This window comes from Brevibacillus sp. HB1.1 (assembly GCF_013332445.1).
Classification (GTDB): Bacteria; Bacillota; Bacilli; order Brevibacillales; family Brevibacillaceae; genus Brevibacillus; species Brevibacillus porteri.
On record NZ_JABMIV010000004.1, the window covers coordinates 346,028 to 403,698 of the forward strand.

At 48.1% G+C, this 57,671-nt stretch carries 49 protein-coding genes, 1 pseudogene and 1 riboswitch (2 of these 51 running past the window's edge); of the genes and pseudogenes, 15 read left to right on the forward strand and 35 right to left on the reverse strand.

Annotation, left to right across the window (positions count from 1 at the left end):
• Positions 1-415 carry the 5' portion of a LysR family transcriptional regulator gene (locus tag HPY27_RS14145; protein WP_017252523.1) on the reverse strand. The gene continues 482 nt to the left of window position 1, outside the view, so the window shows 415 of its 897 coding nt (coding positions 1-415); its start codon is at positions 413-415; the stop codon falls past the left edge of the window.
• Between the two features lie 128 nt (positions 416-543).
• Here HPY27_RS14145 and HPY27_RS14150 point away from each other — a divergent pair, with 128 nt between their 5' ends.
• Complete coding sequence (locus HPY27_RS14150) at positions 544-1,611, forward strand: YeiH family protein (RefSeq protein WP_017252524.1); 1,068 nt, start codon at positions 544-546, stop codon at positions 1,609-1,611.
• A 137-nt stretch (positions 1,612-1,748) separates the two neighbouring features.
• On the forward strand, positions 1,749-3,425 hold the full coding sequence (locus HPY27_RS14155; RefSeq protein WP_174225271.1) for a sulfatase family protein: 1,677 nt from the start codon (positions 1,749-1,751) through the stop codon (positions 3,423-3,425).
• Positions 3,426-3,491: 66 nt separating this feature from the next.
• Here the strand turns inward: HPY27_RS14155 and HPY27_RS14160 are convergent, their stop codons facing one another.
• The 12 genes and pseudogenes from HPY27_RS14160 to HPY27_RS14215 all read right to left on the reverse strand — a co-directional run.
• Positions 3,492-3,749, reverse strand: coding sequence for an HPr family phosphocarrier protein (locus tag HPY27_RS14160; RefSeq protein ID WP_017252526.1), 258 nt, complete (start codon positions 3,747-3,749; stop codon positions 3,492-3,494).
• Between the two features lie 18 nt (positions 3,750-3,767).
• Positions 3,768-5,489, reverse strand: coding sequence for a phosphoenolpyruvate--protein phosphotransferase (gene ptsP / locus HPY27_RS14165; RefSeq protein ID WP_174225272.1), 1,722 nt, complete (start codon positions 5,487-5,489; stop codon positions 3,768-3,770).
• 17 nt (positions 5,490-5,506) lie between these two features.
• Positions 5,507-6,667 (reverse strand): mannitol-1-phosphate 5-dehydrogenase, encoded by a 1,161-nt coding sequence (locus HPY27_RS14170; protein WP_017252528.1) that lies wholly within the window; start codon positions 6,665-6,667, stop codon positions 5,507-5,509.
• A gap of 6 nt (positions 6,668-6,673) precedes the next feature.
• A complete protein-coding gene (locus HPY27_RS14175) occupies positions 6,674-7,108 on the reverse strand; it encodes a PTS mannitol transporter subunit IIA (protein ID WP_017252529.1) in 435 nt (144 codons plus the stop codon).
• Positions 7,105-9,210: a BglG family transcription antiterminator gene (locus HPY27_RS14180; RefSeq protein ID WP_174225273.1), complete on the reverse strand. Its 2,106-nt coding sequence runs from the start codon at positions 9,208-9,210 to the stop codon at positions 7,105-7,107. Before HPY27_RS14180 ends, HPY27_RS14175 begins: the two co-directional genes overlap by 4 nt.
• Positions 9,211-9,273: 63 nt before the next feature.
• Entirely contained in the window at positions 9,274-10,704 is a 1,431-nt protein-coding gene (locus HPY27_RS14185) for a PTS mannitol transporter subunit IIBC (RefSeq protein WP_017252531.1), read from the reverse strand.
• A 190-nt stretch (positions 10,705-10,894) separates the two neighbouring features.
• Complete coding sequence (locus HPY27_RS14190) at positions 10,895-11,218, reverse strand: PepSY domain-containing protein (protein WP_017252532.1); 324 nt, start codon at positions 11,216-11,218, stop codon at positions 10,895-10,897.
• A 149-nt stretch (positions 11,219-11,367) separates the two neighbouring features.
• Complete coding sequence (gene cshA, locus HPY27_RS14195; RefSeq protein ID WP_174225274.1) at positions 11,368-12,924, reverse strand: degradosome RNA helicase CshA; 1,557 nt, start codon at positions 12,922-12,924, stop codon at positions 11,368-11,370.
• A 252-nt stretch (positions 12,925-13,176) separates the two neighbouring features.
• Positions 13,177-14,034 carry a transporter substrate-binding domain-containing protein gene (locus HPY27_RS14200; protein ID WP_017252534.1) on the reverse strand — a complete coding sequence of 286 codons (858 nt, stop codon included), beginning with the start codon at positions 14,032-14,034 and terminating at the stop codon, positions 13,177-13,179.
• A 115-nt stretch (positions 14,035-14,149) separates the two neighbouring features.
• On the reverse strand, positions 14,150-16,123 hold the full coding sequence (locus HPY27_RS14205; RefSeq protein ID WP_017252535.1) for a methyl-accepting chemotaxis protein: 1,974 nt from the start codon (positions 16,121-16,123) through the stop codon (positions 14,150-14,152).
• Positions 16,124-16,195: 72 nt separating this feature from the next.
• A riboswitch (cyclic di-GMP riboswitch) is annotated at positions 16,196-16,296 on the reverse strand.
• Positions 16,297-16,433: 137 nt separating this feature from the next.
• Complete coding sequence (locus HPY27_RS14210; protein ID WP_017252536.1) at positions 16,434-18,062, reverse strand: formate--tetrahydrofolate ligase; 1,629 nt, start codon at positions 18,060-18,062, stop codon at positions 16,434-16,436.
• Positions 18,063-18,209: 147 nt separating this feature from the next.
• Positions 18,210-18,359 (reverse strand): annotated as a pseudogene (locus HPY27_RS14215) (FAD-binding oxidoreductase); the annotation flags it as partial.
• Between the two features lie 97 nt (positions 18,360-18,456).
• Here HPY27_RS14215 and HPY27_RS14220 point away from each other — a divergent pair.
• Positions 18,457-19,296 (forward strand): leucine-rich repeat domain-containing protein, encoded by an 840-nt coding sequence (locus tag HPY27_RS14220; protein ID WP_017252538.1) that lies wholly within the window; start codon positions 18,457-18,459, stop codon positions 19,294-19,296.
• Positions 19,297-19,360: 64 nt separating this feature from the next.
• Here the strand turns inward: HPY27_RS14220 and HPY27_RS14225 are convergent, their stop codons facing one another.
• Complete coding sequence (locus tag HPY27_RS14225) at positions 19,361-19,900, reverse strand: C39 family peptidase (RefSeq protein ID WP_017252539.1); 540 nt, start codon at positions 19,898-19,900, stop codon at positions 19,361-19,363.
• Positions 19,901-20,465: 565 nt separating this feature from the next.
• Between HPY27_RS14225 and HPY27_RS14230 the strand changes: the two genes are divergently transcribed.
• The 3 genes from HPY27_RS14230 to HPY27_RS14240 all read left to right on the forward strand — a co-directional run bounded on the left by HPY27_RS14230 (position 20,466) and on the right by HPY27_RS14240 (position 22,555).
• Complete coding sequence (locus HPY27_RS14230; protein ID WP_173623394.1) at positions 20,466-21,002, forward strand: hypothetical protein; 537 nt, start codon at positions 20,466-20,468, stop codon at positions 21,000-21,002.
• A 23-nt stretch (positions 21,003-21,025) separates the two neighbouring features.
• On the forward strand, positions 21,026-21,586 hold the full coding sequence (locus tag HPY27_RS14235; RefSeq protein WP_173623395.1) for an N-acetylmuramoyl-L-alanine amidase family protein: 561 nt from the start codon (positions 21,026-21,028) through the stop codon (positions 21,584-21,586).
• 225 nt (positions 21,587-21,811) lie between these two features.
• Complete coding sequence (locus tag HPY27_RS14240; protein WP_017252541.1) at positions 21,812-22,555, forward strand: hypothetical protein; 744 nt, start codon at positions 21,812-21,814, stop codon at positions 22,553-22,555.
• 88 nt (positions 22,556-22,643) lie between these two features.
• On the opposite strand, the gene HPY27_RS14245 is transcribed toward HPY27_RS14240, so the two are convergent.
• Positions 22,644-23,225, reverse strand: a complete 582-nt coding sequence (locus tag HPY27_RS14245) for an N-acetylmuramoyl-L-alanine amidase family protein (protein WP_017252542.1) — start codon at positions 23,223-23,225, stop codon at positions 22,644-22,646.
• 254 nt (positions 23,226-23,479) lie between these two features.
• Here HPY27_RS14245 and HPY27_RS14250 point away from each other — a divergent pair, with 254 nt between their 5' ends.
• Positions 23,480-23,827, forward strand: coding sequence for a hypothetical protein (locus tag HPY27_RS14250; RefSeq protein ID WP_017252543.1), 348 nt, complete (start codon positions 23,480-23,482; stop codon positions 23,825-23,827).
• A 416-nt stretch (positions 23,828-24,243) separates the two neighbouring features.
• Here the strand turns inward: HPY27_RS14250 and HPY27_RS14255 are convergent, their stop codons facing one another.
• The 8 genes from HPY27_RS14255 to HPY27_RS14290 all read right to left on the reverse strand — a co-directional run bounded on the left by HPY27_RS14255 (position 24,244) and on the right by HPY27_RS14290 (position 33,798).
• Positions 24,244-25,608 carry an FAD-binding oxidoreductase gene (locus HPY27_RS14255; protein WP_174225275.1) on the reverse strand — a complete coding sequence of 455 codons (1,365 nt, stop codon included), beginning with the start codon at positions 25,606-25,608 and terminating at the stop codon, positions 24,244-24,246.
• Between the two features lie 16 nt (positions 25,609-25,624).
• Positions 25,625-26,899: a TRAP transporter large permease gene (locus tag HPY27_RS14260; RefSeq protein ID WP_017252546.1), complete on the reverse strand. Its 1,275-nt coding sequence runs from the start codon at positions 26,897-26,899 to the stop codon at positions 25,625-25,627.
• A 7-nt stretch (positions 26,900-26,906) separates the two neighbouring features.
• The gene (locus HPY27_RS14265; protein ID WP_017252547.1) at positions 26,907-27,374 is read right to left on the reverse strand and encodes a TRAP transporter small permease; all 468 of its coding nucleotides are present in this window, start codon (positions 27,372-27,374) and stop codon (positions 26,907-26,909) included.
• A 64-nt stretch (positions 27,375-27,438) separates the two neighbouring features.
• A complete protein-coding gene (locus HPY27_RS14270) occupies positions 27,439-28,494 on the reverse strand; it encodes a TRAP transporter substrate-binding protein (RefSeq protein WP_174225276.1) in 1,056 nt (351 codons plus the stop codon).
• Between the two features lie 62 nt (positions 28,495-28,556).
• Positions 28,557-29,327 (reverse strand): SDR family oxidoreductase, encoded by a 771-nt coding sequence (locus tag HPY27_RS14275; RefSeq protein WP_174225277.1) that lies wholly within the window; start codon positions 29,325-29,327, stop codon positions 28,557-28,559.
• Entirely contained in the window at positions 29,324-30,748 is a 1,425-nt protein-coding gene (locus tag HPY27_RS14280) for an aldehyde dehydrogenase family protein (RefSeq protein WP_174225278.1), read from the reverse strand. The genes HPY27_RS14275 and HPY27_RS14280 overlap by 4 nt, the downstream gene beginning before the upstream one ends.
• Before the next feature lie 20 nt (positions 30,749-30,768).
• Complete coding sequence (locus tag HPY27_RS14285; protein ID WP_174225279.1) at positions 30,769-31,845, reverse strand: tartrate dehydrogenase; 1,077 nt, start codon at positions 31,843-31,845, stop codon at positions 30,769-30,771.
• Between the two features lie 219 nt (positions 31,846-32,064).
• Positions 32,065-33,798: a sigma-54-dependent Fis family transcriptional regulator gene (locus HPY27_RS14290; RefSeq protein WP_174225280.1), complete on the reverse strand. Its 1,734-nt coding sequence runs from the start codon at positions 33,796-33,798 to the stop codon at positions 32,065-32,067.
• A gap of 268 nt (positions 33,799-34,066) precedes the next feature.
• Here HPY27_RS14290 and adh point away from each other — a divergent pair, with 268 nt between their 5' ends.
• Positions 34,067-35,587 (forward strand): aldehyde dehydrogenase, encoded by a 1,521-nt coding sequence (gene adh / locus HPY27_RS14295; protein WP_174225281.1) that lies wholly within the window; start codon positions 34,067-34,069, stop codon positions 35,585-35,587.
• Between the two features lie 3 nt (positions 35,588-35,590).
• The gene (locus HPY27_RS14300) at positions 35,591-35,941 is read left to right on the forward strand and encodes a DUF779 domain-containing protein (protein WP_174225282.1); all 351 of its coding nucleotides are present in this window, start codon (positions 35,591-35,593) and stop codon (positions 35,939-35,941) included.
• Between the two features lie 57 nt (positions 35,942-35,998).
• On the opposite strand, the gene HPY27_RS14305 is transcribed toward HPY27_RS14300, so the two are convergent.
• Positions 35,999-37,657, reverse strand: coding sequence for a DEAD/DEAH box helicase (locus tag HPY27_RS14305; RefSeq protein WP_174225283.1), 1,659 nt, complete (start codon positions 37,655-37,657; stop codon positions 35,999-36,001).
• 18 nt (positions 37,658-37,675) lie between these two features.
• Positions 37,676-38,296, reverse strand: coding sequence for a class I SAM-dependent methyltransferase (locus HPY27_RS14310; protein WP_174225284.1), 621 nt, complete (start codon positions 38,294-38,296; stop codon positions 37,676-37,678).
• Between the two features lie 174 nt (positions 38,297-38,470).
• On the opposite strand from HPY27_RS14310, the gene HPY27_RS14315 reads away from it, so the two are divergent.
• Positions 38,471-39,163, forward strand: a complete 693-nt coding sequence (locus HPY27_RS14315; RefSeq protein WP_173623401.1) for a response regulator transcription factor — start codon at positions 38,471-38,473, stop codon at positions 39,161-39,163.
• Positions 39,141-41,294: a sensor histidine kinase gene (locus HPY27_RS14320; RefSeq protein WP_174225285.1), complete on the forward strand. Its 2,154-nt coding sequence runs from the start codon at positions 39,141-39,143 to the stop codon at positions 41,292-41,294. Before HPY27_RS14315 ends, HPY27_RS14320 begins: the two co-directional genes overlap by 23 nt.
• 65 nt (positions 41,295-41,359) lie before the next feature.
• Here HPY27_RS14320 and HPY27_RS14325 read toward each other — a convergent pair whose 3' ends face one another.
• The 8 genes from HPY27_RS14325 to HPY27_RS30605 all read right to left on the reverse strand — a co-directional run bounded on the left by HPY27_RS14325 (position 41,360) and on the right by HPY27_RS30605 (position 49,471).
• Entirely contained in the window at positions 41,360-41,623 is a 264-nt protein-coding gene (locus tag HPY27_RS14325) for an HPr family phosphocarrier protein (RefSeq protein ID WP_174225322.1), read from the reverse strand.
• 28 nt (positions 41,624-41,651) lie between these two features.
• Complete coding sequence (locus tag HPY27_RS14330; protein ID WP_017252560.1) at positions 41,652-42,491, reverse strand: Cof-type HAD-IIB family hydrolase; 840 nt, start codon at positions 42,489-42,491, stop codon at positions 41,652-41,654.
• Between the two features lie 13 nt (positions 42,492-42,504).
• Positions 42,505-43,827 (reverse strand): 6-phospho-beta-glucosidase, encoded by a 1,323-nt coding sequence (locus tag HPY27_RS14335; protein WP_017252561.1) that lies wholly within the window; start codon positions 43,825-43,827, stop codon positions 42,505-42,507.
• Entirely contained in the window at positions 43,824-44,150 is a 327-nt protein-coding gene (locus HPY27_RS14340) for a PTS sugar transporter subunit IIA (RefSeq protein WP_069849822.1), read from the reverse strand. Before HPY27_RS14340 ends, HPY27_RS14335 begins: the two co-directional genes overlap by 4 nt.
• Positions 44,151-44,162: 12 nt before the next feature.
• The gene (gene chbG, locus HPY27_RS14345; RefSeq protein WP_069849824.1) at positions 44,163-44,909 is read right to left on the reverse strand and encodes a chitin disaccharide deacetylase; all 747 of its coding nucleotides are present in this window, start codon (positions 44,907-44,909) and stop codon (positions 44,163-44,165) included.
• A gap of 21 nt (positions 44,910-44,930) precedes the next feature.
• On the reverse strand, positions 44,931-46,274 hold the full coding sequence (gene celB, locus HPY27_RS14350) for a PTS cellobiose transporter subunit IIC (RefSeq protein WP_026043405.1): 1,344 nt from the start codon (positions 46,272-46,274) through the stop codon (positions 44,931-44,933).
• A gap of 13 nt (positions 46,275-46,287) precedes the next feature.
• A complete protein-coding gene (locus HPY27_RS14355; RefSeq protein ID WP_017252565.1) occupies positions 46,288-46,590 on the reverse strand; it encodes a PTS sugar transporter subunit IIB in 303 nt (100 codons plus the stop codon).
• A gap of 202 nt (positions 46,591-46,792) precedes the next feature.
• Positions 46,793-49,471, reverse strand: coding sequence for a sigma-54-dependent transcriptional regulator (locus HPY27_RS30605; RefSeq protein ID WP_017252566.1), 2,679 nt, complete (start codon positions 49,469-49,471; stop codon positions 46,793-46,795).
• Between the two features lie 256 nt (positions 49,472-49,727).
• On the opposite strand from HPY27_RS30605, the gene HPY27_RS14365 reads away from it, so the two are divergent.
• The 4 genes from HPY27_RS14365 (at position 49,728) to lplT (ending at position 55,171) form a co-directional block, all read left to right on the forward strand.
• Entirely contained in the window at positions 49,728-51,107 is a 1,380-nt protein-coding gene (locus HPY27_RS14365; RefSeq protein ID WP_017252567.1) for a HAMP domain-containing sensor histidine kinase, read from the forward strand.
• Positions 51,108-51,124: 17 nt separating this feature from the next.
• The gene (locus HPY27_RS14370) at positions 51,125-51,763 is read left to right on the forward strand and encodes a response regulator (protein WP_174225286.1); all 639 of its coding nucleotides are present in this window, start codon (positions 51,125-51,127) and stop codon (positions 51,761-51,763) included.
• Between the two features lie 107 nt (positions 51,764-51,870).
• Positions 51,871-53,979: an AMP-binding protein gene (locus tag HPY27_RS14375; RefSeq protein WP_174225287.1), complete on the forward strand. Its 2,109-nt coding sequence runs from the start codon at positions 51,871-51,873 to the stop codon at positions 53,977-53,979.
• A gap of 1 nt (position 53,980) precedes the next feature.
• Positions 53,981-55,171, forward strand: coding sequence for a lysophospholipid transporter LplT (lplT, locus tag HPY27_RS14380; RefSeq protein ID WP_174225288.1), 1,191 nt, complete (start codon positions 53,981-53,983; stop codon positions 55,169-55,171).
• Positions 55,172-55,240: 69 nt separating this feature from the next.
• On the opposite strand, the gene HPY27_RS14385 is transcribed toward lplT, so the two are convergent.
• Together HPY27_RS14385 and recQ are read right to left on the reverse strand one after the other, a co-directional pair.
• Positions 55,241-57,184, reverse strand: a complete 1,944-nt coding sequence (locus tag HPY27_RS14385; protein WP_483296513.1) for a bifunctional metallophosphatase/5'-nucleotidase — start codon at positions 57,182-57,184, stop codon at positions 55,241-55,243.
• A 199-nt stretch (positions 57,185-57,383) separates the two neighbouring features.
• Positions 57,384-57,671 carry the 3' end of a DNA helicase RecQ gene (recQ, locus tag HPY27_RS14390; protein WP_174225290.1) on the reverse strand. Its footprint extends 1,488 nt past the window's final position, so 288 of the gene's 1,776 nt are visible here — the last part of the coding sequence; its start codon lies off the right edge, out of view — the gene reads right to left on this strand; its stop codon occupies positions 57,384-57,386.

The window sequence follows — 57,671 nt, forward strand, 5'->3', positions numbered from 1 at the left end:
GTCGCTTCGCCACCAGCTCAGCAATGACTGTGGAATTGTGAATCGTAATCGTCGGGGTAATCATTGGGTAATACTGACGAAGACGTGCAATGACATGAGGTAGCACATACTCTCCGTATGTGTAGCTGGCGCCAATCGTCAAATTCCCGCTTGGTGTATTCATCAAATCATCCACGAGGCTCTGCATCCGCGTGTACAAGCCCAAGATCTCCCGAGCGTGATGATAGACAATCTCCCCCGCTTTATTCAAGCGAACATATTTGTTGCTTCGCTCCAGGAGCTTTGTCCCTATCGTGCGCTCGAGCGCATGAATATACTGGCTAACGGCAGGCTGCGTCATATGGAGCTCTTCTGCGGCTCGGGAAAAGTTCTGTCTGTCTGCAACGGTCACGAACACAAGCAAATGCTGATCCAACTGCCTTCACTCTCCTTTCCACCACTAACCATTCATTTCACTTATGATGATCATCGCAATGATTTATTTTTCTTATTATAACAGTTGCCGTATGCTGAGTTTGTAAAACTTTTCGAGGAGTGATGGCAATGGCAACTCCAATTAAAAGCAGCGTGCCATTGAATGAAAGCAATGCCAGTGTACAGCCCGCAAAAAACAACGAAAGCAACCCTGTATCCTTCTCGCTGTGGATAGCTGGAATCGCTTTTACTTTTTTCATCGCCCTGACAGGCTACGGCTTAGCAAAAATACCTGGCTTTCAACAAGTTGGCCCCCTCGCCTGTTCGATCCTGATCGCGGTCGCATACCGGCATTTTCGTGGATATCCGGAAGCATTGCGATCAGGGATTCAATTTTCCGCCAAACGCTTACTGCGTCTGGCTATTATTTTGTACGGTCTTAAGCTCAATATCGACGTCGTCTTGAATCAAGGCCTCGGGCTTCTCGTCTATGACGCTGGTGTTATTATTTTTGCCATCGCGGTTACGATGCTGATAGCCAAGTGGCTGAAAGCAGACACTTCCCTCTCCCTTATGCTCGGAGTCGGTACAGGCGTCTGTGGAGCAGCGGCGATAGCAGCCGTCTCCCCTATCGTTGCTGCCAAGGATGAAGATACCGCCATTGGGGTAGGAATGATCGCACTCGTCGGAACCTTATTTGCTATTTCCTACACGATCTTGCGTCCATTCCTTCCCCTGTCCGCGGTCGAATACGGCATGTGGTCTGGAATTAGTCTGCATGAGATTGCGCATGTCGCATTGGCTGCTGCACCGGCAGGTCAAGATGGGCTAGCGATTGCACTGCTGGCAAAATTGGGACGTGTGCTTCTGTTGGTCCCGCTCTGTTTTATCCTGATGGTTTGGATGAAACGTTCCGGGAAGTTACAAAGTGGTACCAAGATCGAATTCCCTTGGTTCCTGATCGGCTTCCTCGCCATGAGTGTTTTTGGAAGCTACATTCTCGGTACAACGATTCCTGTCTCAGAAGCGTTCCATAATGGCGTCGCCAATGTTACAACCTTTGTGCTCACCATGGCGATGGTCGGGCTTGGCCTAAATGTCGATCTGCGGGCACTTCGAACAAAAGCGGCGCGCCCACTGATTGCTATGAGTATTACCTCGATTCTTTTGTCGGTGCTCTCCTTTGCATTGGTATAAAAAAATTGTGGATAACCAGACATGCGGGTTCGAATTCGCCGATTTCTTGATGATCGGCGAGTTTTTTTGTGGATAAGGACAAAGATTATCCCCATATGTTGATAAAGATGTGTACATCTTTGCCGAGGGGGATCTATATGTCGAGAAAATGGTTGAGGAGACGACCGAACATCTTATTTATCATTGTGGATCAGGAACGATTTCCCCCTGTTTATGAAGGGCCTGCGATACGTGCATGGAGTGAGGAAACACTCCATGCTCATGCTTTTTTGCGAGAGCATGGGTTGGAGTTCGAGCGTCATTACGTCGGCTCCACAGGCTGTTGCCCAAGCAGAGCCACCTTGTTCACCGGTCAGTACCCCTCTTTGCACGGCGTCACCCAGACCAGCGGCGTGGCTAAACGATCTCCCGACAGCGACATGTTCTGGCTCGATCCCAATACCGTTCCGACGATAGGAAATTTTTTTCGTCAAGCGGGCTATCGGTGTTTCTATAAAGGCAAGTGGCATATATCCGATGCTGACATTTGGGTACCGGGTACCCATTTTCCCATCCCCAGCTATATTCCTGTAACGGGAGTTCCTGATCCGGATAAAGAGCGCTTATACTTACTTGCTGATCGGCTAGACGGCTATGGCTTCTCCAGTTGGATAGGGCCTGAACCACAGGGGATAGCGCCTCACGACTCCGGTTCGTCCGCAGCCATCGGCGTAAACGGTCGTGATGTGGTGTACAGCAGTGAAGTCATCGAGCTGCTCCATGCATTAGACCAGGAGAAGAACTCCTTTGAAAGCTACCATCCTTGGCTGATCGTGGCGTCTTTCGTCAATCCACATGATATCGCCATCTATGGGGATATCTCTGCGGGCACACCGTTTTTTCGCTTCCATGTGGATAAGTCCGTTCCCGCTGTTGCCCCGCCCCCTACTCAGCACGAATCCCTTGCGACAAAACCGCGCTGCCAAGCGAGTTATCGGGAGGTATATCCACAAGCGTTCCAGCCCATTTCGGACCAAACCCATTATCGAAGACTGTACTATCAGCTCCAGAAAAACGCCGATCGGGAAGTCATGCGTGTTCTTGAAGCACTCGTCGCAAGCTCGTTTTATCCCGAAACACTAGTCGTGTTCACATCCGATCACGGCGAATTGTTGGGGGCTCACGGCAAGCTGCATCAAAAATGGTACTGTGCCTATGAAGAGGCGATTCACGTTCCCCTCATTATCCACAACCCACTCCTTTTTCCACACGCAACCTCAACAAAGCTGTTAACCAGTCATGTGGATATTCTTCCGACACTGCTCGGTATGGCTGGAGTAGACACAGACAGGCTTGGTGAGGAACTGACCTTCACGCATAGCGAGGTACGACCTCTTGTCGGTCGTGATCTTACTCCCATCATCTTGTCTCACGATACGGAATCTATCTCCACTGAACCGATCTACTTCATGACGGACGACGATGTGACAAAAGGACAGCATCAAGTGAGCGTGCAACACCACCCCTATGACCCTGTCATTCCTCCGAATCGGATAGAAACGGTCCTCTCCTACATGCATTCTGCCGGGCACAGCGCTTTATGGAAATACTCCCGCTATTTCGCCGAGGATGTATACAACCCCACCATGATTGATTACGAATTGTACAATCTCACGAACGATCCTTTGGAAACACGGAATTTGGTAATCCCCCTCTACAAAACCACACACTCAGAGCGCATCCGCCTGAAAATGAAGCTGCTTTTAGAAGAACAACGAGCCCAAAAGCGATTGACACCCTTTTCTCACCCTTTCGCACATTTTCTGTCTACGTGAACTTTTCCGGAACAACAGAAAAACCCCTCGAATTTGAGGGGCTTTTCATCATTTCTCTTCTCTTCACTATTCCTGTTCGGTCAATGCTTTTTCCAATGCTGTCATCGCTTCTTGTTCATCGGCACCATCCGTAATCAGGGTAATTTCTTCCCCTTTTCCAATCGCTGCTGCCATAATACCCATGATGCTCTTGCCATTTACATTTTTCTCATTTTTGATGATTTTAATTTCACTTGAAAATGACGTGGCCACCTTCACAAAGTTCGCAGCAGGACGTGCATGCAGGCCGTGCGCCAATTGAACCACTATTTTTTTCTCTACCATTCTGATATGCCTCCTTTGCTATACTCTCTCCAGCCATTCCTTCACGAACGCCTCTACTTGCGCAGAAGTGCTCATTTGCAAAATCGTATCAATCTGTTTCGCTGCGTCCTCTACGCGCAAACGACTCAGCTGTTGGCGCGCAGGCAAAATGCTCCCTGCACTCATACTAAATTCATCCAGACCTAGTCCCAACAGAATCGGGATCGCGATCGGATCGCCCGCCATCTCCCCGCACATGCCGACCCATTTGTTCTGCGCGTGCCCTGCTTTAATGACATTGTACAGCAAGCGCAAAACGGCAGGGTGATAAGGCTGGTAGAGATAAGCGACCTTCTCGTTCATACGGTCGGCTGCCATTGTGTATTGAATTAAATCATTAGTTCCAATGCTGAAAAAGTCAACTTCGCATGCAAATTGATCGGCCATCAGTGCCGCAGCAGGGATCTCAATCATGATACCCACTTCGTATTGATCGGATACTACAACTCCGCGATTTACCAAAGATTTTTTCTCTTCTTCCAGAATCGCTTTCGCCTGGCGGAACTCCTCCAGTGTCGCAATCATCGGAAACATGATTTTCAAATTGCCGTGTACACTTGCGCGCAATAGTGCCCGTAGCTGTGTACGAAACAGTTCTTGGTTGTCGAGACACAGCCGGATGGCGCGATGTCCAAGAAACGGGTTCATTTCTTCTGGCAAAGCCAAGTAAGAGAGATGCTTGTCCCCGCCAATGTCCAATGTGCGAATAACCACCGGGCGGTCGCCCATATGCTCCAGCACATGCTTGTACGCAACGTACTGTTCCTCTTCCGTCGGAAAATCATTGCGTCCCATGTACAGAAACTCCGTGCGGAACAGCCCGACACCTTCAGCACCATTGGCAATAGCCCCAGCGACATCTTCAGGACTTCCGATATTGGCGGCAAGCTCGACATGATGATTGTCCAACGTGACCGTTTTATCGTTCACAAGCTTCGCCAGTTCGGCTTTTTGCGCTTCGTAATCAGCTTGCTTGCGTTTGTAGACAGCGATCTCTTCTTCACTCGGGGCAATAATCGCGATCCCTTCATGCCCATCGAGAATGACGAGTGTCGCGGGCTGAACCGAACGAGTAATCCCTTGTGTTCCGACAACAGCAGGAATCTCCAGAGAACGTGCCATAATCGCAGAATGCGAGGTTCGTCCACCAATGTCCGTAACGAAGCCTTTGACATAGCGACGATCTAATTGGGCCGTATCGGAAGGCGTCAAATCATCCGCTACAATGATCACTTCCTCTGTCAGCTCACCGAGTCCTGCAAATGGTACCCCGAGTAAGTAAGAAAGTACACGCTTAGTCACGTCACGAATATCTGCTGCTCTCTCCCGCATGTATTCGTTGTCCATTTGCTCGAAAAGTCCGATGAATGCTTGTGCGACATCATTCAAGGCACTTTCAGCGTTTGTCTTTTCGTTTGAGATTTTATCTTTGACGGTATCGACCAGTTCCGGGTCTTCCAAGACGAGCAGGTGAGCTTTGAAAATGTCTGCATGGTCCGTGCCCATCTCCTGCTCCACTCGCAGAACGATGTCCTCCAAATCATTTTTCGCTCGAGCCAATGCCTCTTGAAAACGTTGGATTTCACTCGCCGGATCTTCAATCGCTACGGTATTAATCTGTAAATCGGGCGTTGTCAGTAAAAACGCCTTACCAATGGCTATACCTGCTGAAGCTTTTACACCTGTGATCTTTTGGGACATCGTAACACCAGCCTCTCTCAATGGCTACCTGACCATTCCTTCAATCTACGTGCCTGTTCGCGCACGATCTCCTCAAGAGGATGCCCTGCCGGAATGCCGGTACAATTGTGTAATGTATTTTCCCATCCAAACTCTTTCAGGCTTGCTTGTATCCGTGCGGACTCCGCATCCTCGGGATAGTCGAATGCCAGTGCCGCTGCAATCGCCAGACCCAAATGCTCTGGGTTCATTCCTTTTTCCATGCATTGCAGCGCTGGGCCGACTAAACGATCATGCTGCGACAGCTTGCGGATCGGCGAACGTGCCACCCTAACAATATCGTCAGACAGCAGCGGGTTGGTGTATCTGCCGAGAATTTTTTCTACATACTGCCCATGCACTTGCGGGTCAAATCCGTACTTGGCAGAAAGCAGTGCACCTGTCTCCTGGAGAGCCCCGCGTGTCGCCTGAACAATCCGGTCGTCTCGCATCGCTTCATCAATCGTTTTCATCCCCAGCTGATACCCCAGGTACGCGATGACCGCATGACCTGTGTTGACGGTAAACAGCTTTCTTTCGATGTACGGAGCAAGATCCTCCACATAGGTAACGCCCTCTATGGAAGGGATTTCTCCAACCATCTGCGACGAATCTACCACCCATTCGAAAAACGTTTCAACCATAACCAGCAGCTTGTCATCATGCTGCTGCAAAGGAACGATCCGGTCTACCGCTGCATTGGGGAATCCGATCCATTGTGCTGCCTCGGCTTGAACCGATTCCGTCAGATGCGCATACACATGCTCCTTCAGCTTCTCGCTGCCGCCAATCATGTTTTCACATGCAATCACATTGAGTGGCTTCGCATGAACAGAAAGTCTCCGGGTAATGCCGGCTGCGATGGCCCCTGCAATATGCGGAAGAATGTTGGGACCCACTGCCGTCGTAACCAAATCGGCAGTTGCGATCGCTTCAGCTACCGCCGCTACATCCTGACCATTTATCGCTCGAACTCCTTCCACGACCGACTCCGGTTTTCCTGTTGTTGCTAGTTGCACACGATACATTTTTCGCTCATTCAGCTCATCGACCAAAGCCGCATTGACATCCACAAACGCAATTTCATAGCCAGCCTTTTGCAAAAGTTGTCCGATAAAGCCTCGCCCAATGTTACCTGCTCCAAAATGTACAGCTAGCATAGGGAATTACACCTCCTCGGAGAACATCGTGATGATTTCTTGCGCCGAAGCCGCGTTTACAATCCGCTTGACGTTTTCCTCCTCGGAGCAAAGAATCGCGATGTTCGAGAGCACCTCCAGATGCTCGTCTCCAACAGCTGCAATGCCCACCAGCAAATAAGCTGTGTTGCCCTCTCCAAAATCTACGCCCCCTGGAACCTGAACGATGGAGATCCCGGTAGATTGAATCTCTGCCTTGGATTCGTTCGTTCCGTGCGGGATGGCTACGCCGCTTCCGATGTATGTCGTCGCCAACTGCTCGCGCTCTTGCATTTTCTCTAGATACGCCTCTGTTACATGGCCTGCACGCACAAGCAATTGTCCTGCCAGTCTGATCGCTTCTTCTTTATTGGCTACCTTTGCATTCAACATGATTTTTTCTGCTGTCAGTATGTTTTTCATTTTGTTCTCTCCAATCCTATCTTTTTAAGGCAAAACGCATACATTTTGCCTGCTATATAATCAGCAATTTGCTGTGTTTCTCCTGTTTTCAAAACCGCTTGCATGTCTTCTTCAATCAAAAGGGAGCTGATCTCACTGAGTACTTCCAGCCCTTCCTTCGGCACTTCTTTCGGCCCTAACAAGAGCAGAAGCATATCAATGGATATCACTTCTTCATCCATCGAGCGAAGAAGGACCGGCTCTCGTAATTGGTGAAACGTAAAAGACGCCTTGTTCACCGCTTCATTTCTTCCGTGGAAAAGGGCCAAGGATGTTCCCGGAATCCCCAAACCGCCGAGCTTTTCCCGCTCGATCAACTGCTTGACTACCGGTTCGACCTCCTCGATCGTTCCACGTTCTTTCAGCCTCATGCTGATTTGTCCCAAAAGCTGGGCGATGCCCTGATCACGATTATCCCATCTCATTCCCCATAGCCCATCGTAAAGCTCATTGGCATACGCAGCGTAGTATTGCATGGCCCTTAGTTGTTCGATGGACTGCTGTCCTGCGGGAACCAGCTGACTTTTCTCCTGATGGGATCGTTTCTGACTCGTCGTGTGCAATTGATATTTAATTTTTTGGATATCGTCTGGCGGAAGCAGCGGGCTGACCACGACATATTCCGCTGGATCGAGCGGCAAGGGAAGGGTGGAAATGACCAAGTCATAATCTGTTGCCGGAACCTCTTCCAGATCGAACATGGACAGATTTTTCAAGCTGACGATCTCCGGTATTTCTTTTTTAATACGCGTTGCCAAAATCTTGGAGGAGCCGATCCCGCTGGAGCATACTACCAATACCCGGTACCACTGCTGCTCATGGCGCGTTCTCTCCAATGCCGCACCTAGATGCATCACTAGGTACCCGATCTCTTCCTCTGGAACCTGTAGCTCTGGCAAAATCGTATGGACCGCTTCACTTGTTACAGCAAACAGCTCTGGATAGTTTTGCTTGATCTGCTCGAGAATCGGATTACGTATCTCCATCTTCCGCTGCAATCGGTACAACGCTGGCTCCAAATGCGTCAGCAGACCATGGAACAGCGAGGCGTCATTGCCAAGCGGAATGTCCAAGCGTTCTTCGCAGGCTTGAATGAAGCGTTTCGTAATGACCATGAGCTCTGTATTTTCTGGCCATACTTGGTCATCCGGGGAATGCCGCAGCTTGGCCCCCCGCAAATGCATCGTAATATAGCCGATCTCATCTGCTGGGATCTCCATTTGGAAAATCTGCTTTAGCCGCTCCATGATGTTGCTGGCTATTTCGTACTCGGGTGTTCCAATCAATTCACTGAGGGTATTCTCGTCAAAATGAATGCCTTCCCCTTTTTCAATCCGTTCCATGGCCAATGCCAAATGTGTGACCAATCCGAGATAGGCGCTGTCTGCCAAAGGATAGGGAAGCTCCTCGTCCAGATGGCTCAATGCATTTTCGACCTTGATCAGCTTTTCCCGGTCAATCAAACCGAGTAGCCGTTCCGAAATCGAGTCGATGTCTCGCAGTGCCTTGTTTTGAATATTTTCTTTGATAATCCCAATCAGCTCGTGATCGTCCAGATGCTCGGCAATCAGTCTGCTGATCGCCCGCCGCTTGGACGACTCTGTACCTTGCAACTCCACGCCATACCCTCGTTTTCGCAAGAGTGACAGATCGTATCGAGCGAGCATCGTCTCCAAATCATCCAGATCATGGCTGATGGTTGCCGTTGTCACTTTCAAATCGATCGCCAGCGAAATCAGTTTGACTGGCTCCGATGCCTCCAGGAGTGCGCACAGGATGATTGCCTTTCGTTCCTGCGCGGTGAATTCCTTCGTCATGTGATGCAGGACAGACATTCTGAGTGCACGCTTTTGCTCGTCAGTCCCCACCACTTCAAGACCTGAACCTGTTTTTCTGACCAGCTCCAGTTCAAATTCATCAAACAAGGAAGTCAGTGCATCCAATTCTCGGTGAACGGTACGACCACTTACACCAACCTGTTCGGCGATCGAACCCACGGTAACTCCTTTTTGTTCCTTCAATAAAATCTCGATAATGGATCGCTGTCGAGAGGATACATGCATGTCTTCGCTCCCTCCTTAACGCCAAAGAGGGAAGACGCTAGCTCCCACTAGCGTTGATTCCCTTTACCCCAGGCGTTTGACCAACTTGTCATACTCGGGACTATTCAAGAAATTTTCAATAGAGATATGCTCCGCAGAAGGCGCTTTGACCTGCGCTCTCTCTGTTAAAGACTTGTGCGTAATAACGATATCAGCGTCGCTTGGAATGTCGTTGATCGCCGTATTGATGACCGTAATCTCGGTCAGGCCCGCATCCTTGAACTTTTTACGCAAGGACGCCGCTCCCATCGCACTGGAGCCCATTCCCGCATCGCAAGAGAAGACCACTTTTTTCACGTCAGCAGCAGCTACCTCATGCTTCACTGGAGCTTCTACCGCTTCTTGTTCCTGCGCTTTTTTGCCTTTCATCTCTTGCATTTTTTCTGTCGCTTTTTCCAGTTCATCCTCGTCTGTCTTCGCGCTCATTTTCAAGAGAGCAGATGCGATGAGGAAGGACACGACAGTCGCTGCCAACACACCAGCCAGTACCGGGAGCAATCCACCACGCGGTGCCATTGCAATCAAGGCGAAAATACTACCTGGAGACGGTGGCGCCACCAATCCTGCGCCGAGCAGCGTGAAGGTAAACACACCAGCCATCCCGCCACCAATGGCCGCGAGAATCAGACGCGGATTCATCAGCACGTACGGGAAGTAAATTTCGTGGATACCCCCGAAGAAGTGAATGATGACAGCACCCGGTGCCGATTGCTTGGCACTGCCTCTGCCAGCAAGCCAGTATGCCAACAATATTCCCAGACCTGGTCCCGGATTGGATTCAAGCAGGAAGAAAACGGACTGACCCAACTTCGCCGCTTCATCCAGACCGATCGGGCTCAAAATACCGTGGTTAATCGCATTGTTCAGGAACAGGATCTTCGCTGGCTCGATAAAAATGCTGGCAAGCGGTAGCAATCCTGCACCTACAATGACTTCTACACCCCCTGCAAGCGCCTTGCTCAAGCCTGCAACGACAGGCCCAATTGCTTGGAAAGCAAACAGTGTCAGTAACCCGCCAACAATACCCGCGGAAAAGTTATTCACTAACATTTCAAAACCGGAACGAATTTTTCCTTCGAACAACTGGTCCACTTTTTTCATGACCCAGCCGCCCAAAGGACCCATGATCATGGCTCCCAGGAACATCGGGATGTCTGCGCCTACGACAACCCCCATCGTAGCGACGGCACCTACGACCCCGCCTCGAACATCATGGACCATTTTCCCGCCAGTATAACCAATCAGCAGTGGCAGTAAATACGTAATCATCGGTCCAACCAATTTGGCCAAATTTTCGTTAGGCAGCCAACCTGTTGGGATAAATAAAGCGGTAATCAACCCCCAAGCGATGAAAGCACCGATATTCGGCATAACCATTGCACTCAGGAATCGTCCAAACTTTTGTACCGAGACCCGCACTCCACCCGAAGCATTTTTTGTTTCCACACTCTCCATACTGCACCCTCCTTTACCCCTATTTATGAGATGTTGACATGATTGAAATGATAATGTGTACACCTCAAATATAAAGCGTTTTCATAGGAGGTAACAACAAAATCAAAGCGCGAATTTGTCTGACTCGTTGTTGCCAAAACTTAATTGCCCATAGGAAAAAGACCTCTGCCCAGTTGCAGAAGCCTTCTCCTTACAAATTCTCCGATTCAACCTTGATCACTTTTCCCGTCTTCACATCGACATCGATTTCAAACACCTGATTTTGCTCGGTGAGAATGATGATTTCATACGCGAGAACACCTTCGTCTTTTTCTAACTCAACATGGACAACTCGCCCTTTTACTTGCTGCAAGGCGATTCGTATGGCGTCTTCTTTGGTAATGTCTGTTGGCTCGATGATCGCAGAAATTTCCTTCGCTTGGTCAAAGGAATGTCCAGTTGCATGGACCGACATTCCCCCACCCAATACGGCGAGCCAAATACCAGCCCACTTTCCAATGGCTGTTTTCCTCATGCTTGCCCTCTCTTCCTGCGCGAAAATTCGTGCCAAAACACTCCTAGTTTGTCACGGATTCCCCTAAATATTCGCAGGCAGGTCAACACGAAAAAAAGACCGATGCGCACATGTGCACACCAGTCTTTACTTGCGATATCGATCGATTCCTAGCTGCGTGGTGGACGAGATTCTCCACTGCGTGGACGGGAGTCACCGCTGCGTGGACGAGAGTCACCGCTGCGTGGACGAGAGTCACCACTGCGCGGACGAGATTCGCCACTGCGTGGACGAGATTCGCCGCCGCGTGGACGATATTCGCCATTGCGTGGGCGAGATGGGCGCTTTCCGCCAAAACCGGAACCGAAGCCACCTTTTCCTTTTGGAGGCAGCTTTTTCTTCCCTACACGAAGAGGAGCCTCTTCTGTCAGGCGAACAGGAGTCATATCTGGTTCTTTAGTCAACAGCTTGAGTGCTGCGGATACGAGTGTTACGGAATCGACATCCTCCAGCAATTGCTCTGCCAGTGTTTTATAAGCAGACAGATCGTCTCTTCCAGATGCTTCGAGAATTTTGTCTACCGTCATCTTTTGTTGACCTTCCAAAGCCTCAGCCATCGAAGGAACCGCACGGCGCTCCATGCGACGGTTTGTTGTACGCTCAATCAGACGCAGATGGTCGATTTCACGGGAAGTCACAAACGTGATTGCCAGACCTGTTTTACCAGCACGTCCCGTTCTACCGATACGGTGAACGTAGCTCTCGGAGTCTTGTGGAATATCAAAGTTAAATACATGCGTTACACCGCTGATGTCCAAGCCACGTGCAGCCACGTCAGTCGCTACCAGTACTTCGATCGTACCTTCCTTGAACTTGCGGAGCACGCTGTCGCGTTTCGCTTGGTTCAAGTCACCATGGATACCTTCTGCACCATAACCGCGCTTGGTCAGGGCTTCGGACAGCTCATCAACTCTGCGCTTGGTTCTACCAAAAATAATAGCCAACTCAGGGGAGTGAATATCCAGCAAACGGCACAGTACATCGAACTTCTGCTTTTCAGCTACTTCCATGTATTCCTGTGCAATGTTTGGCACGGTTACTTCTTTTGCTTTCACTTGAATAATGGTTGGTTCGTTCATGAACTGTTGTGCAATTTCTTGGATCGCTCTCGGCATCGTAGCAGAGAACAACAGGGTTTGACGATTGTCTGGAACCTCTTTCAAGATTTCCTTGATGTCGTCGATGAAACCCATGTTCAGCATTTCATCCGCTTCGTCCAAAATAACAACCTCAATGGCATCCAGACGAATGGTTTTTCTTCTCATGTGGTCCATGAAACGACCAGGTGTTGCTACGATGATTTGTGGACGTTTTTTCAACGCTTTGATTTGACGAGTGATGTCTTGACCACCATAGATTGGCAGTGCAGAGATGTTTTTAAATTGGGCAATTTTATTAATCTCTTCTGCAACCTGAACAGCCAGCTCACGTGTTGGAGTCAAAACAACCCCTTGAATATTTCCGCTTGTTTCATCCAAGCGTTCAATCAATGGAATACCGAATGCAGCTGTTTTACCAGTACCTGTTTGTGCCTGACCGATCAGGTCACGACCTTGCAGTGCTACAGGAACCGTTTGATCCTGAATCGCTGTAGCCTCTTCGAAGCCCATGTTGCTCAACGCTCTAACAATGGAGTGATGTAAGCCAAAATCATTAAAAGTCGCCAATGAATGTCAGTCTCCTTTATCAATACCTTCATCTATAAAATTCTCAAAAAAAAGGGCACTATTCCTTACGATCCGGAACATGCCCTTTTATCCCCGATTGTACGTAGCACCCTAAAGAACATAGCTGTAATCGTACCATGCAATGACTGAAAAAGCAAACTGCATATATACCCAAATTGCCTGATTTTGTGATGCTACCGTTTTTAAAAATAACAAAGCAGCCTAAGATCAGGCTGCTTGTCTGTTATCGGATTATTTTACCCATTTGTTGTAAAGCTCATCGAACTTGCCTTGCAGTTTCATCTCGTCCATCCACAGATCCAGGTAGTTAGCGAAGATGGTGTCTCCACGATGGATCATGTACGCTTTTTCACTCTTCGTGAACGGGTTGTCGGTCAGAGCTGGATACAGGCGGGAATCTGCTTTAGAATACACAATTGCTTCCAGCGTATCTGTGATCATCACATCGTACTTACCACTCGCTACCAGACCAGGAATGTCGAGGTTGTTTTGTTCAACTGTTACAGTTGCTTTTGTCAGATGCTCACGAACGAATTTTTCGTTGGTGCCACCTGGATTCACACCAATGCGCACCTCTGGCTTGTTGATGTCTGCTACACTCTTGTACTTGTCCTTGTCTTCTTTGCGGATGAGTGGAGCTTTACCGAACTGAATGTAAGGATCGCTCATGTGCGCTTTTTTCTGACGGTCTGTGTTGCGCGTAACGCCTCCGACAGCAATATCGAATTTATTTGCCAAGAGATCGTTCATCAGTGTTGGCCAAGATGTTTGGACAAAACGCGCCTCTACTCCCAGGCTTTTTGCGAATTCTTTCATCGCATCGATATCGTAACCTTCGAATTCGTTCGTTTTTGGATTCAAATATGTAAATGGTTTGTAGTCACCTGGAGTACCTACGAGGATATAGCCTCTCGCAATGATTTCGTCCAAACGAGACTCAAACTTCTTCGTTTGCGGTTTTTTAGCAGCTTCAGCAGCTACGGTTGGCACAGGCTTAACCGCCGTTGCGGCAAAAGCACCTGTTCCACCTGTCATGAGCATAGTTGCAGCGAGTGTGCTCGCCAAGATTGTTTTTGTAAATTTTTTCATCTGGTTTCTCCTCCTGTTAAACGGTATGAATTTAGTTATCAGAAACAAACTCCATCATCCCCTATTGGCATCCCCCCTTTCAAAGAAGAGGACTTACAACCTGTCGAGCCGCCTCTTACACAGTAAACCTACCAATTCCTTGCTGTAATTCTTCTGCCACTGCGTTCAAACGCTCGACAGACTGGCCAATTTCCTGGATGGCTTGAAGTTGCTCTTCGGTCGCCCTTGCCACTGTTTGCGCGTCGAGTGAAGCATGTTTTGCAATGTTATGCATTTCATCTACAGAAGCACTCACCTGTTGGGAGCCCGCTGACATTTGCTCAGATGCTGCGGATACTTCCAAAATGTGCGCAGCAACGTTACGGGAAGATTCCAAAATATGCCCGAAGATTTCGCGAACCTCTTCGACCAGTTGAATACCTTGCTGAGCGTTTTGGTTGCCCGCGGTCATGACTTCTACCGCGTGACGAGTATCCTGCTGGATTTCTCCGATCAGCATTGCGATTTTGGATGCGGATTCTTCGGATTGATTCGCCAGTTTTTTCACCTCTCCGGCAACCACGGCAAACCCACGTCCATGCTCGCCGGCACGTGCTGCCTCAATCGAAGCGTTCAAGGCAAGCAAATTGATTTGCGAGGTTAACTGACTGATCGTATCGAGAATGCCTTCGATTTCTTTGGAACGATTGTTGAGCTGCTCGATGGCTACTGTCGCCTTCGATGTTCCCTCGCCAATGCTTCCCATCTGGCGAACTGCCTGCTCTACCACAGCAGTTCCTTGCTCTGCCTGCTCTGTTGCTACCTGGGCAGCCTCTGAAACATGTGCAGACGTCTCCGCGATTTTCACGATGCCTGCTGCCATGTCATTCATTGACAACGCGACATCCTGCGAGCTGGTGGCCTGCGCCTCTGCTCCTTCAGAAATCTGTGCAATAGACAAACCGATTTGGTTGATGTTTTCCGTCGCTTGTTTAATACCTTCAGATACTTCCTGACTAAAACGCTGTACTTGATCAGACGACAGAGATACGTCTTCGATCAAATTTTTCAAGTGCGATACCGTCTGGTTAAAGTCACGTGACAGAACTGCAATCTCGTCTTTTCCCTCAACCGTTACTGTCTCTTTCAAGTTCCCCTGCGCCACTACATTTACTGCGTGATTCAGACGCTCAATTGGTTTCACCATGCGTACAGCCAAGAAATAAACGAGGACAACCCCAATCGCCAACACGATGAGGGAAATCACCATCAATCGGACTGACAATTGATCGACAGGCGCATGCAGCTCCGCTACGGGTGCAGTGATGTATAGGCCCCAGTTCAAACTGGTAGGAGCATAGGAAGCAAATCGCTCTACATTCTCGTATTTGTATTGGGCGATTCCATGATTCCCTTGTTTGATATCTTCAAAAGCTGTCTGAAGCTCAAGAATACCCATGTCGAGAATCGATTCCTTCAGAATGTACTCGCTTTTCGGATGATAAATAAATGTTCCTGTTTTGCTTACTAAAAAGGCGTAACCAGCTTGGCCAAATTTCTCTTCGGACACCTTTTTTTGGATTTCATTGATAGGAATAGTAGAACCGATATAACCGTATTGACGATTGTCCTTCATCAATGGAACGACAAGAGTCACGATGTTATTCCCTGTTCGCTTTGAAATGACTGGCTCGGAGACAACAACCTTCCCTTCCCCTTTGCTGGCTTCCTTAATATGCGGACGATCCGAGATGTCAGTCACTTCTCCCTTGAAATTGATTACTTTCTTACCGCTTAAGTCATGCGAAAAGAAGAACGTCTCAAACTCGGGATTTTCCTTTTGAGCTTCTTGAATAAGTTTCAGGTCCTGTTCGACATTTTGATCAGCCGACATCAGCCCTCCCACCGCATCTACAATACTAATTTTTTCTTGAAAGAAACCATCGATACGTATCGAGAGATTGCTAGCTGACAACTCAGCTTCTTTGTCCAAACTGTCTGCCAAAAGATTGGAAGCACTCCAATAGCTTGCACCGCAAACCGTACCCAAACTAATAACCAACAGCAGGCACAAAACGATAATTAGCTTATTCTTCAAACTATTTTTCATACCGATTCACTTCTCCCTTCTGTTTTTTCAACAAAAAAAAGACTGCCCACCGACAGCCCATCATGACTACGGTATGGCAACCCGGCTGTCCTAGCTGCGAAAGTCATTTGACTTTCGTCCTTAGACCCGTGGCTTTGCGTCCCTGCCTTTCAACAGGTTTGCCTTTGTCATTCCTTGTTGTTTTTTCAGTTAAAGTCCACTTTTTTTCAATCTCACCTTTCATTTCCCATAACTTTTCGCTAATAAACCTCAAAATGGAAAAAAAGCTGACAACCTTTTACAGTTGTCAGCTTTTTGTCAAACTTTTTGATTAGCTTAATCCGATCACTTGCCCATCCTCGTCTACATATAACGATTCCGCAGCCGGCTTTTTCGGGAGGCCTGGCATTGTAACCAAGCTTCCGGTCAATGCGACGATAAAACCAGCTCCTGCTGATATGCGCACTTCGCTCACTTGGATTGTGAAGTCAACAGGTGCCCCCAATAGATCAGCGCGGTCCGTAAAGGAGTACGGTGTTTTCGCCATGCACACAGGCAGATGGGACATGCCCATTTCTTCTACCTTTTGCATTGTTTTCAATGCCAGCGGCGAAAAGACAACCCCTGATCCACGGTATACTTCTTTCACGACAGTCTCAATCTTGTCTTTAATGCTGAGGTCTTCCTCATACAAGAATCGGAAGGACGAAGGTCGCTCTGCTGCACGCGTCACTTTTTCAGCCAGCTCGACACCGCCAGCTCCTCCTTCTGCCCATACTTTGGAGAGTGCTGCTTCAGCTCCGGCGGCTTGGCATAGCGCAATGACGGCATCAATCTCTGCTTGGGTATCTGTCGCAAAATGATTGATGGCCACCACTGCTGGCACACCGAACTTCTGGAGGTTTTCCAGATGGCGCTTGACGTTTTCGAAGCCTTTTTCCAGAGCAGACAAGTTCTCCACTGCCAGGTCAGGTACTTTTACCCCGCCGTTGAATTTCAAGGAGCGAACCGTAATGACCACGACAGCAGCCGATGGAGTCAGGCCTGCTTTTCTGCACTTGATGTCAAAAAACTTCTCCGCTCCCAGATCAGCACCAAAGCCCGCCTCTGTTACGACGTAATCCGCCAGCTTCAAGGCCATCTTGGTTCCGATCACGCTGCTACACCCATGCGCGATATTTGCAAAAGGTCCGCCGTGAATAATGACCGGAGTTCCCTCGATTGTCTGTACGAGATTGGGCTTAATCGCTTCCTTCAAGAGAACGCACATCGCATCGACCGCGTTGATTTCTTCTGCCCGTACAGGCTGATCATCGAAATCGTAGCCAATAATGATATGGTTCAACCGTTCGCGCAAGTCTGCCAGATTCTCACTCAAGCATAAAATCGCCATGATTTCTGACGCGGTCGTAATCATGAAGCCATCCTCACGCGTCATCCCATTGCCGTCACCCAGACCAACAACGATGTTACGCAATGCGCGGTCGTTCATGTCCATTGCCCGTTTCCATACGATTTTCTTTGGATTGAGCCCGCGCGGATTGCCATGGAAAATATGATTGTCGATCATCGCTGCCAACAAGTTATGTGCAGCTGTAATCGCATGAATGTCCCCTGTAAAATGCAGGTTAATTTCATCAGCCGGGAGAATTTGTGCTTGGCCACTTCCCGTTGCGCCTCCTTTGATCCCCATGCAAGGACCCAAGGACGGCTCGCGAAGCGCTGCCATTGTTTTCTTCCCGAGATAATTTAATGATTGTGACAGACCAATCGTCGTGAGCGTCTTCCCTGCTCCCGCCGGATTTGGGTTCATCGCTGTAACAAGAATCAGTTTGCCATCAGGGCGATCCTTCACTTGTTCCCATAGTTCATCTGATAGTTTGGCCTTATACTTTCCGTATAGCTCCAAATGCTGTTCTTCGATACCTGCACTCTTGGCAATTTCAACAATAGACTTCATACTTGCCTCCCTGCCACACCAGAATGTAATGCACCAGTTACCAATCTTCTACATTCTGCATTTTTCCTTTTTCTCCTCTCCTCTTCGACACATTACGCAAAAGAAAAAGCCCACATTCCGACAAACGTTCAGAATGCAGGCTCTCTGTTATTTCCCGAAAATTTTTCCCGGATTCAAAATACCGTTCGGGTCCATCACTTGTTTCATAGCTTGCATGACGTCCAGTGCTTCTCCGTGTTCCTTGCGCTGGTATTTGATTTTCCCGACACCCACACCATGTTCTCCGGTGCAGGCTCCTAGAATAAAAAAAGCGAGAAACCAATTTATGGAATCTAACGTCATACAGTTAATGACAGGATAGCCACTAGGATGTCCTGAAAAATGGGGGATGAATTTGAAAAAGCTTATAACTCTTTTGATCATTTTAGGTGTACTAACTGGATGCGAAGCCAACGAAACGAATTTGAATGAATTGCCGAAAGAACAATCCCAAGCGGAGAGTGTCTCCCCGTTATTATTAGAATCTTTATCTAAATCACTGAATAAGCAAAAGCAGGACATCAAAATGGAGGATTTATTCAATATCGAAGAACTCACATTAGATATAGATAATGTTCCTCTGGAACAAAGAGATGCACCGATTGATTTATCTGTCCTATCTAAAATGAAAAACCTTAAAACGCTATCTTTGAATAGAATCAATGTTAAAGATTATCTATTTCTAAAGGATTTAAGTGAACTAGAATATCTTTCAATCGCTGGTTTTCAGGAAGCTCAGTTACCTGTTTTAAATAACAGTAAACTAATAAGCCTCTCACTGAATGAGGGAGATTTATCAGATTTGAAAATGCTTGAGAATAGTAAATCTCTTCAGCACTTAACCATTCGAAATAATAAAATAACAGCTTTATCATCAATTAAACTACCCCATCTTACTTTCTTAGATGTATCAAATAATCCTATTAATTCGATGAATTTTGTAAAAGAACTACCGAATTTGGAACGTTTACAAATGATGAATGCTCCCATCACAGACATTACATCTATACAGTCTGTAACTAAATTAAATTATTTAGATATAAGAGGCACAAAGGTAACTTCTATAAAACCGTTACTCAGTCTTGATGAATTATCAATTCTGCTAGTTGATCGAAAAAGCATTAGCGACTTAGCTTTGCTGAAAAAAGAAATCAAAGTCGCTGAAAATGGCAATGAAATTAATGATGGAAATTAAGTTTTAAAAAGAGGCTGCCGAGGAAGTCGGCAGCCTCAACCTCTCTTAGACAAGGGAGGTTTCTTTATTTCGTGTAATAGTTGTAGTATTCAAATTCGCCACGTTGATCGATTACATCTTGAAGGTTTTTATTCTTTGAATTACCAGGATCATGAACGAGGAACATAGATGGTGTAATCAGCTCGAATCTCGGGAAGCCATCTACAACTTCTATAAGACCCGAAAATCCTCTGATTGCAACTGTATGATTAGGAACACGTACCATAAGCGGAATATCTTTGTTAATCACACAATCCATCATATCCTTTTTCAACTTTTCGAAGGTTCCGGTGAATTTCCCGCTGTATTTGTGACCATATTTTTTTTGTGCTACAGCCCAATCAAATGGACAATCAGCTCTTCCATTCACTGCTTTTAGCTGTTGCTGCAAGATCTCGGGATCGACTTTATTACCATAGAAAGCGAAAATCATAGCGGCGGATGTAATTACACACCCTTCAACTCTCATCGTATTACCGCAAGAAGTGTAGTTAGAACTCCATTTTTCATCAGCTTGACTCCAATACTGCATATCAAATACTTTTGAATATTGCTTAACTGCCATTTCATTTCCCCCTAATTTTTTGTAAGCAACTATGAATTTGAGTGTCATTGTTGCTTTCATCAATAAAGGAGAAAAATAGAGACCAAATACAACCAGTCTTTGAAAATTATTATAGAGCGGTGTACATGAAAAAGATCTAGTTAGACTTGCTCTAACTGGATATGCGAAATGTCATGAAGAAACCCTATCTGAGACTATCTTTTTCTGAAGAACTTCCAAATACTTTCGCTTATATTTATTTACCCCTTGTTGTGAAATGCCTAATTGCTGTGAACTCTATTATTAATTCATCATTCATAATTTTCACCGTCCCAACATACTAGGTAAATACAACAGGGAAAAAGCAACTATATTTCCATAAAAAATTACATTTTTAATCTCATTCTGGAAAAACGAGGAACGATAGTACGATTGATTGACCTGATTTTTTTGATTTGTGTTATAGAAGCCATCACTTTTCCAACTTATGGATTATATAAATTATGGTAAATTTGGCGTATGGTGGTTATGCATTTGGGTTCATCTTCTCTTCAATAACATAGATGGAATCATTGGAGGTTTAGAAATGAAAAAGAGATTAGTTCTGAGCATGTTTATCCTAATGGCTTTAGGAATGGTAGCTTGTTCTAATGACAGTAACGTAAAAACGTCTCAAGCTGAGATTGAAAAGTTACAAGCTGAAATAGCCCAATTAAAAAACACAAATAAAGAACTTGAAGCCTCTTTGGTTAAGGAAAAACAAAAAAACGAAACTAACGCTCAAATCTACCAAATTCGAGATATCGTTGATCTACAGATAAGAGAAATGTTTCGAGCCATGATGAAAGGTGAGACTGAAAAAGTTAAACAATTTATTTCCAAAGAAGCTGCTGTAGAAGGAAAGCAATTTGTTTATAAAGCGAATAACGAGGTTATAAGTATTCCGTTCGTAACCGAAGGAAGCACTTTTCGTCAAAGGTCATTCGATATATATAAGGATGGACGCTTTATTACAAATTACGAAGTTTGGATAAACGATGAGACGTACTCTGGAACGCTGGAACTAATGTTCACAAAAGAAGATAAAGAATGGAAACTGAGTAGCCTGCAAGGGGATAGATAAATAATTTTTTTGAATTGAAGTTTTTGGTCGACCCAGGTCATGGCGGTTCAGACGTTGGAGCAATCGGCACTTTGAATGGCGAAGATGTTTACGAGAAAGACTTAGCCCTGTTGTTTGGACAGGCTGTTGCTGAGACCCTCGAAGATTTCGGCGCAACGGTTTACTTGACGCGGGATGATGATAGCAAGGTATCAATTGATGATCGCTGGAAACTGGGACAACAGAAAGATGTGGATGGTGTCATTAGCGTTCACTTTAATTCAGCAGGTTCCACAGCTAAGGGAACAGAATCCATCTATGCTGGAAACCGTTCGCAAGACAAAGGCTTTGCGCAAACCATTCAGCGAGAAGTGGTCAATTCCCTTGGTACACGAGACAGGGGAGTACTTAAAGATTCGGATACACCACGTGGATCACTAGGTGTTCTCCGTTATCCTTCTGGCGGTAACTACCCACGAGCACTGATTGAGGTTGAGTTCATTACTAATGAATCAGCCTTGGAAGACCTCGGTCCAACGTTGGATGAAGCAGCTGAAGATTTTGCTCGTGGTGTCCGTCGTGCAATGCTTGATTATTTCCAATAAAAGCAGCCAATTGATGTTTTGAAAAAGCCCTCAGATTTGAGGGTTTTTTTCGCATAAGAATAAGTATCATCATGCTCCCTGAGCCGCCTACAGGGGCTTCTCAAGGCTTCCTAGGCTCTTCCTTCTTCTCTGCGTTAGGGGGCAGAGGGAAACCTTTTTATGGAAATACACGTCTTATATTTGTCTTCATAATCACGCGTTTATTAAAAGAGGAGTTGATCGATTGTGCACACGATAAAATTTAGGGTGTATCTTTCTTTACTCACGTTGCTTTGTTTATCTCTCTTTGGATGCAATGAGAGAGTCATAGATCATCCAAATGGTTATGTTACATTTGTCGAAGAGAATCCTACGAATCTATTTGAAGATCAGTCCAATTTAGCTGAAATTCGTAGTCCAAAAAACTTTTCAGTCATTGAAGACAAAGTAATGACTATCCATTTTTATGGAGTGCCTGATTACTCCTACAACGTAACAGTACAAGACGATCTGAGTAATATATTGTTTCAGGAAGAAATAAAACCACAGGGTAAAATATTCCAATACATGAGAGAAATCACACTAGAAAAAATTCCCTCAACCTTGCATGGGAAAGTAATTGTATCTGCTAGGGTATCTTCTGAGGAAGCTAAAAATGCCTGGCATACAGAGCATGAAATAGCCTTTAAAACTAATAGTAACGACTGGCTAACCATAGATACCCCTGTTCCCTATACGAACATGCTGGTTGGTGAAGAGTTAGAAATTTCGGGAAGAGTGGGACATCCTGATACATTATCTTATTCTGTGAACGATGGTGTCCAAGATCTGATAACGGGTACGATCAAAGTAAATCAAGATGGAACTTTCCAAACTCGCATTCCGATAAATCAGTTACCTACTAATCACCTAAGTAAAGCTACATTGGCAATAGAAGATGCACAGAAAAATTTTGTCCTTCTTGATTTCTTTATTCGAGAAAAGCCATGAGGTTTGAAAAGGACTGTTTATTAAAAAGAGAAGCCCCTGGGGAGATCCTCCAGGGGCTTCTCTGATGCTATATTCTTTCTAGCATTTTTTATTCAAAATAATCTCGGATACCACGGTAGATACCGCCGGCCATGTCAATTTTGTTGTCGTAGTCAGCAATAAACGCATCGTCATCTGGATTGGACATGAAACCCAATTCAAGCAATGTTGCCGGCATATCAGTATCCCGCAGTACTTGGAAGTTGTCCTTTCTAATTCCTGTACTTCCCCATGTATCGAGGCCGGTATAATCTACGATTCTTGGAAGAATAGCTTCCGCTAGTGCTTTATCCTCGGATTTATAATAGTGTGCCGAGAGACCATTAGCGCTTGTATTGGTGCTACTGTTATGGTGGAGGGAAACAAAGATATCAGCGCCCCATTTATTTGCCATTTTGGCACGTTCATCTAAGCAAACTGGATCATCCGTTGTACGGCTCATCTTAACATTTGCACCAGCCTCTTCCAGGTACTCTACCAGGACTTCAGCGATTGAAAGGGCAGAACTTTTTTCATTTCCAGATTTTTTGCCAGAAGTACCTACAGCGTAAGTGCCACAACGATTTTTACCTTCAGAAGCTGTACCACCATGACCTGGATCAACGAAAATCTTTTTTCCACGCAAGCTCATATTTATTTCCCCTATCTAAATGTAATAAGCGACTTTGTTTGACCGGTCAATTTGTCGCTTTCATACATAAAGGAAAAAAACGAGGCCCTTTTACAACCAATGCCAAAAAAAATTTCTAATGTGATACGAAAACGTGATGAAATGACGTTTTATTATGTTTCTTAAGTAATCCATCCGAAAAAAGATGGAATATTTTATGAAAATCAGTTGTTTTTTACCTTCTTTTTTACCTATAAGGTAGGACGGTGAAAAGCATGAACGATGAGTTATTAATAGAGAAGTGTAGAGGAGTTTTAAGAAGGATCGCTTGGCGATTGCAGTATCAAGCAAAGAAGATTTCCACCCGAGAGCTTCCGATCATAGAAAATGCCTGTGGGCAGAATCAAATGTCTTCTGTAGATGCTAAGTTGCATGTAGAAGAAATGTTGAATTCCCTTCCAGCTAAAGCAAGATTCATTATTGAGCAAGTAGTGATTCATGGCGTTCCAGAAGAAATAGTCGCACAGCATTTGGGTATATCTCAACAAGGAGTAAATAAATGCAAAAGGAAATATTTAGCGTTAATTCGGAAAAAATTAGAATCTGACTCGGCAAGAAGTTAAGTCGTAGGCCCTCCATAATGGTCTTACGCCTGTCAAGCAGACAGAACTAAAAAAGCCTAAGCAGCCAGTGTGATTCGGTATTCTACCTGCGCCTTTAGATAATCCCTTTCTTCCTCCACGGTAGCAAACTTGGTTCTTGGACGCCCAATAAAAGGGTTGTCATCAGAGTGATTTTTCCCTCGTTGATCCCCACCCCCTTCGCCACTGTTCATCTTTCTGACCCACTGCTTAACTTAGGTATTGCCAGGTATTCCCAATTCCTTCGCTATCGTTTGAATGTTTGACCTTTTTTAGCCATGATAAAATCCCCTCCAAGTAGAGTGTACCACCCACCGTTAGTGGGGCGGGCTTTTAACACTACCTACTCAAAGGGGATATTACCAATTCCGACAAACGTTCAGAATGCAGGCTCTCTGTTATTTCCCGAAAATTTTTCCCGGATTCAAAATACCGTTCGGGTCCATCACTTGTCTCATAGCTTGCATGACATCCAGTGCTTCTCCGTGTTCCTTGCGCTGGTATTTGATTTTTCCCACACCCACACCATGTTCTCCGGTGCAGGTTCCTCCTCGACTCAATGCGTATTCCACCAGATGGGCATTTACTTCCTCAGCACGCGCCACTTCTTCGGGGTCATTCAGGTCGATCATCAGGATCGCGTGATAGTTCCCATCCCCGACATGCCCTGCAATCGCTCCATCCAGCCCAGCGCGATCAATGGTTTGCCGTGCGTCCACAACTGCTCCTGCGAGCTCGGAAATCGGCAAGCAAACATCTGTCACCATCAGCTTTTTCCCAGGTGATTTGTGCAGGAAGGCATACGCCAGGTTATGACGAGCATCCCAGAGCTGTGTCCGCGCCTTCGAATCTGTCTCAAAAAGAAACTGCGTGCAGCCATGTCCATCGGCGATGTTCTGCGCAAAGTCGATATCATACGCGAGCCCTTGTTCACTGCCATGGAACTCGATAAACAGCGTCGGTGCTTCCGGGTAGCTCGTTTCTTTGTACAGATTCACTTGTTGGATAGAACGTTCATCAACCAGCTCGATTCGCGCTACTTGAATACCCGCTCCGAGAATATCCACAACGGTATCGACGGCATCCTGAACAGAAGGGAAGCTGGCGCGCGCCGCCGTTGTCGCCTCAGGGATACCGTAGACACGCAAGGTCAGCTCTGTGAATACACCGAGCGTTCCCTCCGACCCGACAAACAGCCCCGTAAGATGGTAGCCTGAGGAGGATTTTGCTGTCATACTCCCTGTACGGATCATGCGTCCATCCGCCGTCACCACTTCCAGATCGCGCACTTGATCACGCATCACGCCATAGCGGACAGAGGTTGTTCCACTGGCGTTTGTAGCCGCCATCCCACCCAAAGTCGCGTCCGCTCCAGGATCGACGGAGAAAAACAATCCGTGCTTTTTCAATTCTTTATTGAGCTGGGTACGCGTCACACCGGGCTGGACTCTTACGAGGAAATCCTTCGGTCGCACCTCCAGCACTTCGTTCATCAAGGAAAAATCCATACTAATACCGCCCGCATAAGGAATCGCGTGGCCTTCCAGACTGGTCCCCATGCCAAACGGCGTTACCGCAATGCGCTTTTCGTTGGCCAGCTTCATGACGTGACTGACTTCCTCTGCCGTCTGCGGAAACACGACCACTTCCGGAAGATGCGGGGTATGGTACGATTCATCATGGCTGTGGTGCTCCAGTACTGTGGGGTTGGTCGATACTCGTTCTTCCCCCAGCAGTCCCACTAACGCTTGCTTGTAATCCACGTTGGTTCCCCCTCCGTTACTTGCTCAAGTTAACAAGGAATAAGCTGATTTCAGGAATGTAAGTGATGAGCATCAAGTCGACGATCATGATGACCAAAAACGGGATCACCGCTCGCTCAATCTCCGTATTCTGGAGCTTCGCAATATTTCCTGCTACCAACAAATTGATCCCAACCGGTGGAGTCAGCATACCAATCGCAGAGTTGACGACCATGATCACCCCGAATAGCACCGGATCAATGCCCAAAGAATTCGTGATCGGCAGCAGGATCGGTGTCAGGAGAATGATCGTAACCGCCGTTTCCATAAACGTCCCCAAAATGAGCAGCAAGATGTTAATAATGAGCAACGTGATGATCGTACTATCGGTAATCCCCAGCATGAATTGTGCAATTTCCTGCGGGATGTTTTCCCTCGTCATCAGGTAGCCAAATGCATTGGCGGTAGCGATAATCAGCATGATGACCGCTGTCATGCTGGCAGAGCCCGCGAATATTTCCCCTAAGTCCTTCCACTTGATCTCCCGGTAGACGAAAAGACCGACGACCAGACCGTAAATCACGGCTACCACTGCCGCTTCTGTCGGAGTAAAGATAGCTCCGTATATACCACCAAGAATAATGATCGGCATGAGTATCGCCAAAATGGCGTCCTTGAATGCCTCCCATATCTCTTTGGGCGTATGCTTCTCTCCGCCACCCCAGCCGTTTTTCTTACTGATCCAATACGAGTACAGGATCAACGAAATCGCTACGAGAATGCCCGGCCCGATCCCGGCAATAAACAAGTCGCTAATCGAAGCACTCGCTGCTACCCCATATAAAACCATCGGCACACTCGGAGGGATCATGACACCGATCGTTCCACCTGTTGCATGCAAGGCCGCAGAAAACCGGACATCATACCCTTTTTTGACCATGTGCGGGATCAAAATTCCCCCTACTGCTGCTGTTGTCGCGGCAGAAGAACCCGATATCGCTGCAAAAAAGGTACACCCCATAACCGCCACGATTGCCAATCCTCCAGGCAGATTTCCGACAATCGTATTCGCAAAACGAATCAGCCTAGCCGAGATTCCGCCTGTTTCCATCAATTTTCCTGCCAAGAGGAAGAACGGGATCGCCATCAGCGGGAAGGAATCTGTCCCGTTGAACATTTTTTGAATGACAACCAGAAGAGGGATGTTTCCCTCCAGCATAAACACGACAACGACAGATAACCCCAGTGCCACCCCAATCGGTACGTTCAGGATCAGGAGCACCAACAGTGTTACAAACAAAATCGTACCCACAATCTGGTCACTCCTTCCCGGTAATGTCTTTCCATGTCACATGGATCACGTTCATGATGAGTAAGGCACCGCTGATCGGAATCACCATGTATACATACCCCATGGGAACGAGCAGAGTGGGTGAGGTTTGTGTCATGCTTCTCGCAGATAACAAGTAGCCTTGCTGAACCATGACGAGAAAGAAGACGAGACTACACAAAGCGGCAATAACCAGCACCACCTTGTTCATGCGAGGAGACAAGTACTTTTGAATGTATTCCGTACCGATGTGTGCTTTGATCGACATCGCGTATGCTGAGCCTAGAAACGTAATCCAGATTAGCAAATACCGAGCCACTTCTTCCGTCCAGGCCAAGGGCTGGTCGAGCAAAAAACGGAATAGCACCTGCAGGAAGACAGCGATCACCATAATAGCTAGAAGGGCAATGATGAAAAAACGAAGGATGCTGTTTATTTTGGAAACAAGGTTGCCCACACACAATCTCCTTTCGCAGGAAAAAGGGGAGAAAAGCCAGACTGGCTCGTCTCCCTTCTGCCGTTTATTTTGTATTTACAATTTGATCCACCAGCTCTTTGCCAAACTGCCCGGAAAATTTGTCGTAGACAGGCTTCATCGCATCGCGGAAAGCTTGCTTATCAACGTCCTCGGTAATGACTACACCTTTTGCTTTAATATTGGAAATGGCCTCTTCTTCCATCTTGATCATCAACTCGCGCTCATACTGACCCGCTTTTTTGGCTTCCTCTGCAAGAAGTTGCTGGACATCTGCCGGGAGCTTATCCCATACAGGCTTGCTGAACAAGATCATCGCCGCGGAGTACACATGTCCGGTCAAGGCCATTTGTGTTTGTTTGGATTCATATAGCTTGTAGGTCTGTGCGACAATCGCCGGATTTTCCTGGGCATCGACGACTCCTTGTTGCAGTGCCGTCAGTGCCTCTGTCCAAGCCATTGGGGTCGGCTTCGCTCCCAATGCTTCGAATGCAGCCAGATGGATCGGGTTTTCCTGCGTGCGTATCTTCAACCCTGCCACATCCTCTGGCTTCTTGATCACCTTCGAGCCGTTTGTAATATGGCGGAAGCCGTTTTCAGCCCAAGCCAGCCCGACCAGATTGGCGTTTTCCAAATCCTTGAGGATGTCCTGCCCGACTTGTCCGTCGAGTACCTTGTACGCCTGCTCACGGCTATCAAACAAGAATGGGAGATCCAACACACCCAGCTTCGGATGGAAGTTCATCACGGGCGCAGTCGAGGTAATCGACATATCCGCCGTTCCAAAGGTCAGCGCCTCTGTCAATTCACGCTCCGCTCCTAGCTGGCTCAGCGGATACACCTCGATTTTCACTTTTCCGTTCGATCGCTTGTCGACATCCTCGGCCATTTTTTTCAATGCCAAATGGTATGGATGATCCTCCGTCAGTGAATGCCCTGCTTTGAACACATAGCTTTGGCCGTCACTTTTCGGTGCTTCTGTCCCCCCGGCTTGTCTCGCAGGCGGGGCAGTCTGTTGACCGCCTCCTCCTCCACATGCCGCCAGAAATAAAGACACAGACATGATGCTCGCTAGCACGAAGCTCCCCTTCTTCCGAAACATGCGATAGTACCCCCTGTTGATTCTTTTGTTTTTTAAATAATATGAAAATTTAGTTCATTTTACTAGATCCCTCTTCCACCGTCTACATTCATGACCTCGCCCGTGACAATTTTGGATAGATCAGAAGCCAAATAGAGGGCCGCCTGCGCGATATCCTCTGGCTGAATCAACATGCCCAATGGAACACTGCTGATGAAAATATCTTTTTTCCCGGACTCTACCTCCGCTTCATCTCCATTGATAAACTTACCGAGCATCGGCGTCTCTGCCGGACCTGGATTGATGACATTGACCCGGATTTGAAAAGGAGCGAGCTCAATCGCCAGTGCCTTGCTCAACATGATAGCGGCCCCCTTGGACGCGCAATACGCATTCAGCCCCGGACGGGCGCGAATCCCGGCAATCGAAGCGATATTGATGATGATGCCTTTCCCCTTCTCCTTCATGTGGGGAACCGCATGCCTTGTCGTCAAAAAGATCGACTTCGTGTTCACAGACATGATGCGATCCCACTGCTCCAAAGTCAGCTCCTCAATGGGGGTAAACGCTTGGGGAACACCCGCGCAGTTGACCAGGACATCAATCGATCCGTACACTTCGAGCGTTTCCTTTACGAGTGCAGTAACGCTAGTATCGTCTGCCACATCCGTTTGCACCGCATGACCTTTCCCTTGTGGCAGCTCTTGAGCGACCGCTACTGCCACCTCTTTGTTCAAATCAGCCAGGATGACGTTGGCTCCCTCGTCCGCAAAAAACTTCGCAATGGCCTTGCCCATTCCTGACGCCGCCCCTGTTACAATCGCCGTTTTTCCTTGCAGAAGTTCCCCGCTCATAGGTTGATCACCACCATTCGCTCTTCTGTCATCTCTTCGACTGCGTAACGCGGGCCTTCCTTGCCCAGTCCGCTGTTTTTAACTCCGCCGTATGGCATGACGTCATTACGATAGGTCGATACGTCGTTGATCACCACACCACCATACTCCAGCACCCGTGCCGCTTTCATCGCGATGTTCAAATCACGGGTAAAAATCCCCGCCTGCAAGCCGTACTCCGAATCGTTGGCTTGGGCAAACGCGTCATCGAGATTACTGTACGGAATGATCGTAACGACGGGCGCGAACACTTCCCGGCAAACCACCTTCATCTCTGGCCTTGTATCCACCAACACAGCCGGATAGAAGAGAGCTCCTTCCCGTTTGACAGGCAAGAGCGATCTGGCCCCTTGGCTAATCGCTTCCTGTACCCATTCCTCAGTACGACTCGCTTCTTTTTCACTGATCATCGGTCCGACATCCGTCTCCGGGTCTTCCGGGTTGCCTACCTTCAACTGATGGACATGTGAGATATACAAGTCACTGAACGCCTGCATAACCGATTCATGTACGTAAATGCGCTGGACAGCAATGCACGCCTGACCGGCATTGTGAAAGCTGCGGGCGGCTGTTTGACGGGCTGCCAGCTCCAAATCTGCATCGAGGTGCACGATATTGGGAGAGTTGTTGCCCAGCTCCAGCGCAACGGGACGCATGCCACTTCGCTCCTTGATGCGACGACCGACTTCTCCTGACCCGGTAAAGGTGTACATGGCAATGCGCTCTTCATCCAGCAGCCATTCCCCTACCTGACTGCCTGCCCCCGTCACGATATTTACATAGCCTTTTGGCAAGCCCGCTTCCTCCAGGATCTCCACCAATAGAAAGGTTGCGATAGGTGTGACTGTAGCTGGTTTAACCACCAGCGTATTTCCTGCGGCTAGCGCTGGCGCAATCTTGTGCGTGCTGAGTAGCAAGGGGTAGTTAAACGGCGTAATGGCACCGATCACTCCCTTTGGCACCCGAATGGTAAAGCCCAGACGGTTTTCCGAGCCTTCTGTTGCTTGCAGCGGAATCATTTCCCCGTGAATCTTCTTGGCTTCCTCTGCCGACAAGCGCAGTGTATTGATCGTCCGATCCAGCTCATTCATCGCATCCTTGCGCGTTTTGCCCACTTCGCAAATCAAGGATCGCTCCATCTCGTCCCGACGTTCCTCCATTAGCTCAGAGGCTTTCAGCAAGATTTTGTATCGTTGAAAAGGGGTCAATTTGTCCGTCTTAAACGTCTCCCACGCAGCTTCCACCGCTTCTGTTACATGCTGCTGTTCAGCCTTGGCAATATGCGCGATGCACTCGCCTGTGTATTTGTGAAGGACGGGAATGTAGCTCTCGGCTTTCACCCAGTCTCCACCGATGTACAAATCATACGATCTCGCTTCCATGTCCTCTTCCTCCCTTATATTTATCTCGTTGTTTGATAGATGTGGCGAACGATTTCGTCTCCCAACTCTTTTGTTGTCGCCGTCCCCCCAAGATCAGGAGTGAGCACCTTGCCATCTTGCAGCACGTTTTCGATCGCGTTCATGATGACAGCACTGAGCTCTGGCAGATCGAGATGATCCATCATCATGGCGAGGCTCCATACTTGTGCGATCGGATTGGCGATTCCTTTCCCCGCGATATCTGGCGCAGAGCCGTGAATGGGCTCAAACATGGATGGATACTTGCGCTCCGGATTGATATTCGCGGACGGAGCCAAGCCCAACCCACCAACGATCGCCGCCCCGAGATCGGTCAAAATGTCTCCAAACAAATTGCTCGCGACAACGACGTCAAACGTTTCTGGTCGTGTGATGAAATACGCAGCAAGTGCGTCGATATGATACAGATTGGTCTGGATACCTGGGTATTCCTGACTGACTTCCTTTACGATCTCATCCCAAAATGGCATGGAGTGGTTAATGCCGTTGGACTTCGTAGCCGCGGTCACGCTCTTTTTCGAACGTTTTTCCGCTAGTGCGTAAGCGTATTTAAGGATGCGCTCTGTGCCGTACCGGGTAAATACATTGTTTTGCACCGCCATTTCGTACGGTGTACCTTGGTGCATGCGCCCACCCATATTGGAGTACTCACCCTCTGTATTCTCCCGCACCACGACGAAATCGAGATCGGCATGACCCTTATAGCGAAGCGGGCTTTCCAGACCTTTGAGCAGCTTGACCGGGCGAAGGTTCACATACTGCTGGAATGCTCGGCGAATCGGCAAAATCAGCTCCCACACAGAGACATGATCAGGAACCTCGAGTGCCCCTATCGCACCAAGCAGAATCAAATCATAGTCTTTTAAAATAGGGAGTCCATTCTCCGGCATCATTTTGCCGTGTTGGAGATAGTAGCTACAGTTCCAATCCATGACATCACGAGCAAACCGAATGCCACCGTGACTCTCTTCTATGGCTCCCAACACCTTCAGGCCTTCTTCCATGACCTCGGGACCGATTCCATCTCCTGGAATTACTGCAATGGAATAGTGAAGCAACAGTCTCCCTCCTAAAAATCTAAATTTTTCGACTTTATGCAGCACTATTCACTTGCATGATTAATGCCAAGCTCCGGATCATGCACCCTGACCGCATAAAAGTCTTTCTTCTGTTCCTCTCCATGCATCACTCATCTGGTGACATGGCAAAACAACGCAACAAAATGTTGCAACACGCATTGCAACATTTGTTCTCGCCAAGCTATACCGTTTCATCCATTATGACTCTTCCTGATGGATCGGTTCCCCAATCTGGTATTCTTCTATTTTGCGGTACAAGGTATTTCGACCGATTTGCAGCATTTTGGCCGCCTTGCTGACATTACCGCCACTTTTTTCGAGTGCCTTTTCGATCGCTTTTCTCTCTGTTTCACGCAACGAAGGAATGGCTTGATCCGAAGACTCACGCGTATCGGCTTCCATCAATCCCTCCAGCTGGATGTGATCGCAATCAATGATGTCCCCCTCTGCCAAAAACACCGCTTGAATCAGCACGCCTTGCAGTTCCCGGATATTGCCCGGCCACGCATAAGCACACAGCTTATCCTGCGCCTCGGTGGTCAGTATGTACGGTTGTTCTGTGTCGATCTGCTGCAATAAATGCTCCGCCACCTGGATGATATCACTGCGCTTTTTCAACGACGGCAAATGAATGGAGACCCCTTTGAGCCGGTAGTACAGGTCAGCCCGAAAACGTCCCGCCTTGATCTCCTCTGACAGGTTTCGATGCGTAGCGGAAATGATCCGTGCATAAATGGGGCGGGATTGATTGCTCCCCACAGGGGTGACGACCTTTTCCTGCAAAACGCGCAGAAGTGCCGCTTGCGCACGCAAAGACATATCCCCGATCTCATCCAAAAAGATCGTGCCTTTTTTCGCCGCTTCAAACTTTCCGATTCTTCCTTCCCGATGTGCCCCTGTGAATGACCCACTTTCATATCCAAACAATTCGCTCTCGATCAAATTTTCTGGAATCGAACTGCAATTCACTGCGATAAAAGGCTCATGCGCGCGCGGACCTGTCTCATGGACCATTTGAGCGAACATCTCTTTTCCCGTACCGCTTTCCCCCAAAATGATCACAGGAAAATCAACCTGTGCTGCCTTTTGTCCGAGCATCTTCGCCTGCAAGAAGAGCGGGCATGACCCAGCTAGACGCGGAAATGGTTTCAGCTGTGCTTTGGGTGCCGCAGACCAAAAGCGTAGGCGATGATCTTTCACATTGCGACTGGCACGCTCTTGCTCCGCACTTACTCTCGTTCCCAAGGCTTCCGCTCCGAGCTGCTGTTGCGCAGCCTCATTTAAGCCCACGATACGCTCGTCCCGATCCAAGCCGACGAGTGCCAGCATTTCTCGATCGTCTCCTCGGCTTGATGAGGCTGGTAAGGCAATCACGCGCTCCGCATCTGATAACAAAAAGCGGTTTTGCAGAGCCTCTGCGATCATGCAAGCAATGGTTAGGGCAAACGGATGGGAATATTCTTTACGCGTACTAATGTCAATGATGCCCAACAGCTCACCCGCAGGTGAAAAAATTGGTGCCGCTGAGCATGTAAGAAAGCGATTTTCCAAGAAGTAGTGTTGCTCTCCCTGTACCTGAATCGGCTGTTGTGCGATTAGGGCTGTCCCAATCGCATTGGTTCCTTTGTAGTCTTCTGTCCAATTCGCTCCGATTTGTAGCTGTACTTTTTGTGCCTGGTTGGCGAAGACCGGGTCCCCGATCGTTTGAATAATATTTCCTTCCCGGTCAGACAAGAGTGCGATGTGCTCTGTCGATAACAAAAAGGGAGCAAGCTTGTTCAAAAGCGGGAGACTTTCACGAATCAGAGGGTGATTATCTTGAATGATTTCTTTGATTCGTCGGGCAGAAATGATTTGATCATTGGCCTTCTCCGTAACCTTGAGGTTCGATTCCTGACAGCGCTTCCAAGATTGCTGAACAATCGTCGACAACACGATTCCCTCCCCCAAAAATCATTCCTTCTCAGTATAACATGAGAGTCTTTGCTATAGAAAAAACCAGTCGAACCACGAGCACATTTGTCCGACAGATACCCACCCTTTTGTCCCAATACGGAACACAACATGATCCATTATGGAACAATTTCTCCCCTCATCCGCTCAAGAAAACGCTGTCATTTCGAGCTTTTTCACGTTGGTACGAGACTTGCTTTTAGAGAGGGCTGTAAAGAAATATGTGATATATGAGGAGGCGCTCGCAATGATCTATGCTCAGCCCGGCCAAGCCGGTTCCAAGGTGACGTTCAAAAATCGTTATGAAAACTACATCGGGGGTAATTGGGTTCCGCCAGTGAAAGGTGAGTATTTCGAAAACGTGTCACCTGTAAATGGCAAGGTCTTTTGCGAGGTAGCCCGTTCGACAGCCGATGATATTGAGCTGGCACTGGACGCTGCCCATGAGGCAAAAGACGCGTGGGGTCGTACCTCTGTTGCACAGCGCGCGAATATTTTGTTAAGAATCGCAGATCGCATGGAAGCCAATCTGGAGATGCTGGCAAACGCAGAGACGTGGGAAAACGGCAAGCCCGTTCGCGAAACGCTCGCGGCCGACATCCCGCTGGCGATTGACCATTTCCGTTACTTCGCCGGAGCGATCCGCGCGCAAGAAAGTACACTCGCTGAAATCGATAACGATACGGTCGCTTATCATTTCCATGAGCCACTCGGTGTCGTTGGTCAAATTATTCCGTGGAACTTCCCACTCCTCATGGCTACATGGAAGCTGGCTCCAGCCTTGGCTGCGGGCAACTGCGTCGTCCTCAAGCCAGCGGAGCAAACACCTGCATCCATCATGGTGCTGATGGAGCTGATTGGCGACCTGCTCCCTCCTGGCGTCATTAACGTAGTCAACGGCTTCGGTCTGGAAGCGGGTAAACCACTTGCATCCAGCAATCGCATCGCGAAAATCGCCTTTACGGGTGAAACGACGACAGGGCGCTTGATCATGCAGTACGCTTCCCAAAATATCATTCCGGTGACGCTGGAGCTGGGCGGAAAATCACCAAACATCTTCTTCTCGGATGTGGCTGCAAATGACGATGCCTTCTTTAACAAAGCCATTGAAGGATTTGTACTGTTTGCGCTCAACCAAGGCGAGGTTTGCACATGCCCATCCCGTGCGCTCATTCACGAAAGCATTTACGACCAATTCATGGAGCGTGCCCTGCAACGCGTAGCCAATATCAAGCAAGGAAATCCGCTCGATACGGATACGATGATCGGCGCGCAAGCTTCCTTGGAGCAGGTAGAAAAAATCCTCTCCTATCTGGATATCGGTAAACAAGAAGGAGCCGAATGCCTGATTGGCGGAGCTCGTGCACAGCTTGCAGGTGATCTCGAGGGCGGTTACTACATCCAGCCAACAGTCTTTAAAGGTCACAACAAGATGCGCATCTTCCAAGAGGAAATCTTCGGTCCGGTCGTCTCCGTAACGACCTTCAAGGATACAGAAGAAGCACTCACCATGGCAAATGACACGCTATATGGCTTGGGTGCCGGTGTATGGACCCGCGACACGAACACAGCCTACCGCATGGGCCGCGAAATTCAGGCTGGTCGTGTATGGACCAACTGCTACCACGCTTACCCGGCTCACGCAGCGTTTGGCGGCTACAAAATGTCCGGTATTGGTCGCGAGACACACAAAATGATGCTGTCTCACTACCAACAAACGAAAAACCTGCTGGTCAGCTACAGCGATCAAGCTCTGGGCTTCTTTTGATCCATGAGCCAGCCAGAAAAAGTGCTCGCGACAGATGCTGCACTGGCACTAATTGAACGGCTTCGCGCCAAGCACGGTGACCTGATGTTTCATCAGTCAGGGGGCTGCTGCGATGGCAGCTCCCCCATGTGTTACCCGCTCGGAGAATTTCTCGTGGGTGAGCAGGACGTCCTGTTGGGCGAAATCGGTGGATGCCCGTTCTACATGGGCAAAGCGCAGTACGAGTATTGGAAGCATACGCAGCTCATCATTGACGTCGTGAATGGGCGTGGCGGAATGTTTTCGCTGGAAGGACCTGAGGGGGTACGCTTCCTCACACGTTCACGGGTATTTTCAGACATGGAACCGGAATAAAAGAAAGACCGCTCCTGCCTTTTTGCTGGCTGGAGCGGTCTTTTTTTGTTTGGATGACTATCTCGATTTTTTGTGAGAGGTACGTTTTGCAGGAGCATTGCTTGCTCGATTGCCTTGTTTTGCATTCGAGCGTGCTGAGCCGCGTTGAGCAGCTACTGGCTTGCCCTTGGAATTGCTCGATTTGCGTTCGAACCCACCTGTTGCTCGGTTGCCATCCTTTGGCTTGCGATCAAAGCCACCTGTTGTTGCTCGTTTACCATCCTTTGGTTTGTACTCAAAGCCACCTGTTGTTGCTCGGTTACCGTCCTTCGGCTTGCGCTCGAACCCGCCTGCTGCACGGTCTCTGCCTTTCGCCTTGCTCTCAAAGCGACCTTCTACGCGTTCACGTTTCCCTGAATTACGCTCAGAACTGCCGCCTTTTGATTGACGTCTTCCATCTCCATCACGACGCTCTCTAGAGCCTTGCTGTCTTCCTTCAGCGGACTTTCCTTTCCCTCTTGCCTCTCTGCCCTGCTTGTCCCCACGCCGATCTGTTTTCTCGGCTCGCTCCCTCTCAGGCTTTTGCTTTTTCTGATCGCCCGACTCTCCACGATCCATTTCACGCCGCTCCAGAGACAGATTGATCCCTTCTTCAATCTCCCTGAGCTGCCCCCAATCCTTCGCCGCTACCAAGGTAAAAGCGGTCCCTTTTTCCTTGGCTCGCCCCGTTCTGCCAATCCGGTGTATATAGCTGTCCACATCTTCCGGGATATCATAATTGAAAACGTGCGTGACTCCCTCGACATCAAGCCCACGCGCTGCCACATCAGTTGCGACCAAATACTGAATCCTAGCCTCGCGGAATCGCTTCATGACATCCTCGCGCTTCGCCTGTGACAAATCGCCGTGCAGCTCGTCAGACATATAATCGAGACCTTGCAGCTCTGCATTTAACTTACTGGCTCTGCGCTTTGTTCGGCAAAAGATCACCGCCAGAAACGGCCGTTGTTCATCCAGCAGACGGCACAGTGTAGCTTGCTTCGCACGATCTGTGGTCTCCACTGCAATTTGGCGAATATCGTCTAACGTAATTCGCTTGCCCTGCACTTTGATATTTTCCGGCTTTTGCATAAAGCGCTTCGCAAGTGCTTGCACCTGCTCAGACATGGTGGCCGAAAACAGCAAGGTCTGTTTTTCAAAAGGCGTATTTGCCATAATATCTTCTACCTCAGGCAAAAAACCCATATGAAGCATTTGGTCCGCCTCATCCAGGACAAACATCGAAACCTGCGATAAATCAATCGTCCCTCTTCGCAGGTGATCCAGCAAACGTCCTGGTGTCGCAATGACCACATGTATTTTTCCTTTCAGCTTTCTCAGTTGCTGATTGACATCTTGTCCACCATAAACCGCGAGTACTTGGATGTCTTCCAGCTTTTCCGTCAGCTTCTTTACCTCTGCCGTAATTTGCAAGGCAAGCTCCCGCGTAGGGGTAAGAATCAACGCCTGAACATGCGTCGCTTGTGGATCCGCTTTTTCCAAGATCGGCAGGACAAATGCGAGTGTCTTCCCGGTTCCCGTCTGCGCTTGCGCGATTACGTCTTTTCCTTCCAGCACAACAGGAATTGCTTTTTCCTGAATCGGTGTAGGCTCGTTAATCCCGTTTGCTTGCAGAGCATCTATCAGTTCCTTATGTATTCCCAATCTCAAAAAATCAGTCAGTTTCGCCATCTCCATTCATAAATCGATCCGTTATTACTTCGTACATACTGCCATGCCTATAAAGTATCGCACACCATCGCGGGGTGTTTTTTCAAACGTAACGCCTCTCTGATAGTACATATCCACGTCAGAATAGCGTACAAACAGCTCCGCGAACTCTTCCGGCGTCAACTGATGAACATGGAAGGCCTCACTCGTCTGCATGCCCCGTCCTCTGCCAAAGGGACTGGACAGCACAAGCGTACCACCTGGTTTCAGCATCCGATACAAGTTATCCATAAACTGCAAATCGTCTGCGACATGCTCAATCGTCTCAAAGCTCAAAATCGTATCAAACAACCCCAATTGCTCGGGAAGCGTTGGATCAAGCGCGTCACCCTGCTGATACGTAATCTTTTGATGGTTGTATTCCCGATTGGCATACAATATCGTTGCCTCATCGTTGTCGACTCCGATCAGTTCTGTCAGCTCTCGTTTTCGATCCTTTGCGATCATATGACATCCATAGCCGGTACCGCAAGCGATATCCAGCACTCGACCTTTTACATAAGGCGCAGCAAAATAATATCTGGCTATATGCTCCAGCAGCATGCCATTCGTAGGTTTTAATAGCTTGGGGATAATTCTCTCCCCGGTCCATTCCAGCAAAGCCATCACCAATTTTCTCGTATTCTTCCTCACATCTTACCTTATTTATCGACTTGATCCTATCAGCTAGCTTTTCCTGAACGCGGTTTATTAAGAAATTTGTAAGACATTTCATTACTGTTTTGTTAGAGCTGGGCGTTAAGATAGTACCATGAATGCATTCATAAGGTGGGACGAATCATGACCAAATATCAAGTCCTCGTAGTCGACGACGAGGCTGAAATCCGCGACGCAATCGAAATCTATCTCAAAAATGAATCCATGACCGTATTCAAGGCTAGCAATGGACTGGAAGCGTTGGAAGTACTGGAGAATGAAGAGATCCATCTCATCCTGATGGACATCATGATGCCAAAAATGGACGGAATGACCGCCACCTTTCAAATTCGCCAGAAAAAAAACATCCCGATCATCATGCTGTCTGCCAAGTCAGAGGATACCGATAAAATCCTCGGACTCAATATCGGTGCCGATGACTATGTGACGAAGCCTTTTAATCCCTTGGAGCTCATCGCCAGAGTCAAATCTCAGTTAAGACGTTTTACCAATCTGGGAAGCGCTCAAATGACAGAAGATGAGATTCAGGTGCGCGGCTTGACCTTGAACAAAAGCACAAAAAATGTAGCGATTGACGGTAACGAGGTCAGGCTGACGGCTACCGAGTACAAAATTTTGGAGCTGTTAATGGAAAATAAGGGTCGGGTGTTTTCGATCGAGGACATTTATGAACGGGTCTGGAGAGAGCCTTATATGAACGCGGAAAACACGGTGGCCGTCCACGTGAGACGCATTCGGGAAAAAATAGAGATCAACCCGAAGGAACCTAAATACTTGAAGGTGGTATGGGGAATTGGATACAAAATCGAAAAATAAACGCTTTGCGGTGCCCGTGCTCATTGTTATGATCGTGAGTATTTCGCTCGCTCTCCTGACGATGGCTGATCTGTACCATAAACGCGAGAACCTCCAAGAGGATAATTACTTTCAAAGCTCAGGCTTTAATCGTGAATTAGAGACATTTGCCGAGCTGGTGAAGAACGTTCATGTAGATTATGCAGATTACACTCCAGGAAAGCTCGACGAGAAGACTGCGAATCAGCTCAAAAAAGAGCATGAGGAAACCCTCCGGTCGATTAAGGAAGATAACCAGCTCTCGGATATGATAGAACAGGCAAAAAGAGAGCGTGACAACGAGAGAGTCGCTCAATTAACCGAAGAACATTCACGCAGCTTACAAGAAGACATCGCGAGAGCAATGTCGCATTATCAGGAGCAGGTGAACAACAAAATCGCCGAAAGAGATGCAGAGTACGAGGAACGAAAAAACAGCCTCACTCTTCGAAGTGGCTCCTTCAAATACTATGTCACCGATAAAAAGAACAACAAAGCTTACACCAATCTCCCTCAAGAACCTACAGAATGGGAACTGGCCCGATATGCGCGCTATACAATCAACCTCCCGAATACGAACGGGGATCTGGAAAGCATCAATCGCACTTATCAACTGAATCAACTAAGTGGTATCTTTTATGTCCCAAAAGAACCAGACGGATATAGTCAGGTCCACACAGATGCACTTTACTACGATTCCATTCGGGATCGGCTGATTAGCGAGGTTGTCCTGCTCGGGGGCACTCTGCTCATCCTTGCACTCTGCTACTGGTATTTGCCAGTAAGCAAAGCGCTAGAAGTACCGATTGTAGCGAAAAGCCTGGCACTGTTCCGCTTTATCCCGTTGGATATTCGAATGGCGCTGGCGTTCGTACTTGGCTTTACGTATTTCATCATGATCGCGAGCACGCGCTTTTTCTTCTTACCAATTGATGCTGAGCATTTCTTCACCCTTGCGTTCGTTTCGTTGTTTACTGCTTACCTGCTTCTACAATTCATGGAGGCATGGCTTATGTACAACCAACCTGAGAGATTTACGCAGCAGTGGCAAAAGAGTATTTTAGCCAGACAGCGTGTTCTTCTTAAAGAAAGCTACGCCAACCGCGGCATGTTCTTTAAAATATCCACCTTGTTCATCCTGACTGTCATGTTTGGGATGAGTATCGGTTTTGGATTCGTCGGCCTAGTCGAAGGCTCTGGCGCCCTACTGTTTTTTAGCTTCTTGTATGGCATGTTCTACATGGTCGTCGTTTTCCCATACACGCTACGCCGTTTGGGACTGATGAACCGCATCATGCACGGTGCCTCCGAAATGGCGGGGGGAAATCTGAACGCTACGATTCAAAAGGTGAAAAAAGGGAAGTTATCTGATCTCGCGCACTCTCTCAACAACATCACAAAGGGACTCAAGCACGCGATGGAAGAGCAGATGAAAAGCGAGCGCATGAAATCCGAACTGATCACGAATGTCTCCCATGACTTGAAAACACCGCTGACGTCGATTATCAACTACGTGAACCTGCTCAAACAAGAAAATCTGACGCCAGAGGAACGAAAAAACTACGTGGATGTATTGGATCGTAAAGCAGATCGACTGCGCGTTCTCATCGATGACCTGTTTGACGCAGCGAAAATGTCCAGCGGCGCGGTTGAGCTAAATATCGAGCAAGTGAATGTCGCATCCCTGCTCAACCAATCCATTGCAGAATTCAGTGACAAAATCGAGCAATCGACGCTCACCTTCCGCGTAACGACGGAGCAACCAAAGATTGTCGCCCCTCTGGATGGCAAGAAAACGTGGCGCGTATTTGAAAATCTAATCGGCAACGCCCTGAAGTATTCCATGCCGAATACGCGCGTCCTGATTCATTTGGCAGAGACACAGGATGAGGTCATCCTGGCGTTCAAAAATGTCTCCGCCTATGAAATCGACTTTGATGCACAGGAACTGTTTGAACGGTTCAAGCGAGCTGATCAATCCCGACATACCGAAGGCTCTGGCCTCGGCTTGGCTATCGCAAAAAGCATCGTAGAATTGCAAGGCGGCAGGCTGTCGATCGAGATTGATGGCGATTACTTCAAAGTCATGGTCGTATTCCGCAAACACGCGTAAGGATCAAATAGGAAAGCCAGTGCCCGTTCGTCAGGCACTGGCTTTTTTACGTGATTTTCTCCCTGTTAGATGGCAAAGTTCCTTTCAAATAGGGACTCAATCCTTTCAGCCACTTCTTGCTCGTCGGCCCCCTCCACCTCAAACATAATTTCATCTCCGGTCTTTGCCCCCAGAGCCATTACGCTGAGAATGCTTTTTCCATTCGCCTGCTTGTCATTGTAGATCATCTTGACCGACGAGCTGTATTGATTGAGCAGGTTCACCAAGACAGAAGCAGGGCGAGCATGGAGACCTCCACTCACGGCTACTTCCAGATTCATTCGGATCAATTTCACGCCTCCCTTCCTGTCCAAACTCTTACAAAAAAAACTTCTCGATGACTTCTGCTACCCCATGCCGATCGTTCGTTTCCGTGACATGCCGAGCCAGCTGTTTCAGATCATCAGGAGCATTGCCCATTGCCACACCCATTCCGGCGAATTGGAGCATCTCTGCATCATTGTAATTGTCACCTACAGCAACGATCTCGTCAGGCTGAATCGCAAGTCTCTCACTCACTACCGCTAGACCACTTGCTTTGGAGATGCCCACAGGCAATATTTCCAAATTATTCGCGCCCGATGCCGTCACGCGAATCCCCGAAAGCTCGGCTTTCTCCAGCTCTTGTCTTGCTGCCAACAGACGCTTTTCGTCACCCGTGACGAATATTTTCGGAGCACACACTTCATGTTTTCGAACGTATCCGGCTATCAATCGCGAGGCCTGAATTTTGAGCGGGTATTGATTTTTCCAGAGCTGGCGCAGTGTCCAGGCATTTAACAACGGAAACAAGTCCGTCCACTTCCACGTGCGATTCGTGACAGCATAAGACTCATGCAGCAGCATGACATCCAAGCCATGCGATACGAGTATATCTGTCATCCTCGCCGCTATCTCATACGGAATACGCTGTACATACAACACCTGATCCGTCTTGGGATCTGCGACGTATGCGCCATCATGGGAAACAAGTGGTGCGCTGATCTGGAACTGCTGCGCCAACGATTTAGCAGATGGGTATGCCCTGCCAGTTGCCAGTGTGACGTGGACTCCTTGCTTCACTAACTGGGTAATGGCCCGCTCTGTTACTTTGGATAAGGTATGGTTCGACATCAAAATCGTTCCGTCCACATCCAAGGCGAGGAGTTTGTATTTCACACGAGTCCCATCCTTATGTGACGGGCTTGAAAAACTGGGGCAGGTACTCCTTGTGCGCCTCAAGCATCTCATCGAGTATTTTTTTGGCGACCACATCAGACGGCACCAGCGGGTTAATATTCATCGCCAATAGCGCCTTATGGTAATCACCCGTTACAGCTGCCTCCGCTGCCACTCGCTCAAACGACTTGATTTGCTGTACGAGTCCACGCACGGGAACAGGCAAATCACCAACAGCCAAAGGAATCGGTCCTTCTCTTGTAATCACGCAGTTTACCTCGACCGCCGAATCATCCGGAATGCTGGCAATCGCTCCATTGTTGCGAACATTTACCGTCTGGATATCGCGCTTGTCGTTGTAAATGGAGTAAATGAGATTGCAGGCAGCTTCACTGTAATAGGCTCCGCCACGCTGCTCCAGCTGCGGAGGCTTAATATCTAAGTCTGGATCTTCGTAGAGTGCGAATAGCTCCGCCTCCACCTGCTTGACCACTTCAGCCCGCGTACCCTTCTGCTCCGCTTCTTCCAGCTCATGCTCAAGCATCGTACGGGTCTGATAGTAGTAACGATGATACGGGCACGGGAGAATCCCCAATGCTTGGATGAAATCTTTATCCCAACCAAGGTCCAAAATGTTTTGCATCGTAATACCCGATTGGTCGCCCGTTATCTTATCGATTACCTGGGAAATGACGTTTTCCCCATCCAGGTACACACCCATTCCGAAGATCATATGATTCAATCCGGCAAAATCAATATGAACCCGTGATTGCTCGACGCCTAAAACTGTGGCAACACCCATTTTCATCCCGATGGGAACATTGCACAGTCCAATGACCTTTTTGCGGTTGGTATACCGCAGCACTGCCTCTGTGACCATACCAGCCGGATTCGTGAAGTTAATCAGCCAAGCATCTGGACATAGCTCTTCCATGTCACGACAAATGTCCATAATGACCGGAATGGTACGCAAGCCTTTGAACAAGCCGCCAGGTCCATTTGTTTCCTGACCGATCACCCCGTATTTCAAAGGAATACGCTCATCCTTGATCCGCGCATCCAAGAGTCCTACGCGCATTTGTGTCGTGACAAAATCAGCGCCTGCAAGTGCTTTTCTGCGATCCAAGGTCAAATGGATCTCGATCGGTACCCCTGCCTTCTCCACCATCCGTTTTGCAAGAGCGCCCACAGTTTGAAGTTTTTTCTCGCCCTCTGGAATGTCAACCAGCCACAATTCCCGCACGGGCAATTCATCGTAGCGCTTGATGAAGCCTTCCACCAACTCAGGTGTATAGCTAGACCCTCCACCGATCGTTACAATTTTGATTCCGCTCATACTCCTGCCTCCTTGCCTGCATGGATTTGGCTGTACATCTCAACAAACTCCGTAGCCAAATCCTTGACTGTAATCGCGTTCATCAAATGATCCTGGGCGTGAATCAAGAGCATACTGATCTCCGTTTTTTCGCCCGCAATTTCCTTCTGGATAAGTGCCGTTTGATTTTGGTGTGCACGACCGAGCTCTTCTCCCGCACGCTTCAACGCGTCCTCTGCACCTGACAAGTCTCTATTTTTAGCCAGGGCGATCGCTTCCATTGCCAGACTCCGCGCGTTTCCTCCGTGAAGTATTAGTTGAAAAATAACGTCTGTATGGTCCAAAGCTATCTCCACCTATCCAAGTTCGCTAAAAGTCACGAGCTGTATTTTTTGATCACGAATGTATTGCTTTAACTCTACTGCTGTTAAGATTTTCAATTCTGTGGTTCGTTGCTTTGCGTATGAACTACCTGTCAGTACCGCTTCGTCCAAATAAGCAGGGTGCGTCATGATCTCCACTACAGGATAATCTGCCATATCCTCTACGATCCTAACGAAGGATTGTACGGTTAGGTCATCTCCATAAAAATGATGAGAAAAGCCTTCTGTCGTCAAAACACTCGACTGGTCTCGCTGCTCCTCCGTCCCGGACATCCACGGATAGCGAACTGGCACTCTATATTCCTCTGCCAGCTTCAGAATAATCGGCAAAACGGCTGGATGTGCATGCACATGGTGATGGCTGTCAATGTGTGTCAACGTAAGCCCCGACGCCACGAAAGCCCCTAGTTGAGCGCGAAGCTCCTGCTCAATCTCCTCCGGTACAGCGGCAATCAAATGATCTTGCCCGCGTCGAAAACGCCCCTCTCCATCCGTTAGCGATGGTACATCCTGACTGACTGGCGATCCGCATGTGAGTACCAGATGAATGCCTACTCCGAGCGTTGGATGTTCTTTGGCCAGCCCTACAGCGTGCTCGAACCCCTCCATATTGACCATCAAGGTCGCAGAAGTAACGACTCCTTCTCGATGCGCTTCGACGATGCCCAGATTGACGCCTTTGGAATACCCAAAATCGTCTGCATTCACAATCAATTTCATAGATAGCCTCTCCTCTAGCGATTACATAGTCACAGCTGTATCGGAAGCAGTACCCGCTTTTTCTTCGCTAACTTTTTGTTTATCCCACAGTCGGAAGAACGGGTAGTAGATCGCGAGCGAAATGATGAAGTTCACGGCTTGGAGAACCATCCCTGACACTTTTCCTCCCGTAGCCAAATACCCGCTGACAAGCAATGGTGTCGTCCACGGAACAGATACCCCGCTAGGCTTTGCTACCCATCCGAGCGACATCGCAAAATAACTGATAATGACCAATATGACAGGGGTCAGTACAAAAGGAATGATCAAGAGCGGGTTCATAACGATCGGCATACCGAATATGACGGGTTCATTGATGTTAAACAAACCAGGTCCGATCGAGAGCCGGCCGATGTTTTTCATCTGTTTACTTCGTGCCATGAATACCATCAGGAAAACGAGGGCCAAAGTTGCACCTGATCCGCCTGCATATACCCACATGTCAAAAAATTGCGTGGTAACGACGTTTGGCAATTCACCGTTCGGATTTGCCTGAAACGCCGCTCTGTTCTGGTCCATCAAGGTAAGCCAGATTGGACTCATAATTCCGCCGACAACCGCAGCACCGTGCAAACCGACGGCCCAGAGCACGTGAATAAGCAACACGCATATGATGGCTCCAATCAAGCTGCTACCGACCACACTCAATGGTCCGACAAGCAAATCTTTTACAATATTATGAATACTCTCGAAGGAGGTGTTTTCCAGAAGAATCCGAATCAGCCAGACCACGACAAGCACAGCACCCGCAGGGATCAATGCCACAAAAGATCGAGAAACGGCAGGGGGAACTCCGGGTGGCATGGAAATGACGATTTTCATTTGGATGATTTTGCGATAAATCTCCGTTGATAAGATCGCCAATATCATGGCTACAAAAAGTCCCTGACTCCCCATTAGCGTAAGAGGAATGACGCCGCCAACCTCTTGGGCTGCACTCGCTCCCTCAGGGGTGAACATGATTTTATACGGAGTGGCGAGCAAGAAGGATGCGACAGAGATTGCTCCAGCCGACAGCGGATCGACCTTGTACTTCTCCGCCAGTCGATAGGCGACGCCAAAGCTAACAATCAAACCCATGACGTCAAAAGTAGCACCTACCGGATACAACAGCTTCGTTCGCCATTTCTCGCCGAAAATACCACCCATGAATTCGTCATAACCGGGTATCGGTATGAAGCCAATGATGAGGAAAATGGAACCAATGATCAACAAAGGCAAAGTAAGGATAATTCCGTCACGAATGGCCTGCAGATGCTTTTGCTCCGCCATTTTCCCTGCAATCGGCATCATGCGGTTTTCCATAAAAGAAACAAATCCGCCCATACGCATCCCCCTCCTACTGTTTTAGACGAAGTGCAAACTCAAGCACGTTTTTCCCGTTCAACGTTCCGTAATCAACTGTACTGATTACGTCTACAGGAATTCCTCTGGATGCCCCTTCTTTTTTCATCTCTGTCAGCTTGTAACGAACTTGTGGCCCCAGCAAGAGCACTGCTGCTTGGTCGATATGATGCTTCACTTCATCTGCGGAAACTGCCCATATTTTTGCGTCCAACCCTTTTTCTTTGGCAGCTTCCTCCATTTTTTGAACCAGCAAGCTAGTCGACATACCTGCTGCGCAACACAATAAAATATTCATTGTACCCCCTCCTCTCGACGATATGCCTTTTTGTAAGAGCAAGTTACATGCCAAAACACCAAAAAATGTATGCGCTTTCCAAAAACACCGCATGGTTAGGCATATTTCGCGGCCTCTTCGCTTGTCATCCCTATTAGTGTTTTTATGTAAGCGCTGTAGTGTTTTGTTTTGAAGGTGGAAAAATCAAAAAACAAAACACTGGTTACGCCAGTGTTTTGTTGTGTATAAAGAAATTCATGATAAAACAAACGTCATCTTCGCTGATCGCGACCTCATACTTGTCTTCCAGCGGCAATAATTCATGTCGGATTAAGCTGTACAGCTTGCGGTTCTCCAGCAAAAAACTATCTTTTTGAATATACGCTACGGATTGCGTTCCTGCTTTCAAGCGATCAACCAGACAGCAGATGTGCAGGTAGGCCCCAATTCGCGTGTCAAAAACCAAAGAATTGTTCAGTCGCTCTTCCATACGGCCGACACACATCCTCACGTCAGCGAGAACATCTTGTCCCTCTACCATTTGCAAGTGCTCCCCCAGCGACTCTTGCATCTTCAGATAGGCCTCTTCCAGATCGATCACTTTCTGGATGTCCGCCATCGCCTCTCCGTTCAAAACATCGTCCATGCTATGGTGACGCAATTCGCGATCGAGAATGTAATTGCTCACCACGAAGAGAATTTTCCTCTCCTCCTTGATTTTTCGAAGCTGATTGCGGGCTTGTGCCTTATCGATCAGTTGCAGCGGCACAAATTCCAGCAGGTTATCATCGTACCTGAGCCTCGATTCCAGCAGCTTTTTCAAAAACAAGGCACTACCTTCCCCAGACAGGCAGGCTGCGACGATCGTCAGCGCGGGAACATGCTTTTGTACCTGCTCTTTCGGCTGCTCCTCCCGCTGGTAGAGCGAAATGCCCAAGACATCTCGGTAAACATCCTCCAGCGAATGGCCGAGCATGGCCTTTCGAGTGGCCTCAATCACATGTGGCGTGCTGACCATCGGAATGACCTTGACTGGGATGCCGATCTCCCGCTCGATGATCTCGCCAAAGCCGAGCAGCGACCCCATATCTACGAGCAACAGCAGTCCAGCCTTGCTCCCGATCTCTCTGGCTACTTTCAGTGCTTTTTCCAAAACACTCATGGAATCTTCTTCGAGCGGCAGATCGATGGCTCTCGCATATTGTGTGACTAGCAATCGGTTCGTCACATCGACCATCGCTGTCGCGCCACCGCTGCCGTGCGTAATAACAAGCACCCCGATTGTTTCCCGCTCTTCCTCCATGCTGACATCGTCGAGCACGAAAAACATCGTCAAATATCCAGCCTCACCAATCGGCAGATCCATGAGTATCGCTTCTTCTATCATGCGCACGCACTCTAGCGCCACAGCAAACTCTTTCTTGTATTTGATTCGCACATGGTTGATTTGCGGATTTACGATCTGCTTGCCTTGTGCGAGGCGCTCCTTCGACGTCTGAATATGCAGCGCGAGACCAAAGATCACCTTCTGGCTCAATATCTTCTCCAGCTTGGCCTCTGCGAAGCGGACGATCTCTTCCACGAGGTGAATGATGAACGGGTCGATAATCCGGGCCATGTCGCCCTTGTTCACGCGTTGGTGGACACCTTTGATAAAGGTCGTAAAATAATTCTCGATGTCAAACTCCAATTCTTCCTCACTCACACCGAGGTTTTGCAGTTCATATATTTTTTGCTCGATTTTTTCATAGACACTGTCCGTCGTATCCTCTGTTTCTCGCCCGATCCAGATACCCTCTTTTGATGGCTGCACGACATAGCAATTGTGCTCCGTCCCAATGATTTCATCTAGCTCCTGCTTGTAATCCTTCACCAAAAGCAGCCCTTGCTTGACATGATGCGGCAGGTCCTGAACCGATACGTGCAGCTGATTCTTTTTTAACGAAATGAATTCGGCATAGGCGCTGGCGCAGGTGAGCTGAATATCCGTTTTTAACTGCCCTATGTTATTCGGGCAGTGATAGCATAAGAATGCCTGCACAGCATTGGCCGATATCTGAATCTCTCTCCCCAATCGAAAAGCTTCTTCTTGAAAAATTTCCATCGTAATACTAAAACGCTCTTCCAAGCCACGCTCAACCAAAGAGGGCAGCTTGATGACCATGGGAATGCGCCTCATAAACGTTTTTAAGAGACTCGACTCCGGATTTTCTGTCGTGGCCATCACAATCTGGACGTGAGCCGTCCGCTCCATCTCTGTTTCCCCTACGCGGCGGAATATGCCCTTATCCATAAAGGTAAAAAAGATTTCCTGTCCTTCCGCTGGCAGCCGATGTACTTCATCGAGAAATAGAATGCCACCGTCTGCCTTTTCCACTAGTCCTTTGCGGTCCATCTCCGCTCCAGTGTACGCCCCTTTTTTGACTCCGAACAATTGACTGATCAAGAGCTGGGGGTTGTTAGCATAATCGGCACAGTTAAAAATCACGAAAGGAGCATGCTTATCCAGGCGTCCAATATCAACGGCAAACTCGTGAATCATCCCAGCAAACCACGATTTGCCCACACCGGTTTCTCCCAAAATCAAGCAATGCATCCCTCGCGGCGGATACAAGACGGCCGCCTTTGCCTGCTCAATACGCGTGATCAGGCTCTTGTTGGTTTTCGCCAGTCTGTCCAGCGATGTCTCCGCCAAATAGAGCGAATCGTTTTCTTGCTTGGCAAAAAACAGCGTCGGACGCCCTTCTTCCTTCTCGATTCGGCCTTCCTTCCACAAACGGTTCAAATCACTGCTCACATTCGCTCGACTCAAGCCAAGCCGATCAGCCAACTCTGAAGCGCTTACTTTTTTATCAGGACCAGCGTCTACTAACGTCTGGAATATTAAATCTAATCGTTTCACTCTATCACCCGCCGTTGAATAGATAGAAAGTCACGAAACTCACAAGCAATCCTTTTCATTTCCACGAATATTTGGAAAAACCTGCTTTCCTATGAATATGATGGGCATATATACATGCGATTTCGAAGATTACGGATAGCTATATATATTCTGAATATAAACACCTGCATGCTTGTCCATCCTTTAATTTTTCCGTGTCCTTTGACTTATGTACGATATAATAGATAAATAATGTTTGACAGGAGATAGCAAATCCATGATGGTTTTCATCTTGTTTACCATATGGGCATTAGGTCTGTTCGTTCTGTTCACAGACCCGAAACGAACGTCGATCCGCTGGGCTTGTGCGACTGCCTTTGTTGGGGCTGGGGGCTTTATCTCAGGCGTGATTGACGAGACGATCATGCCCTATTTTGCAGATTACCTGGCCGCAAAGCCCGGGACCACGAACACCCTGATATTGGTGAGCCGCATCTCTTCTTTTGTTTGCCAAGTGGGTTTGCCGTACACGTTTCTCATGTTTGCCGTACATTCAGCTGAATTTTTGTCTCGCAAAGTAAAGCTGACGATACAATACGCTGCTCTTCTCATGCCGCTTGGGATGCTTTGGATTACACCCATTTATCCCGAGCTGCTTTTTAACTACTGGATTATGGTGGCATGGGTAATTCCGTTTTTTCTGTTCTCCTGTACGCTGCTTATCGTGCAGTACATGCGAGAAAAAGATCCACTCGTAAAAAAGAACAGCTTTTTCACGAACGTACTCATCATCATTCCGTTGTTTTTCGTCTTTATTTTCATCTATGTCATGCGTATCCAGAACGATTACGAAGCTTGGCGCTACAACATGGTCGTGGTCACAATCCAGTTTATCCTGATCGTTGCCATTAGTTTGAAATACGGCTTCCTTGGCGTCCGTCTCCGCGTAGAAAAACGACGTCTGGACAGTACCTTGCGCGCCTTGACTTCCGGTGCACAAATCATTAACCATACGATCAAAAATGAAGTAGGCAAAATCTCGCTATATGCCGACCGTATCGAGACATATGCAGATGAAACCAACCAGCCGTCGCTAAAAGAAGACGCGCTTGTCCTGATGCAATCCTCGCAGCATATGCTGGACATGATGAATCGGATTCAAAATCAGCTGCGGGACGTCGAGCTGCGCGAAGAACCATGTGACCCCGGCCAAATTATCGGGCAAGTCACACAAACTCTGACGCCCTACACCCTGAAACAACAGGTAGAAGTCGTTAGTGAATTAGACGAAACCCTTCGCTTATATGGCGATGGCGTACAACTGCGCGAAGTCATCACCAACTTGTGCATGAATGCACTGGAAGCCATGAAGTCGGGCGGCAAGCTCCATCTTCAGCTATTTTTGTCCTACAAGCATCTCATCATCACTGTCGCGGACACAGGCACAGGCATTACCAAAGAGAACCTACCTCATGTACTCGATCCTTTTTTCTCGACAAAAAGGACGGGACAAAACTTTGGTCTTGGGCTCTCCTACTGCTACAATGTCATGCAAAAGCATCAGGGCCAACTGGAAATCTACAGTGAGCAAGGCAAAGGAACCACCGTTTTCCTGTTCTTCCCGAAAAAGCGCGTCATCACAAACGACTCTGAATAGCGAAAGGACGCTCACACATGAATCCAATCAGGGTATTTTTAGTAGAGGACGACCCGGTCTGGCGCAAAGGTCTCATTGACTTCCTGAACAAAGAACCGGATCTCACCGTAGTAGGGGAAGCCGGGTTCAAAGCAGAAGCAATCGAGCGCTTTTTGCCTGCCCAAGCGGATGTCGTCCTGATGGACATTAACTTGACCGAGAACAATCTGGACGGGATCGAGACGGCAATCGAATTCATGGCACTCCAAGCTGACAGTAAAATCATCATGCTCACCTCTCTGACAGACGAGGCAGTAATCGTGGAATCCTTCTCAGCGGGTGCCGTCAACTACATCAGCAAATCCAGCTTCAAGGAAATACCCGATGCCATCCGTGCTGCTTACAACAGCCAATCTGCCATTCACCCTACGGCAGCTGCGGCACTGCGCAACGAATTTTTGCGTTTGAAAAACGATGAAAATCAAAAACTGTTATCTCCCGCAGAAAGGGACATCCTACAACTAATCCACCAAGGTCAGACGCAAACGCAGATTGAACAATCTCTCCACATCACGAAGCGTACGATCAAAAATCACATCAACCGAATCCTAAAAAAAATGGGCGTCAAAACAAGCAAGGAAGCGGCCGCAAAAGCCAGCCAAAAAAAGCTATTCTAGGTCTTATTACCAGGTACCAATAAATGTTGGTACTTTTTTTACATGCTCCACTCCTTACAATAAAAGCTATAGAGCAACGAATTATCCTTTGTAAAGGTGTGGTCCACATGGCCCTTATTTATTCTTTCTTGAAAATGATTTTAATGCTGTGGTTTCGCCCTCGTGTACTTGGACTCTCCAAAATCGACTTGTCGAAGCCATCTCTTATCACTCCCAATCACGTCTCCTTGCTAGATGCGGTACTCCTATCCTTTTGCTTGCCAAAAGAAGCGACCTTTGTCGTCAACACGGAGATCGCCAAGCGGTTTGCGTTTTTCCTCCGCTTCCGCAAGCATATCGCGATCGATCCTCTCAACCCGTACTCCATCCGCCACATGCTCCGCGTCCTCCGCAACGGACAGACGCTGGTGATTTTTCCAGAAGGTCGGATCACGACGACGGGCGGCATCATGAAAATCTACAGCGGTGTCGGCTATCTCGCTCTACGTACTGGCGTACCAGTTTACCCGATCATCATTAATGGCCTGGAACGTTCGATCTTCTCCTATTTGAAAGGAAAGCTGAAGCTCTCCTGGTTCCCGGATGTGACCATGACAGTAGGCACTCCGTTCACTATCGAGCGCGATCAAAACCTGTCAATGCGCGAACAAAAAGCCTCGGCCAATGATCGTATCCTGCGTATTCTCCAAGAAGGCCTGTTTGAGAGCCGGATGAAGCAAAACGTGAATCTGTTTGATGAAGTTCTCGAAGCAGCTCGCCTGAATGGTGCAAAAATGGAAATCGCCAAAGACTTGACGTCATCGATCGACTACAAGACCTTGTTAATCGGCAGTTACTTACTCGGCAACAAATTGGAGCCGATGCTCTTGGGGAAGCCCGTTGTCGGTATATTTCTTCCCAATTCGGTAGGCCATCTCGTAACGCTGCTATCGTTGTTCCGCATCGGGACCACTCCAGCCATCCTGAACTTTTCGCTCGGCATTCGTTCCCTTTTGGATTGCTGTGAGACCGCCCATATCGATACAATCCTGACGTCGCGCGTATTCATTGAAAAAGGGAAGTTAGAGCACATCATCGCAGGTCTTTCACCGAGCATGAAAATTATTTATCTCGAGGATTTGAAAGCATCAGCGACTGCTTTTGACAAAGTGTCCGCACTCTTCTCTTATTTGCAGAAGAAAAAAGCCTCGGCTACTACGAACGAGCTCATCCTTTTTACTTCCGGCAGTGAGAGCAAGCCAAAAGGTGTCGTACTCACGCATACCAACCTGTACGCGAATATCCAACAGGTTACCTGTACAATCGATATTACGAGTCGCGACAAGTTTTTCAATGCGCTACCAATGTTCCATAGCTTTGGACTAACTGTAGGAACGCTTGTGCCAGTCATCAAAGGAATTCCAGTCTTTCTGTATCCAAGTCCGCTGCATTACAAGGCGATTTCGGAATTGGTTTATGATCAAAACGCGACGATCCTCTTCGGAACCTCGACCTTTATGGCTGGTTACGGACGTATGGCTCATCCTTACAACTTCTACTCCTTGCGCTACGTATTTGCAGGAGCAGAAAAACTAAAGGACGATGTGCGCAAGCTGTGGATGGAAAAGTTCGGTGTACGGATTTTTGAAGGCTATGGGGCAACGGAAACAGCTCCGATCCTGTCGCTCAACACCCCGCTGGCTAACAAACCAGGAACCGTCGGGCGTTTGATGCCAGGAATGTCCGCCAAGCTGGAAGCAGTAGAAGGAATCGATGCTGGCGGAGAGCTTTTGGTGAAGGGTCCGAACGTCATGAAGGGTTATATGATTCACGGAAAAGGCTTTGTTCCCGCTGAGGAATGGTACCACACAGGTGATTTGGTTACAGCTGACAAGGACGGCTTTCTCAGCATCCAATCCCGCCTGAAGCGCTTCGCTAAAATTGGCGGCGAGATGGTTTCGCTCAATCTGGTTGAAGAACTGGCTATGCAATGCTTCGGACACTCTGGTTTTGCTGCAATCAACGTGAATGATCCGCGAAAAGGTGAGCGTGTCCTGCTATTTACCACAGATGAATCGGTTCAGCTGAGCCAATTGCGCGCGTATTTGACGGAAAAACAATACTCGCCATTGCTCATACCGGGTACGATGCAAGCCATCAAGGCTCTACCACTTCTCGGAAGCGGCAAAACGGATTACGTCAGCTTGAAACAACTAGCGGAGACTGGAGGAAAATGATGTGAATATACGATTAAAACCACTACAAGCTCTGTACTTCACTCAATTTCTATCGGCCTTTGCCGACAACATGATTTTGTTTGTCATCGCGAATCTGCTGCGGGAGAACGGTTTTTCTCCCGCGATGCTTGCACTCGTATCCATTTCATTCTTTCTCCCTTACGTTTTTCTCGCGCCACTGGTTGGGCCTTTTGCCGACAAGTATGCCAAGTCAATCGTGCTGGTGATTGGCAACCTGATTAAAGCGCTTGGTGTCGTCCTGCTGTTTTTCATTGACCAGTCGAGCATCATCATGCTGATGTTGTGTTACTTCACAGTTGGAGTCGGAGCGGTCGTGTATTCTCCGGCCAAGTACGGAATTTTGCCGGAGCTGACTCGAAATGAAGATGAACTGTTTCATGCGAATGCACGCATCGAAGCCTATACGATCTTTGCGATTCTCACAGGGATCGGTGGTGGTGGAGCCATCGCAAACATGACAGCGCCGCTTATCTCCTCAGGAATTTGTCTGCTGATCTATCTGCTGTCGCTCGGTATGACTTTCTTCATTCCGCGTATGAGAGGGAATTCATCGATTCGCTATGGGGCAGAAGCACGGCGCTTTTTCATCGATTTCCAGCACCTGATGAATCGCCCAGAAACGAGCTTTGCCCTGATTGGAACCGGAGCATTCTGGATGTCCTCTGCTGTCCTGCGCGTGGCCGTACTCGCTTGGATTCCCCTCGCGCTTGGGATTAATCCGGAGAGCTTCTCTGTATCGCTGATTCTCGCAACGACATCCATCGGGATTATCGCCGGAGCTTTTCTCGCTCCCAAGCTCATTCCTTTGTCTCATTTCACTCGATCGCTGACATACGGATTCGGAATGTTTCTCATCATCGTGCTATTTCCTTGGACGAATAACATCTTTGTTGCCATCTGTTTGTTGCTCCTCGTTGGATTCATGGGTGGCGTGTTCATTATCCCGATGAATACCGTCTTGCAGGATGAAGGCAAGCGGATGGTCGGCTCTGGAAAAACGATTGCGATTCAGAACTTCATCGAGAATCTGCTAATGGCAGTAGGCTCCGGCATTTACTACTTGATCACCTATATCGGTATCTCCATCTCTGGTGCGATTGTTGGTCAAGGACTGCTGCTGCTTGGGTTCCTGTTGTACTTGGTGAAGTATCGCAGAAGAATCGTTCGTTGACAGATTGGCGTCATAGAAAAAGAAAAAGCCGTGACTACTAGCGTCACGGCTTTCTTGCGTTCATCTCTGTTATTTCTTTTGCTGCATTTTGGTTGGCGGTGTGACCGACTTTTCCGCAGCCTTTCTCGCTTCGTTCAGTTGATGATAAAATTCGCCTTTGGTTTTGACGGTCGCCAACTTCGCTGCATCGACTTTTACTTTTGCAGACAGTTCCGCGATTTCTTCTTTGGTTACCGCGTCCTTGATGTTGATGGAAGCGATATTGGTGTATTTGCCATCTGCTGTTTTCGGAACGCTCAGAATGCCTGTATTGATCAGCTCTACGACGTCCTTGCGTTCAGGTGCAGTGGTATCCATACCTGTAATCTTCCAGTTGTTTTGTACTTTTGGCTCGTAAACGCCTTTTTTCACTTCTTTCAGGTACGCAATAGCGCGATTGCGGATCGTTCCACCTGTTTCACCAAACGCCGTATTGTCTTTGGAAGACCACAGTTGTTCGAACTTGCGTCCTTCCAACGCGCCACCTTTTGCCTGCAAAGCTTCCATCCGGTATGAGTTCATTCCGAGCTTCAAGGTATCTTCCGCTTTGATCGGAGTCTCATCGAGCTTGCGCAGGTTCGTGATGCGGCTGCCATATGGCTTCGTCAGGTCGATTTCGTATTTCACGCCACCGAAGAAATCGTTGGTGCTATATTTGGAAGCGCGGCGTTTTGGATCAAAGCTTACTGTCACGTCACCAGGGCGCGTGGAATTGAAATAGCCCACTGCCCATTCCATATAGTCCTTCAAGTCTTTTCCAGTTACTTTGTAAACAGTGATCTCGCCACCTGCGTATTGGTAGTTGTAGGCGATATCCTTTTTCTTGATCGGACCAACATCCAGCTTGGCTTTGTCGTTGTCGATCTGGTGGGCAACCACGTCTGCTTTGCTGTAGTAGAGCATCACTTCATGGAAAAAGTCAGATAGAGGCGTCTCCTGAATTTGAACCGTCGGGATGCCCTCGATCTCGTTTTTCGGTACCAAGTTCATGCCTTTGAGCTCTGCTACGACGATGTTGGCATCTGCACGTGCGAACTCATGGAAAGGCTTGAGCTTGGTCTCCAGCTCTGCATCGGATACCGCTGGTGTGCCATCTGCGCCTTTTACAGGGAGCGCTGTCGCTTCCTTGTTAGTCAGCACGAGCTTGCCATCTTTCTTTTCAAAGGTCAGGTCAATGCGGGAGATATGAGTAGCATATTTGTCTGGCTCGGAAATCAGAACCCCGTTGATCTCTTCCTTTTTCACAAGCTTGTGCATGTGGCCTGCAAAAATCGCGGTCAGTTCTGGAACGGCGTTCGCGATATCTGCTACACCCGTACCCGGAATTCCGTTTTCATTCTCGATGCCCATGTGCATGAGACCGATCATGACGTCTACTTTGCCTTCCAACTCTTTTACAGCTTTCTTGGTTTCTTCTACCGGGTTTTTGATCACGAGGCCATCCAGATGATCGGTACCTTTTTCAAAATCGGTAATCATCGGCGTATTCATCCCAATGACGCCGATTTTTACACCTGCGCGTTCAATGATCGTGTACGCTGGCAAGAAACGCTCGCCATTTTCTTTATAAATGTTCCCTGCCAAAACAGAGCCTTTGTATTGGCTACTAACCTTATCCAATACATCGAGCCCAAAATTAAATTCATGATTGCCAAAAGCCCATGCGTCATAGTTCATTTCGTTCATCGCGACCATGATAGGAGACTGCGGTTGGTCGTTGAAAAGCTCTGCCGAGTTGTCTTGGATCGAATCACCTGCATCCAGCAACACCGTGTTCGGATTTTCTTTGCGAATTTCTTTAATCATCGTGAACAGCTGCGTCATGCTGCCATTTTGATTCGGGCCATCCAAAGCATAATCCCACGGCATGAATCGTCCGTGAATATCAGATGTACCCAGCAGTGTAATTTTGGTTGGTGTTTCTGCGGCCTTTACCGGTGCGGCGATCCCCATCATCGCACTGCCTAGCACCATGGTTGTAAGTGCTACACTTAATAAGCCCTTCGCTAGTTTTTTCATGTTTTCCCCTCTGTCTCTCTTAATCTGTCAATGCCCCTCGATGGTGTTGCTCTTATTGTCCTCCTATTCTATTATGTAAGAAAATTCTGGGTTGCTATCTAACTATAGCAGGCATATGAAAGGAAAAATAGCAAAAAAAGCCGTGACGTAAATGTCACGACTTGATCGCTGCATAGTTCTGCAAACACTCCAGAAAGAGTTCCCCGTACTTCTCAAATTTCGCCTCGCCTACTCCTTTGATCTTGAGCATGGCCTGTTTGTCAGTCGGGCAAACACTGCTCATTTCCTTCAAGGTACTGTCTGGGAAAATCACGTATGGTGGTACTTTTTGTCGCGTCGAGATTTCCTTGCGCAACGCGCGCAGGTGCTCGAACAACTCGTCATCCTCTGTCAGCTGAACAGGACGTATCGAGATTTTTTGTACGACGCGCTCTTCGCCCCG

Excerpts from the sequence above, each read along its gene's own strand:
- HPY27_RS14150 (WP_017252524.1), top strand. The coding sequence starts at position 544 with ATGGCAACTCCAATTAAAAGCAGCGTGCCATTGAATGAAAGCAATGCC.
- HPY27_RS14155 (WP_174225271.1), top strand. The coding sequence starts at position 1,749 with ATGTCGAGAAAATGGTTGAGGAGACGACCGAACATCTTATTTATCATT.
- HPY27_RS14160 (WP_017252526.1), bottom strand. The coding sequence starts at position 3,749 with ATGGTAGAGAAAAAAATAGTGGTTCAATTGGCGCACGGCCTGCATGCA.
- ptsP (WP_174225272.1), bottom strand. The coding sequence starts at position 5,489 with ATGTCCCAAAAGATCACAGGTGTAAAAGCTTCAGCAGGTATAGCCATT.
- HPY27_RS14170 (WP_017252528.1), bottom strand. The coding sequence starts at position 6,667 with ATGCTAGCTGTACATTTTGGAGCAGGTAACATTGGGCGAGGCTTTATC.
- HPY27_RS14175 (WP_017252529.1), bottom strand. The coding sequence starts at position 7,108 with ATGAAAAACATACTGACAGCAGAAAAAATCATGTTGAATGCAAAGGTA.
- HPY27_RS14180 (WP_174225273.1), bottom strand. The coding sequence starts at position 9,210 with ATGCATGTATCCTCTCGACAGCGATCCATTATCGAGATTTTATTGAAG.
- HPY27_RS14185 (WP_017252531.1), bottom strand. The coding sequence starts at position 10,704 with ATGGAGAGTGTGGAAACAAAAAATGCTTCGGGTGGAGTGCGGGTCTCG.
- HPY27_RS14190 (WP_017252532.1), bottom strand. The coding sequence starts at position 11,218 with ATGAGGAAAACAGCCATTGGAAAGTGGGCTGGTATTTGGCTCGCCGTA.
- HPY27_RS14200 (WP_017252534.1), bottom strand. The coding sequence starts at position 14,034 with ATGAAAAAATTTACAAAAACAATCTTGGCGAGCACACTCGCTGCAACT.
- HPY27_RS14205 (WP_017252535.1), bottom strand. The coding sequence starts at position 16,123 with ATGAAAAATAGTTTGAAGAATAAGCTAATTATCGTTTTGTGCCTGCTG.
- HPY27_RS14210 (WP_017252536.1), bottom strand. The coding sequence starts at position 18,062 with ATGAAGTCTATTGTTGAAATTGCCAAGAGTGCAGGTATCGAAGAACAG.
- HPY27_RS14225 (WP_017252539.1), bottom strand. The coding sequence starts at position 19,900 with ATGGCAGTTAAGCAATATTCAAAAGTATTTGATATGCAGTATTGGAGT.
- HPY27_RS14230 (WP_173623394.1), top strand. The coding sequence starts at position 20,466 with ATGAAAAAGAGATTAGTTCTGAGCATGTTTATCCTAATGGCTTTAGGA.
- HPY27_RS14245 (WP_017252542.1), bottom strand. The coding sequence starts at position 23,225 with ATGAGCTTGCGTGGAAAAAAGATTTTCGTTGATCCAGGTCATGGTGGT.
- HPY27_RS14250 (WP_017252543.1), top strand. The coding sequence starts at position 23,480 with ATGAACGATGAGTTATTAATAGAGAAGTGTAGAGGAGTTTTAAGAAGG.
- HPY27_RS14270 (WP_174225276.1), bottom strand. The coding sequence starts at position 28,494 with ATGTTTCGGAAGAAGGGGAGCTTCGTGCTAGCGAGCATCATGTCTGTG.
- HPY27_RS14275 (WP_174225277.1), bottom strand. The coding sequence starts at position 29,327 with ATGAGCGGGGAACTTCTGCAAGGAAAAACGGCGATTGTAACAGGGGCG.
- HPY27_RS14280 (WP_174225278.1), bottom strand. The coding sequence starts at position 30,748 with ATGGAAGCGAGATCGTATGATTTGTACATCGGTGGAGACTGGGTGAAA.
- adh (WP_174225281.1), top strand. The coding sequence starts at position 34,067 with ATGATCTATGCTCAGCCCGGCCAAGCCGGTTCCAAGGTGACGTTCAAA.
- HPY27_RS14300 (WP_174225282.1), top strand. The coding sequence starts at position 35,591 with ATGAGCCAGCCAGAAAAAGTGCTCGCGACAGATGCTGCACTGGCACTA.
- HPY27_RS14305 (WP_174225283.1), bottom strand. The coding sequence starts at position 37,657 with ATGGAGATGGCGAAACTGACTGATTTTTTGAGATTGGGAATACATAAG.
- HPY27_RS14310 (WP_174225284.1), bottom strand. The coding sequence starts at position 38,296 with ATGGCTTTGCTGGAATGGACCGGGGAGAGAATTATCCCCAAGCTATTA.
- HPY27_RS14315 (WP_173623401.1), top strand. The coding sequence starts at position 38,471 with ATGACCAAATATCAAGTCCTCGTAGTCGACGACGAGGCTGAAATCCGC.
- HPY27_RS14335 (WP_017252561.1), bottom strand. The coding sequence starts at position 43,827 with ATGAGCGGAATCAAAATTGTAACGATCGGTGGAGGGTCTAGCTATACA.
- chbG (WP_069849824.1), bottom strand. The coding sequence starts at position 44,909 with ATGAAATTGATTGTGAATGCAGACGATTTTGGGTATTCCAAAGGCGTC.
- celB (WP_026043405.1), bottom strand. The coding sequence starts at position 46,274 with ATGGGCGGATTTGTTTCTTTTATGGAAAACCGCATGATGCCGATTGCA.
- HPY27_RS14355 (WP_017252565.1), bottom strand. The coding sequence starts at position 46,590 with ATGAATATTTTATTGTGTTGCGCAGCAGGTATGTCGACTAGCTTGCTG.
- HPY27_RS14365 (WP_017252567.1), top strand. The coding sequence starts at position 49,728 with ATGATGGTTTTCATCTTGTTTACCATATGGGCATTAGGTCTGTTCGTT.
- HPY27_RS14370 (WP_174225286.1), top strand. The coding sequence starts at position 51,125 with ATGAATCCAATCAGGGTATTTTTAGTAGAGGACGACCCGGTCTGGCGC.
- HPY27_RS14375 (WP_174225287.1), top strand. The coding sequence starts at position 51,871 with ATGGCCCTTATTTATTCTTTCTTGAAAATGATTTTAATGCTGTGGTTT.
- HPY27_RS14385 (WP_483296513.1), bottom strand. The coding sequence starts at position 57,184 with ATGGTGCTAGGCAGTGCGATGATGGGGATCGCCGCACCGGTAAAGGCC.